The sequence below is a fragment of the Delftia sp. DT-2 genome (assembly GCF_028401915.1).
GTDB classification, from domain to species: Bacteria; Pseudomonadota; Gammaproteobacteria; order Burkholderiales; family Burkholderiaceae_C; genus Comamonas; species Comamonas tsuruhatensis.
The window spans coordinates 109764-164341 of record NZ_JAQOTI010000011.1 but is presented as its reverse complement, the minus strand read 5'-3'; the positions used below and the strand labels follow the sequence as shown (position 1 = coordinate 164341).

General features: G+C 64.2%; 55 protein-coding genes, 1 tRNA gene and 1 pseudogene (2 of these 57 cut by a window edge). 38 read left to right on the top strand and 19 right to left on the bottom strand.

From position 1 onward, the window contains the following. From PO605_RS20905 to PO605_RS20865, 9 genes are all read left to right on the top strand, one after another. Positions 1–758, top strand: the 3' portion of a protein-coding gene (locus PO605_RS20905) for a terminase small subunit (RefSeq protein ID WP_272206823.1). The gene continues 214 nt to the left of window position 1, outside the view; 758 of the gene's 972 nt are visible here — the last part of the coding sequence; its start codon lies beyond the left edge, outside the window; it ends in the stop codon at positions 756–758. A gap of 4 nt (positions 759–762) precedes the next feature. Continuing rightward, positions 763–2373, top strand: a complete 1611-nt coding sequence (locus PO605_RS20900) for a terminase (RefSeq protein ID WP_238002570.1) — start codon at positions 763–765, stop codon at positions 2371–2373. 9 nt (positions 2374–2382) lie between these two features. Further along, on the top strand, positions 2383–4647 hold the full coding sequence (locus PO605_RS20895; protein WP_272206822.1) for a portal protein: 2265 nt from the start codon (positions 2383–2385) through the stop codon (positions 4645–4647). 220 nt (positions 4648–4867) lie between these two features. After that, positions 4868–5968: a hypothetical protein gene (locus PO605_RS20890; RefSeq protein ID WP_272206821.1), complete on the top strand. Its 1101-nt coding sequence runs from the start codon at positions 4868–4870 to the stop codon at positions 5966–5968. Positions 5969–6038: 70 nt separating this feature from the next. Next, the gene (locus PO605_RS20885; protein ID WP_272206820.1) at positions 6039–7331 is read left to right on the top strand and encodes a phage capsid family protein; all 1293 of its coding nucleotides are present in this window, start codon (positions 6039–6041) and stop codon (positions 7329–7331) included. Between the two features lie 73 nt (positions 7332–7404). Next, complete coding sequence (locus PO605_RS20880; protein WP_272206819.1) at positions 7405–7881, top strand: hypothetical protein; 477 nt, start codon at positions 7405–7407, stop codon at positions 7879–7881. A 76-nt stretch (positions 7882–7957) separates the two neighbouring features. Then, positions 7958–8416 carry a hypothetical protein gene (locus PO605_RS20875; RefSeq protein ID WP_272206818.1) on the top strand — a complete coding sequence of 153 codons (459 nt, stop codon included), beginning with the start codon at positions 7958–7960 and terminating at the stop codon, positions 8414–8416. 1 nt (position 8417) lies between these two features. Next, complete coding sequence (locus PO605_RS20870) at positions 8418–9089, top strand: phage adaptor protein (protein WP_272206817.1); 672 nt, start codon at positions 8418–8420, stop codon at positions 9087–9089. Between the two features lie 140 nt (positions 9090–9229). Next, positions 9230–10729 (top strand): hypothetical protein, encoded by a 1500-nt coding sequence (locus PO605_RS20865; protein WP_272206816.1) that lies wholly within the window; start codon positions 9230–9232, stop codon positions 10727–10729. Here PO605_RS20865 and PO605_RS20860 read toward each other — a convergent pair. After that, a complete protein-coding gene (locus PO605_RS20860) occupies positions 10726–11238 on the bottom strand; it encodes a hypothetical protein (protein WP_272206815.1) in 513 nt (170 codons plus the stop codon). The two genes, PO605_RS20865 and PO605_RS20860, sit on opposite strands and share 4 nt — an antisense overlap. Before the next feature lie 625 nt (positions 11239–11863). On the opposite strand from PO605_RS20860, the gene PO605_RS20855 reads away from it, so the two are divergent. Then, positions 11864–12844, top strand: coding sequence for a hypothetical protein (locus PO605_RS20855; RefSeq protein ID WP_272206814.1), 981 nt, complete (start codon positions 11864–11866; stop codon positions 12842–12844). 12 nt (positions 12845–12856) lie between these two features. Next, positions 12857–13285, top strand: a complete 429-nt coding sequence (locus PO605_RS31050) for an STAS-like domain-containing protein (RefSeq protein ID WP_442874739.1) — start codon at positions 12857–12859, stop codon at positions 13283–13285. A 47-nt stretch (positions 13286–13332) separates the two neighbouring features. On the opposite strand, the gene PO605_RS20850 is transcribed toward PO605_RS31050, so the two are convergent. The 3 genes from PO605_RS20850 to PO605_RS20840 form a co-directional block, all read right to left on the bottom strand. Then, a complete protein-coding gene (locus PO605_RS20850) occupies positions 13333–13716 on the bottom strand; it encodes a hypothetical protein (protein WP_272206813.1) in 384 nt (127 codons plus the stop codon). Positions 13717–13800: 84 nt separating this feature from the next. Then, a complete protein-coding gene (locus PO605_RS20845; RefSeq protein WP_272206812.1) occupies positions 13801–14499 on the bottom strand; it encodes a phage antirepressor N-terminal domain-containing protein in 699 nt (232 codons plus the stop codon). 83 nt (positions 14500–14582) lie between these two features. Next, positions 14583–14753 carry an Arc family DNA-binding protein gene (locus PO605_RS20840; protein ID WP_272206811.1) on the bottom strand — a complete coding sequence of 57 codons (171 nt, stop codon included), beginning with the start codon at positions 14751–14753 and terminating at the stop codon, positions 14583–14585. A gap of 91 nt (positions 14754–14844) precedes the next feature. Here PO605_RS20840 and PO605_RS20835 point away from each other — a divergent pair, with 91 nt between their 5' ends. From PO605_RS20835 to PO605_RS30935, 18 genes are all read left to right on the top strand, one after another. Beyond that, a complete protein-coding gene (locus tag PO605_RS20835; protein WP_272206810.1) occupies positions 14845–15180 on the top strand; it encodes an Arc family DNA-binding protein in 336 nt (111 codons plus the stop codon). 84 nt (positions 15181–15264) lie between these two features. Beyond that, entirely contained in the window at positions 15265–23097 is a 7833-nt protein-coding gene (locus PO605_RS20830; RefSeq protein WP_272206809.1) for a PLxRFG domain-containing protein, read from the top strand. Between the two features lie 76 nt (positions 23098–23173). Beyond that, a complete protein-coding gene (locus PO605_RS20825) occupies positions 23174–23974 on the top strand; it encodes a hypothetical protein (RefSeq protein WP_272206808.1) in 801 nt (266 codons plus the stop codon). A gap of 12 nt (positions 23975–23986) precedes the next feature. Continuing rightward, positions 23987–25018, top strand: coding sequence for a hypothetical protein (locus PO605_RS20820; protein ID WP_272206807.1), 1032 nt, complete (start codon positions 23987–23989; stop codon positions 25016–25018). A 4-nt stretch (positions 25019–25022) separates the two neighbouring features. Next, positions 25023–25886, top strand: coding sequence for a hypothetical protein (locus PO605_RS20815; protein ID WP_272206806.1), 864 nt, complete (start codon positions 25023–25025; stop codon positions 25884–25886). Next, positions 25880–27046 carry a hypothetical protein gene (locus tag PO605_RS20810; protein ID WP_272206805.1) on the top strand — a complete coding sequence of 389 codons (1167 nt, stop codon included), beginning with the start codon at positions 25880–25882 and terminating at the stop codon, positions 27044–27046. The genes PO605_RS20815 and PO605_RS20810 overlap by 7 nt, the downstream gene beginning before the upstream one ends. Beyond that, entirely contained in the window at positions 27043–28890 is a 1848-nt protein-coding gene (locus PO605_RS20805; protein ID WP_016450000.1) for a hypothetical protein, read from the top strand. Before PO605_RS20810 ends, PO605_RS20805 begins: the two co-directional genes overlap by 4 nt. Further along, on the top strand, positions 28887–29336 hold the full coding sequence (locus PO605_RS20800; protein WP_016450001.1) for a hypothetical protein: 450 nt from the start codon (positions 28887–28889) through the stop codon (positions 29334–29336). Before PO605_RS20805 ends, PO605_RS20800 begins: the two co-directional genes overlap by 4 nt. Before the next feature lies 1 nt (position 29337). Beyond that, entirely contained in the window at positions 29338–31146 is a 1809-nt protein-coding gene (locus PO605_RS20795) for a hypothetical protein (protein ID WP_016453342.1), read from the top strand. A 55-nt stretch (positions 31147–31201) separates the two neighbouring features. Next, positions 31202–31558, top strand: coding sequence for a hypothetical protein (locus tag PO605_RS20790; RefSeq protein ID WP_034347823.1), 357 nt, complete (start codon positions 31202–31204; stop codon positions 31556–31558). After that, positions 31551–32045 carry a hypothetical protein gene (locus tag PO605_RS20785; protein WP_016453340.1) on the top strand — a complete coding sequence of 165 codons (495 nt, stop codon included), beginning with the start codon at positions 31551–31553 and terminating at the stop codon, positions 32043–32045. Before PO605_RS20790 ends, PO605_RS20785 begins: the two co-directional genes overlap by 8 nt. Before the next feature lie 5 nt (positions 32046–32050). Further along, complete coding sequence (locus PO605_RS20780) at positions 32051–32581, top strand: hypothetical protein (protein WP_016450005.1); 531 nt, start codon at positions 32051–32053, stop codon at positions 32579–32581. Between the two features lies 1 nt (position 32582). Next, positions 32583–33446, top strand: coding sequence for a hypothetical protein (locus tag PO605_RS20775; protein WP_272206804.1), 864 nt, complete (start codon positions 32583–32585; stop codon positions 33444–33446). Next, positions 33443–33985 (top strand): hypothetical protein, encoded by a 543-nt coding sequence (locus PO605_RS20770; protein WP_272206803.1) that lies wholly within the window; start codon positions 33443–33445, stop codon positions 33983–33985. Before PO605_RS20775 ends, PO605_RS20770 begins: the two co-directional genes overlap by 4 nt. A gap of 39 nt (positions 33986–34024) precedes the next feature. Further along, complete coding sequence (locus tag PO605_RS20765; protein WP_046988297.1) at positions 34025–34336, top strand: holin; 312 nt, start codon at positions 34025–34027, stop codon at positions 34334–34336. Beyond that, positions 34333–34917 carry a glycoside hydrolase family protein gene (locus tag PO605_RS20760; protein WP_047472385.1) on the top strand — a complete coding sequence of 195 codons (585 nt, stop codon included), beginning with the start codon at positions 34333–34335 and terminating at the stop codon, positions 34915–34917. The genes PO605_RS20765 and PO605_RS20760 overlap by 4 nt, the downstream gene beginning before the upstream one ends. A 46-nt stretch (positions 34918–34963) precedes the next feature. After that, the gene (locus PO605_RS20755; RefSeq protein ID WP_016453335.1) at positions 34964–35482 is read left to right on the top strand and encodes a hypothetical protein; all 519 of its coding nucleotides are present in this window, start codon (positions 34964–34966) and stop codon (positions 35480–35482) included. Then, positions 35479–36225 (top strand): Gp49 family protein, encoded by a 747-nt coding sequence (locus tag PO605_RS30935; protein WP_016453334.1) that lies wholly within the window; start codon positions 35479–35481, stop codon positions 36223–36225. Before PO605_RS20755 ends, PO605_RS30935 begins: the two co-directional genes overlap by 4 nt. On the opposite strand, the gene PO605_RS20745 is transcribed toward PO605_RS30935, so the two are convergent. Beyond that, complete coding sequence (locus tag PO605_RS20745) at positions 36222–36503, bottom strand: hypothetical protein (RefSeq protein WP_016453333.1); 282 nt, start codon at positions 36501–36503, stop codon at positions 36222–36224. The two genes, PO605_RS30935 and PO605_RS20745, sit on opposite strands and share 4 nt — an antisense overlap. Before the next feature lie 235 nt (positions 36504–36738). Beyond that, on the bottom strand, positions 36739–36948 hold the full coding sequence (locus PO605_RS20740) for a hypothetical protein (protein WP_016453331.1): 210 nt from the start codon (positions 36946–36948) through the stop codon (positions 36739–36741). A gap of 59 nt (positions 36949–37007) precedes the next feature. Here PO605_RS20740 and PO605_RS20735 point away from each other — a divergent pair, with 59 nt between their 5' ends. Both PO605_RS20735 and PO605_RS20730 read left to right on the top strand, forming a co-directional pair. Then, positions 37008–37508 (top strand): hypothetical protein, encoded by a 501-nt coding sequence (locus PO605_RS20735; protein ID WP_016453330.1) that lies wholly within the window; start codon positions 37008–37010, stop codon positions 37506–37508. Then, positions 37501–38199 carry an SOS response-associated peptidase gene (locus tag PO605_RS20730; protein WP_016453329.1) on the top strand — a complete coding sequence of 233 codons (699 nt, stop codon included), beginning with the start codon at positions 37501–37503 and terminating at the stop codon, positions 38197–38199. The genes PO605_RS20735 and PO605_RS20730 overlap by 8 nt, the downstream gene beginning before the upstream one ends. Here the strand turns inward: PO605_RS20730 and PO605_RS20725 are convergent, their stop codons facing one another. The 3 genes from PO605_RS20725 to PO605_RS20715 all read right to left on the bottom strand — a co-directional run bounded on the left by PO605_RS20725 (position 38200) and on the right by PO605_RS20715 (position 39527). Further along, a complete protein-coding gene (locus tag PO605_RS20725) occupies positions 38200–38679 on the bottom strand; it encodes a thermonuclease family protein (RefSeq protein ID WP_016453328.1) in 480 nt (159 codons plus the stop codon). A 270-nt stretch (positions 38680–38949) separates the two neighbouring features. Then, the gene (locus PO605_RS20720) at positions 38950–39168 is read right to left on the bottom strand and encodes a hypothetical protein (protein ID WP_047326836.1); all 219 of its coding nucleotides are present in this window, start codon (positions 39166–39168) and stop codon (positions 38950–38952) included. A 62-nt stretch (positions 39169–39230) separates the two neighbouring features. Continuing rightward, positions 39231–39527 (bottom strand): H-NS histone family protein, encoded by a 297-nt coding sequence (locus PO605_RS20715; protein WP_034364579.1) that lies wholly within the window; start codon positions 39525–39527, stop codon positions 39231–39233. A 466-nt stretch (positions 39528–39993) separates the two neighbouring features. On the opposite strand from PO605_RS20715, the gene PO605_RS20710 reads away from it, so the two are divergent. Then, the gene (locus PO605_RS20710) at positions 39994–43815 is read left to right on the top strand and encodes an ExeM/NucH family extracellular endonuclease (protein WP_047473960.1); all 3822 of its coding nucleotides are present in this window, start codon (positions 39994–39996) and stop codon (positions 43813–43815) included. Positions 43816–44776: 961 nt separating this feature from the next. Further along, the gene (locus PO605_RS20705; RefSeq protein WP_017406945.1) at positions 44777–45103 is read left to right on the top strand and encodes a tetratricopeptide repeat protein; all 327 of its coding nucleotides are present in this window, start codon (positions 44777–44779) and stop codon (positions 45101–45103) included. 17 nt (positions 45104–45120) lie between these two features. Here the strand turns inward: PO605_RS20705 and PO605_RS20700 are convergent, their stop codons facing one another. Next, positions 45121–45585, bottom strand: a complete 465-nt coding sequence (locus PO605_RS20700) for a ribonuclease HI family protein (protein WP_074931549.1) — start codon at positions 45583–45585, stop codon at positions 45121–45123. Between the two features lie 101 nt (positions 45586–45686). Between PO605_RS20700 and PO605_RS20695 the strand changes: the two genes are divergently transcribed. After that, on the top strand, positions 45687–46310 hold the full coding sequence (locus tag PO605_RS20695) for a glutathione S-transferase family protein (protein ID WP_043791506.1): 624 nt from the start codon (positions 45687–45689) through the stop codon (positions 46308–46310). Between the two features lie 71 nt (positions 46311–46381). Here the strand turns inward: PO605_RS20695 and PO605_RS20690 are convergent, their stop codons facing one another. Then, positions 46382–46816, bottom strand: a complete 435-nt coding sequence (locus PO605_RS20690) for a YbaY family lipoprotein (protein WP_016449501.1) — start codon at positions 46814–46816, stop codon at positions 46382–46384. 663 nt (positions 46817–47479) lie between these two features. On the opposite strand from PO605_RS20690, the gene PO605_RS20685 reads away from it, so the two are divergent. Next, complete coding sequence (locus PO605_RS20685) at positions 47480–47767, top strand: H-NS histone family protein (RefSeq protein WP_016449500.1); 288 nt, start codon at positions 47480–47482, stop codon at positions 47765–47767. A 642-nt stretch (positions 47768–48409) separates the two neighbouring features. Here PO605_RS20685 and PO605_RS20680 read toward each other — a convergent pair. Beyond that, positions 48410–49519, bottom strand: a complete 1110-nt coding sequence (locus tag PO605_RS20680; protein ID WP_047473961.1) for an extracellular catalytic domain type 1 short-chain-length polyhydroxyalkanoate depolymerase — start codon at positions 49517–49519, stop codon at positions 48410–48412. 10 nt (positions 49520–49529) lie between these two features. After that, positions 49530–49949 (bottom strand): CopG family transcriptional regulator, encoded by a 420-nt coding sequence (locus tag PO605_RS20675; protein WP_017406949.1) that lies wholly within the window; start codon positions 49947–49949, stop codon positions 49530–49532. A 204-nt stretch (positions 49950–50153) separates the two neighbouring features. Here PO605_RS20675 and trhA point away from each other — a divergent pair. Together trhA and PO605_RS20665 are read left to right on the top strand one after the other, a co-directional pair. After that, positions 50154–50549, top strand: a pseudogene (trhA, locus tag PO605_RS20670) (PAQR family membrane homeostasis protein TrhA); the annotation flags it as partial. 74 nt (positions 50550–50623) lie between these two features. After that, positions 50624–50806: a hemolysin III family protein gene (locus PO605_RS20665; RefSeq protein ID WP_017406950.1), complete on the top strand. Its 183-nt coding sequence runs from the start codon at positions 50624–50626 to the stop codon at positions 50804–50806. A gap of 93 nt (positions 50807–50899) precedes the next feature. On the opposite strand, the gene PO605_RS20660 is transcribed toward PO605_RS20665, so the two are convergent. Then, positions 50900–50976: transfer RNA gene (locus PO605_RS20660), tRNA-Pro, on the bottom strand. Between the two features lie 60 nt (positions 50977–51036). After that, positions 51037–51285 (bottom strand): translation initiation factor IF-1, encoded by a 249-nt coding sequence (gene infA, locus PO605_RS20655; RefSeq protein WP_012206460.1) that lies wholly within the window; start codon positions 51283–51285, stop codon positions 51037–51039. Positions 51286–51737: 452 nt separating this feature from the next. On the opposite strand from infA, the gene asd reads away from it, so the two are divergent. Continuing rightward, the gene (gene asd / locus PO605_RS20650; RefSeq protein WP_026062786.1) at positions 51738–52592 is read left to right on the top strand and encodes an archaetidylserine decarboxylase; all 855 of its coding nucleotides are present in this window, start codon (positions 51738–51740) and stop codon (positions 52590–52592) included. 48 nt (positions 52593–52640) lie between these two features. On the opposite strand, the gene PO605_RS20645 is transcribed toward asd, so the two are convergent. The 4 genes from PO605_RS20645 to PO605_RS20630 all read right to left on the bottom strand — a co-directional run. Next, complete coding sequence (locus tag PO605_RS20645) at positions 52641–52913, bottom strand: hypothetical protein (RefSeq protein ID WP_227468472.1); 273 nt, start codon at positions 52911–52913, stop codon at positions 52641–52643. Positions 52914–52999: 86 nt separating this feature from the next. After that, entirely contained in the window at positions 53000–54052 is a 1053-nt protein-coding gene (locus PO605_RS20640) for an NAD(P)/FAD-dependent oxidoreductase (RefSeq protein ID WP_047472560.1), read from the bottom strand. Between the two features lie 13 nt (positions 54053–54065). Continuing rightward, complete coding sequence (gene fdxA / locus PO605_RS20635) at positions 54066–54395, bottom strand: ferredoxin FdxA (protein WP_012206456.1); 330 nt, start codon at positions 54393–54395, stop codon at positions 54066–54068. Between the two features lie 165 nt (positions 54396–54560). Further along, a protein-coding gene (locus PO605_RS20630) for a sulfate adenylyltransferase subunit 1 (RefSeq protein WP_047472561.1) crosses the window boundary here: on the bottom strand, positions 54561–54578 show its 3' end. The gene runs 1350 nt beyond the window's last position; 18 of the gene's 1368 nt are visible here — the last part of the coding sequence; its start codon lies off the right edge, out of view — the gene reads right to left on this strand; it ends in the stop codon at positions 54561–54563.

Below are 54578 nucleotides of genomic sequence, written 5' to 3'. Positions count from 1 at the left end.
GGGAGTCGAAGTTCATCGATGAATTCCTGGTGGACCTGAATGGAACCCAGGCGGCGATTCGAGCCGGCTACAGCTCCAAGACTGCCCGGCAGATCGCCTCTGAGAACCTGTCAAAACCTCACATCCAAGTCGCGATTGCGGAAGCCCGAAAGCAGCAGCAGGAGCGCACGCAGATCACTGCCGACGCCATGCTGCAGCAGGCTTGGCTGATCGCCACAGCCGATGCACGCGAACTGATCGAGACCAAGGTCGCATGCTGCCGCCATTGCTGGGGGGAGAACTTCCGCTACCAGCGCACCGTCAGCGAGATGAACCAGGCACGCGAGTCATGGCGTGCTGAAGGCAAGGCGCCCGAGGATTTCGATGAAGAAGGCGGCATCGGTTTCAACCCCCACCGGCCGCCGCACCCGGACTGCACTGCATGCGTTGGGGATGGATATGCACGCGAGGTCATCAAGGACACCCGCTACCTGAGCCCAGCCGCTGCCCAGTTGTATGCCGGCGTGAAGCGTACGAAAGATGGCCTGCAGGTCCTGACGCACAGCAAGGAGGCCTTCGCAGAAAAAATCTGGAAGTACCTGGGCATGTACGAGAGGGACAACCAGCAGAAGTCAGACCCGCTGGCCGCGCTGCTGCATCGCATCTCCAAGGAGAACGGCAACGGCTTCGCGCCCATCGCAGATGACCCGGAGCGCACAGGCCCCCGCGCGTGCTCCACGCTGCAGGTGAAGCAAGACCCGGCGGACGAGGAGGATTGAGGCTGTGGCCGCGCGCGTCCACAGTGCTCCCCTGAACCGGCTCCCCGACACGCCCGAGGAGCTGGAGCGGTGCTTGCGTGATCCCGAATGGCGCCTGTTCTCCGGCTGCCTGTACAAGATCATGGTCAAGGGCGATTCCAAGGATGGGGAAGAGGCTGACACCTTCACCATGCCCTTCCGGCCCAATCGCGCGCAGAAGCGTTTCATCAGCCGGCTCTGGCACCGCAACATCATCCTGAAGGCGCGGCAACTGGGCTTCACCACGCTGATCGCCATCCTGTGGCTGGACCATGCGCTGTTCAATGCGGATCAGCGCTGCGGCATCATCGCGCACGACCGCGAGGCGGCCGAGGCCATCTTCCGGGACAAGGTGAAGTACGCCTACGAGAACCTGCCCGAGGAGATCCGCGACCGCTTCCCCCTGGCGCGCGACAGCGCGGTCGAGCTGCTGTTCGCCCACAACAACAGCAGCGTGCGCGTGGCCACGTCCATGCGGTCGGGCACGATCCATCGGCTCCACGTCTCCGAACTGGGCAAGATCTCGGCGCGCTTCCCGCATAAGGCCAAGGAGGTGATGACCGGCTCCATTCCGGCCGTGCCCACCACCGGCATCCTGGTAATCGAGAGCACGGCCGAGGGCGCCAACGGCGAGTTCTACCACCTGTCCCAGCGTGCGGAGGCACTGCACTACACGCACAAGAAGCTTAGCCCGCGCGACTATCGCTTCCACTTCTACGCGTGGTGGCAGGAGCCCAACTACCGCATGGACGCGGGCCTGGTCCATGTCGCGCGCGAGCAGCACGACTATTTCGACCAGGTCGAGGTCGAGATGCAGTGCACCATCGATCTGGAGCAGCGGGCCTGGTATGTGGCCACCCAGGAAGCGGACTTCCCCGGCGCGCCCGAGCGCATGTGGCAGGAGTACCCGTCCACGCCAGCGGAGGCATTCCAGCAGTCCAGCGCGGGCCGGTATTACGCCAAGGCCATGGTTGCGCTCACGAAGCGCGGCGGCATCACCTCGGTGCCCGAGCTGGATCTGCCGGTCTACACGTTCTGGGATATCGGGCGCGCGGACGGCACGGCCATCTGGTTCATGCAGTCCCTGCGCGGCGAGGACCGCTTCATCAACTACTACGAAGAGCACGAGGAAGACCTGCGGCACTACGTGCGCCACCTGCAGGGCCTCGGCTACGTGTTCGGCGCGCACTTCCTGCCGCACGACGCGAATCACAAGCGCCTGGGCGACACCAACCGATCCACCAAACAGCAGCTGCAGGCCCTGATGCCTGGCCAGAAATTCACGGTGGTGCCTCGCATCACCGAGCTGCAGACGGGCGTCAACCTGGTGCGCAAGCACCTGCGCGGCGCCTGGTTCGACCGGGAAGCCTGTGCCTTTGGCCTGGAGCGCCTGCGCGGCTACAGCAAGAAATTCAGCCGGGCGCTGAACAAATTCATCGATGAGCCCGACAAGTCCAACGGCTGCACGGAAGGCGCGGACGCGCTGCGGCAGTGGGCGCAGGCGAAGGAAAGCGGGCTCTTCAACCCCAATGACGATGGGTACGGCGCGCGCGCTGAGCCCGAAGAGGAAGAGGATGCGCCGGACTGGCGCGCGTGAGGCACTGCCATGAACTATGCAACCCCCCCAAGCACTGCAGACCTGGGCGCGGCGCTGACGCCGCACGAATATGCCCGCATCATCGATGACATCCTGGAGCAGCCGCCGTGGCGCCGCCAAGCCGACATGGAAGCCGACTATGCCGATGGCAACCAGCTCGGTAGCGAACTGCTCGCGCGCATGAAGCGCTTCGGTATCCCACCAGCCAAGGAGAACATCATCGGCCCGGCGATTGCGGCCGTGTGCGGCTACGAGGCCAAGACGCGGACGGACTGGCGCGTGACACCCGACGGCGACCCAGGCGGCCAGGACGTGGCCGATGCGCTCAACTTCCGCTTGAACCAGGCAGAGCGCCACAGCCGGGCAGATCGCGCGATCAGCGATGCGTTTAAGCCGCAGGTGAGCGTGGGCCTTGGCTGGGTGGAGGTTGCACGGGCCAGCGATCCCTTCGCCTACCCCTACCGCTGCCGGTATGTGCACCGCAATGAAATCTGGTGGGACATCCGGGCGCAGGAGGCTGATCTGTCCGACGCCCACTGGCTGCTTCGGGAGCGCTTCATCCGCAAAGACCGGGTCGCGGCGGCATTCCCCAAGCACCGCGAGCTGATCATGCGCGCGGACTCGGCATCTGGCCCTGGCGGCTACGGCGGCTATCTGGGCGAGGGCGGCTATTCCACGGGCCTGGTGCCGGGCCTGGATGTATCCCGCGCCTGGACGCCGCGCGAGCATGCCTGGTATCGCTCGGAGACCGACGAGCTCAGCCTGTGCGAGCTATGGTACCGGCGCTGGGTGTCGGCGCTCGTGCTGCGCCTGCGCGGCGGCCGCGTGGTCGAGTTCGACGAGTCCAACCAGCAGCACCGCCTGGCCGTGGCCTCGGGCGCGGGCACGCTGTCGCGCGAGACCGTCACGCGGCTGCGTCGGTCCTACTGGATTGGACCCATCTGCCTGCACGACGGCCCCACGCCATACCCGCACCAGCATTTTCCATACGTGCCGTTCTGGGGCTATCGGGAAGACCAGACGGGCATGCCCTTCGGCCTGGTGCGCGACATGCTCTTCCCGCAGGACAACCTGAACAGCACCATGGCAAAGCTGCGCTGGGGCATGGCCTCGCAGCGAGTGGAGCGGACCAAGGGCGCCACAGCGATGACCGATGCGCAGTTGCGTCAGCAACTGGCCAGGCCTGACGCAGACATTGTTCTCGACGCAGAACACATGCAGCAGGAGGGCGCGCGCTTTCAGGTGCACCGCGATTTCCAACTCGATGCACAGCACTTCCAGTTGATGGAAGACAGCAGGCGCGCGCTGGGCCGTGTCAGCCCCGTCACGCCGGCCATGCAGGGCCAGGCCGGCACCGCGCGCAGCGGACTGCAGGAAACCACCCAGGTGGAGCAGTCCCAGATCGGCATGGCTGACTTGATGGACAACACCAAGGACGGGCGCACGATGGTGGGCGAGTTGCTGATGTCGCTGATCATCGAGGACATGGGCGACGAGGAGCAGACCATCGTGATCGAGGGCGACGTGCTCAACCCACCGCGCACCGTGGTGCTGAACAAGGCCGAAGAGGACCCCGACACAGGCTTGGCCTATCGGTCCAACGATGTGCTGCGCACGCGCATGAAGGTCGCTCTGGAGGACGTGCCGAGCACCAGCAGCTTCCGAGGCCAGCAGCTCAGCTCGCTGTCCGAGGCGGTGAAGTCCCTGCCTGAGCATATCCAGGTGGTTGCGCTGCCATTCCTGATTGACCTGATGGATCTGCCCCGCAAGAAGCAGGTGGTGGAGGCCATCCGCGCAGCATCGGGCCAGCAGACGCCGGAGCAGATCGAGCAGCGGGTGCAGCAGGAGGTGCAGGCCGCGCTGTTGAAGGCCGGCCACGAGTTGAAGGCGCGCGAGCTGGAAATGAAGGAGCGCATGACGGACGCCCAGATCAAGAAGGTGATGGCCGACGCTGTGCAGGTAGGCGTGCAGGCCGCCTTCTCGGCGATGCAGGGCGGGGCCCAGGTAGCCATGAATCCTGCCATCGCGCCCATTGCCGACGCCATCATGCAGGGCGCTGGCTACCAGAAGCCCAATCCAGGCGGCGACGACCCGGACTTTCCTGTGCCTGGCGTTGCGGCCGGCGGCCCAGCGCCGCAGTCTGGCGGTCCGGGCGCGGCCGGCGACATCGCCCAGGTGCGCGAGAACACCAGCCCCGCATTCCCGCCAATCCCTCAGGAGCCGGCGCGCGGCATGCAGGGGATCGAGACGGCCACCCCTGCCGACAACCTATAGCGGCTCACTCCGTCCAGAGTTGGATGCTGCGCGCGCGCGGCCTGACACTGTGTTCCACGTTGAAGGCGAAAGCCAGAGACGAGAAGCCTGCCCGTGATGGGTCGGCACCTCCCGCAGCTGGAGAGCGTGATGGTCGGGGCTTCGGCCCCGGCCTGATCCTCGAATCTGCGTGCCCCTTCAAACAGGCCCGGCCGGATAGCCGGGGATGTGGAGCACCTACATGCCGATGACCCCTGAGCAACTGCTCGAATCCGCCTTTGCAGGACAACTGGATCTGGACGCGGACGCGACCAAGACCGCCGAAGCCAGCAACGCCGCGAGCACTGCTGCTCCCGCAACCGCCACCCCTGGCGCTGAGCAAACTGCTGCAGCGCCTTCTCCCGCTCCTGCCGCTGCACCCGCTGCTGCAGCAACCCCGGCTCCTGCACCTGCTGCAGGCGCGGCGCCCGCTCAGGATGACGAGCCGGCCGGCGCGCCTATTGCCAGCAAGTCGGGCAGCTACACGATCCCGTTTGAGAAGCTGGCTCAAGCTCGCACCGAGCGCGACCAGTTCAAGGCGCGCGGCGATTCGCTGGAGAGCGAGAACGCCACCTTGAAGGCTCAGATCGACCAGTTGACCCGCAGTCAGCAAACCAACCTCGCACAGGCCCAGGCGGATGCCTCGGCTCGCGAGCAAGCGGGCGCGGCGGCAACTTCGGCTGACAAGAACTTGGCCATTGCCCAGGCCGCCGCCTCACAAGGCGTGGACATGGCCCTTTTCGGCGACTTCTCGGAGGAGGGCATCGCCAAGGGCGTGGCTGCGTTGGTGGACCAGCGTGCCGCAGCACTGGTGGACGCACGACTGGCCCAGGCGATGCAGCCGCTGCAGCAGCGTGAACAGGTCAGCGCCCGGCAGGCGCACGACAACGCGATCTATGCGGCCCACGCGGACGCGGACGAAATTGCCGACTCTGCCGAGTTCAAGCAGTGGGTGGATGCCCAGCCTGCTTTCGCGCGCGCAGCCGTGGCCAATGTCCTGCAGAACGGATCCGCCGCCGAGATTGTGGAAGTCTTCAGCACCTTCAAGGGTGCCAAGCCCGCCGCTTCTCCCGCAGCCAGCCCGGCCGCTCCTGCCAATGCCGTGGACGCGGCCGTGGCAAAGGCGAAAGCTGATGCAGAGCAGGCCGTGCCGGTGAGTCTGTCCGAACTGACGGGCGCGGCTGCTGGTGCCAGTGAAGCGGAGCGCGCGCAGGCACTGGCCAACAACCCCGCGGCGCTGCTCAACGTGATGAGCGGTATGTCACCGGCAAAGATCGATGCCTTGATGAACAGCTTGGCGTGAACCGCTGAATATTTTTTGAAACCCGGGCCACCTCGTGATGAGGCAGCCCTCTCCCCAAGACGGAGGACATATGTCCGGAAAAACCAATGTGGCAACCGGTTCGCCGAATGCCCAATTCGTCCAGGCTGCCGGGCTGTTCGCTCAGTCCATGCAGCGCAATTCGACGCTGAACCGCATGGTGGGCACCGTCCCCCAGGGCGAGGCTCACGTCAGCGCCGTGCTGAGCAAGCAGACCTCCACCGACATGCCCATCGTGCGAACGGTGGACCTGACGCGTGGCAAGGGCTCCGAGGTGGAGTTCCACTTCGTGCAGCCCACCAATGCCTATCCCATCATGGGCAGCCGCATGGCCGAGGGCAAGGGCACGGGCATCGAGGTGGACAACGGCCGCGTGCGCGTGAACCAGGTCCGCTTCCCCGTGGATATCGGCGACACGATGACCGACATGAATTCCCCCGTGGAATTCCGCCGCATCGGCCGGCCCATCGCGCTGTCGCTGATGAACGGCTACCAAGACCAGCTGATGCTGACCCACTTGGCCGGCGCGCGCGGCTTCCACGACAACATCGAATGGCGTCTGCCGACCGAGGCTCACCCGCAGTTCGCGGAATTTGCCATCAATGAAGTGAAGGCGCCTACCCGCAATCGTCACTTCGTCGCAGACGGCGATGCCATCAAGACCGTGGCCGCCAACGCGGGCGAGCTGGACATTGCATCCACCGACGTGCTCGGCATGGATGTGGTGGACAGCATTCGCACGACGATGGAATCGATCCCTCTGCCGCCGCCCGCCATCAAGATCCCCGAGGACAAGGTGGCCGAGGATTCGCCGCTGCGTGTGCTGCTGGTCTCCCCCGCGCAGTACCACGCATTCGCCCAGGACCCCGGCTTCCGCCAGTTCCAGGCGAACGCCCTGGCGCGCGCGTCCAAGGCCAACAACCACCCCCTGTTTCTGGGTGAAGTGGGCCTGTGGAACGGCATCTTGATCTGCAAAATGCCCAAGCCCATCCGCTTCTATGCTGGCGACACTGTCCGCTACTGCGCTTCCTACGAGACCGAGACGGAAAGCACCTGCATCGTCCCTGCCTCGTTCGGCACCACCCATGCGGTGGACCGCGCGATCCTGCTGGGCGGCCAGTCGCTGGCCCAGGCCTTCGGCAAGTCCAAGCACGGTGGCATGCCGTTCTTCTGGTCTGAGAAGGACTTCGACCACGGCGACAAGCTGGAGCTGCTGATCGGCGCCATCATGGGCGTTTTCAAGATCCGCTGGCTGGTGTCGCAGGGCAACGGCAAGAAGCACTTCACCGACCACGGCGCGACGGCCATCGACACGGCTGTGCGCATCATCGGCGAGCGCAACTGACGCGCCCCAGGGCGGGCGGTCGGCTGATCGCCTGTCCTCCGCTGAGTTCTTCACCATTTCATCGGAGGCCAACATGGCAACCATCACCAAAGTGCAGTCCGCCAGCAATCGCCTCGGCGCGACGCCGTGGGGCAACCTGAGCGCCCTGCATTACACCCTGGCCACCAATGCGGCCGGCGCGGCCCTGGGCGGCGACATCCTGACGCCCGCCATTCAGGGCACAAAGATCCGCCTGGGCCTGCTGCCCGCTGGCTTCAAGCTGATCGACAGCCTGGTCGTCGTTGCCGTTGGCATGACGGCATCCGTCACTGCCAAGATCGGCTTCGAGTATGCCGACGGCGTGGATGTGCCGGCCGTGCCGCAGGACGACGACTACTTCGGCGCTGGCGTGAACCTGGCCGCCACGGCGCGTCTGCGCAACGCCACCGCCAATCCGGTCATCACGCTGCCCAAGGATGCGTACCTGATCCTGACCGTGGGCGGCGCGGACAACGCCAAGGCCAGCGCGCTGGACTTGGTGGTGCTGGGCGTCCCCGAAGGCGTGGCCTGATCGAAGCCGCGCTCGCGGCGATGAACCATGCAGCAAGCCGGCCTGTCCGGCTTGTTTCACATGAACGGAGCGAATCATGAAATTCGACAAGCTGGAATACACGGGCAAGAAGCCCTATCACGACCGTCTGGCGGCCACCCATTGGCAGCCTGGCGACACCAAGCTGGTGCCCGAGGCCGTCGCGCGCAAGCTGCTGCGCTTCGTGGAGTTCAGCCGCGCGCCGGCAACCCAGCAGCAGGCGGACCAGCTGCAGCTGGAGGCCCAGCAGGGTCAGCAGGCGCAGCAGCCCGACACGTCGGACCAGCAGGACGATGCTGCGCTCCAGCAAGCGCACGCCGCCCAGCAGCAGGCGGACCAGTTGCAGCTGGAAGAGCGCGCGGCCACAGAGTCCATGCTCCTGACTATCGAGGGCATGGACAAGGGCGCCCTGGCCGAATACGCTGCCAAGTACGAGGTCAAGCTCGACGCGCGCAAGGGTGAGGCCAAGATGCGCGCCGAGGTGGCCAACCTGATCGAGCAGTTCGGAGCACGCTGATATGACGCTCCAGGATCTGATCAACCGCTTCCGCGCCGACTCCAAAGACTGCGTGAAGCCCTACCTTTGGGGCGAGGAACTGGTGACAGCCTGGCTGAACGAGGCCGTGGCTGAAGCGGCGGTGCGCGGCCGGCTTCTGTTGGAAGTAGAGCGCCCTCAAGTCTGCCATGTGCCGGTGAAGGAAGGTCAGGCCACCTATCCTCTGCACCCCGCCCTGTACGAGATCACCTATCTCGCCTACGAGATCGACGGCGCGCGGGAACCACAGGAGTTGACGCTGATTTCCACGGAATGGCTGGACCGCCATCAGCCAGGGTGGCGCCACAAGCGTCTTGATTGCATGCGCTGGGCTGTGCAGGGCGAACGATCCATCCGACTCGTGCCGGCGCCGCCGCGCGACGGGCGTCTGGTGTTGGAGGGCTACCGCCTTCCGCTGCGACCCATGTGCAGCTCGGGAGAGTCGCCCGAGATCCATGCCTTCAGCCATGAAAAGCTGGTGCTCTGGGCCCTGCACCGTGCTTTCTCGCAGCCAGACGCGGATGGTTTCGACCCGACGCGCGCGGCAGCAGCAGAGGCTGAGTTCACTCGGTACTTTGGGCGCCGGCCCGACTCCGACTTGCGCCGGCAAACCCGTGAGGACCAGCCTCACGTCACCGAATCCATCATTCTTTGAGGAGAGCCATCATGTTCGGCTTTCAACCAGGTCGGCGAGAAGCGCAGGCGGCAGAGCAGCCGCGACTGGGTTTCCGCCCGCGGAGCAAGGCCGCGGCTGTTGCTGAGGCCCAGAACCAGGCGCCCGACTCCATCCCCGCCATGGTGAAACCGGGTGAGTTCGTCTTGCCGCCCGATACCGTGCACGCCATGGGCGGCGCTGGCGCGCTGCAGGCCGCCGTCGATGCCACCCACACACCAGCGCCCGAGCAGGCATTCGTGCCGCGCGGCTTCAAGCCCAAGGTGTTCTTCGCCAACGGTGGTGCGCCTGAGGACCAGATCCCGCTGGGCGGCTACCCCAAGGCGCCGACTCCAGACGGCTCGCAGTCCAATCCCATGAATACCGAGCTGGGCCGCAATGTGTCGAACCTGGCCAATGCCGTGCCTGGTGCGCTGGGCGGCAGTGCGTCTGCCCTCGCGCGCACGGGTGGGGCAATCAGCGGCGCCATCAACTCCGGAACAAACGCCGCGCGCGGGCTTGCGGTCGGCGCCGGGATCGGGGGCGGTGCCGCCGCAGCCGCAGCACCTGCTGCCGCCTCCACGATGGCGAGCCCCGCGCGCTCCACGGCTCCAGCAAGCTCAGTTGCAACGCCGCAGGCCACGCCTCCCGCCGGCAGCACCATGGGCCCACCCAGTTCGGCCGCGCCGCAGGAAGTCCAGCCCGGCATCTTCCGACAGGGCAACAGCTTCGCCGACAGCGCACAGGGCGCGGCGCTGGGCAACGAACCGCGCGGCTTGCCCTCGCGGCGCAACGACGCGGCCGGCGAGAACCTGGCCAGCCAGTACACGGCACGCGGCTTCACGCCAGGCCAGCGCACCGAGGTGGAGCAGCCCCGCCTGGGCTTCCCGGGCTACCGAGCACCAACCATCGCCCACTCCGGCAACGACTGGCAGGCACGCAAAGACCTCCAGAACCTGGAAACCGGCGCAAGCAGCATCATGAACCGGCCCGAGTTCGCGGCAGCCGGCATGGCCCGCTTCCGCGGCGGTGGCGCTCAGTCCGGCCCGCCACCGGCCGTGGCCGCCTACCAGGCCGCCCTGCAGACCGACTCGGCGCTGCGCCAGGCCCAGCCAGGACTGGACGCCGAGACCATGCGCCAGAACGCAGGCCTCATGCGAGAAGACATGCAGCAATCCGGCGGCCTGCAGCGCGAGGCCATGCAGCAGGCCGGCGAAACCGGGCGCACAGGCATGCGCTTGGGCATCGAGCAGCAGCGCCTGCAGGGCGAGGCCGAAGCGCGCGGTTTCAAGACCCGGGCCCAACGCCAGGAAGAGCAACTGCGCAATACGCTCCTCGATCCCAATGCCACGCCCCAGCAGAAGCAGCAGGCTCAGCAGTCCATGCGTGCGATTCGGGGGGATGCAGAGCCCACCAACCGTTTCACCGTTGTCCCGGGCGGACAGGAATGGAGCGACGCTGCGAAGACCATGCGAAATGTGCCGGCCAGGGTGCTGAACAACCAGACCGGGCAGTTTGTGGGGGGCGATGCCGGCGCTGGGGGCATGCCGCCGTCCAAAGAAAGCCTCGTGTCTGGGCAGGTTTACACCACGCCATCGGGGCAGCTCCGGTGGAACGGGACAGCCTTCGAGAGGATGGGCTAGTTCTTACTTGCTGAGGAAGCAGGAGGCAGGCCGTAGGCCTCTTCGTAAGTCATGGTCCTTGGTTGCTGTACGTGGCCGCGATCCATGTCGACAGCGGGTGGCGTAGCTTCGTCAATAGGTGTCACGGGGCGTGCCGTGGAAGGGTCAAACTGCAGACCCGAGGGTGTGCGCTGCCGCTGCGCCGACGTTTCGCCAATTGGTCCCGCCACGCGGATCCCCGCAGAAGACAGCGCCACCACCGATCCGATGGACAGCGGCACCAGCACTAGGCCCAGGATGATCCCGGGAACGCTGGTGTTGGTCTTCCCATCCTTGTCGTTTGGCCACTTCGAGAAGGCCAGCACCCACAGCACAACGAAGCCGAGCACGGGCACAAGCATGAGCAGTGCCCATGCTCCGCTGTGTCCTGATCGCTGCAGGATGCGCCAAGCCGGAACGACCATCAGGGCCGCAACGGGCGCGATGACAAGCAGTGCGATGAGCCAGTGAATGGCGCTGAAAGATCCCATGGTTCCCTCCTGTTGGCGGGACTGTATCAGGCCTCACTCAAAAGCCTTCGTGAGCGACTGTGTGGAGCACGCGAACCTGCGTGACGCCTGGGCGGCACTGGTGCAATTGACTGAGGCTCTTTGAGCACTTCAACAAGGTGCGTCCGCATTCGCTAAAAAAGCAGTCGCCTCGGGATTCAGGCGGCAACAAGCTGCAGGGATTGTCCCGTAGCTCTATTGCGAATAGGTTGGGGGTAGAAGCAACATCAGTAGTGGCAGGCGCCTCTATGCAGTGGGCAATTTTTTGCTTTCGTCGGCAGGAGTTGCGCCGATGGAGTTGCGTCCTTGTCGGGTTTGTTGCGCGACTACGAGGTACTAGGCGACACCCTGCTCCAAAGCCTTCGAGCGGTTCATTTGCTCGGCGGCGTGCGACCGTCATCGCGATGCATACCAGAACTCTGTGCGCATGGCGCGAACTGAATTTGCGCAGCTGGCTCAATGGGCATGGGTCGCAGACTGTTTGTCTTTGGGTTGACGCCCGAACTACTATGAGAATGCTTGCTGAGACATGATGTAACATGCTGATCAGTCCCTTCCGCTCCTTCCCTGGGAGTGTTTAGCAAATTTTTGTAAATTAGGTTTGCCAATGGAATATAAGCTCCCGGAAAATTTAGGTACTAGGAATCAAAATGAGCTTTACGCGCTTGCCGGTGCAGTGCTGCGAAGTGATGATTTGAATATTGTCCTAGACGCATCTGAGGTGAAATTTATTGATCCACATGGAATTGCGGTACTAGGAGCGTTGCTGAGTCCACTGAGGGACCGTAATATCTCAATGCCGTGGCTGTCGGTGAATTACGCCGGGTACTTAAATAGGATGGATTTTTTCCAACATTGCAATATTGATGGGGTTAATATTCCGGAGTGGTCTAGGCATCCGCATCCGGATCGATTGGTGGAGTTGACTTGCATTACTGATTCAACCAAGACTGACGAGATAGCTAATAAACTCGCCGATGCTATTACCGGACGATTGACACGGGCCACTCCCGATGAAAATTTGGATTCCGAGGGGAAAAATCAGTATCTTAGATTTAGATATCCATTGTGGTATTCGCTTTCGGAACTGCTTGAAAACGCAGTCACGCATGCCAGAACGCATGGATTTTTGCAATCCAATGTTTGGGTCGCCGCGCAGTACTACGAGGGGAACAAAGAAGTCAAGATGTCTGTTGTTGACAATGGGTGTGGCTTGCTGAAGTCACTCTACAAGGAGCCAGAGTTGAGAGATAAAACTCATCTTTCTGCAATTAGAACTGCGCTAATGGAGAGGGTGAGTTGTAATAGAAATAGTCCGTATATATACGGGCATGCCAATCAGGGCGTTGGTTTGACTACAACCATGAGAATAGCCAATGGCGCCAGAGGAAAACTGATGATTGCCTCCGGAAATGCATACCTTGAAACAGCCACCATGCGCGGCTCCATACTCCCGAGCGACGGATTGTGGAATGGTGTATCTATCGCATTTTCTTGTAGGAGACATGCATTGCCGGGCATAAGTGTGCGTAAGCTGTTGCCCGACACCGATATGGACTTCCGAGGTAGGTTGAACTTTGTAGAGTGACAGGTTATTGATATGCATGGTATGCTAGAGACGCAACGATCTTTATCTATGGTGGCCATCATGAATAAGTCCGCAGTTCCAGTTGCGGTGGGAGACCTAAACACACCGGAAATCTTTCGCGTGGTCCTTGCAAAGTTCAAGGACCCTAGCTCCAAGCACGCGACGTTGAGTCGACGTGAGAGCGCTCAACCTCTCCGGCGTGGCATAGATTCCTACCTCGGAACTGGTGCTGTTGTGGAGGTTGACTGTGCTGGTGCAGATGCGACGCAGTCGTACATGGATGAGTTGGTTGGCATCCTCGTGCTTGAGAGAGGTCCAAAGGTTCTTGACCAGTTGCGTTTCCGAGGTTGCTCCAAAGACATGAAGGCGATCATCAACTTTGTGGTCAGTGATCGCGCGGCGCAGTTCATCAGGAACCCGCACCAGCATGCGCCAAGGTAGCGCTGAGGCAGTTGAGGCCTAGCCTTGGAGAGCCTCTAGAGCCTCTGTCAGCCAGAGAATTCCACAAGCTCGGCAACCTGGGCGAACATGTGAACCGCGTCACGAAGGAAGCGGCTGTAAGCGCAGTCCGTGCGGCTAAAGGCCTTCGCTGCAAGGTTAATGGCTGCGCCTGCATGGCCCCAGGTGAGGCAGAACTCGGCGGCATCTCCGAAGTGGCGGGCCTTCATGCTGCGGATGTGTCCAAGAGCCAACTCTACGGCGTAGTCCACATCTGAGTCGGCATCGCGCCAGTGTTCATCAGCGCAGCGAGTGAGGACGAGCCGGCCCAGGTCCTCTTCCGCCTTGGCCAGGGCCAGACACATCATCTGCTCGAATGTGGGGCGCGCGGCAGCCGGAGCTTTGCGCGCGCGAGGCTTTGCTGTAGCATTCATTCCTGAATCCTTTGATCGCTCGATTGATTCGCCTTGAAGGCCCTGCCGGCTCCACCCGGCGGGGCTTTCGTCTTTTGGGGCCGCTTACGACAGCAGCAGCTTCTGCACCATGTCCAACTGAGGGGACTCGCCGTGCAGCTTGACCTGGTTGTCTGTGATGCGCTGCCAGTCGTTGCGCGTGTCTTGGCCGAGGGCGAATCGGTCGCAGAAGTCAGCCACGGCTGCGGTTTGCTCCTTGGTCATTTCCTGGAAGTTGCGCGTGCCGGCGAACAGGTTGAGCAAGGCGTAGACTTGGTTGAACATCAGCTTGTGGCGGATGACGGTGTCCACGGCGAAGTGGTACAGAGGTAGGCGGTCTTGAGGATTGCTGCGCTTGCTCCCGTCTGGCTTCGGGCCGCGCACTGCCACGCCATCGTTCCAGTACTTCCAGAGGGCGTCATCGCACTCGTTCTGATATTGGATGACGCGCGCACGGACCTGCGGGCTCTTGATCTTTCCCGTCTCGATACCCATCAGCCATCCCGGGAGCTTCCTCAAGGACATGCAGGTGACGGAACGGGATTGGTCATCCCCCGGGACCTGAATCACCATCTCGGTGACGCAGGTCGAGAAGCGCTCAGCCGTCAACTTCCGATGCTGCGGCTGCCACGTCAGCCCCATACCTTCCACGATGGGCTTCATCGGTGTGTATGGCTGACCTTCGTGCTCCACGACGTACAGCTGCGTACCATGGAACGGCGCCGTGATCACCCGGCCGCAGCCGGCTTGAGTAGAATCGCGCACGATACTTTCCTTTCTCACATTGGTTGTGTCACCTGACGCCCCGGAGCTCCTACCTTCCGGGGCGTTTCCTTTTGTCAGACTGCTCATTGCTGAACCTCTGGCCTGGGCTGCAGCGCCTGCCGGAGCATCGCAACAATCTGCCCGTTGAATGTCCGATCGTTACGCTTGGCCTCCTCGTGCACCTGGGTGTGCATGTCACGAGGCAAGCGAAGTGCTGTCTTTGCCCAGTCGTTCTGTGATGTGCTTGATGCCATGTTTGCTCCTATGAATCTACAGTAGATGCATTCTGCATGAAAATCTACGGTAGATGCATTGTTGACTTTACGGTAAGGGCATAATTCATCCATGGCCACAAATGCACCTCAAGACGACTGGCACAAGACAGGTTTGCGCCTGCCTCGGGATCTGCACCATCAGCTGCATGAGGCGGCTGTAGCTAGTGGCCGCTCGTACAACTCTGAGATCGTGGCTCGGCTACAAGGAAGCTTCGAAAGCGGAGGGGCGTTTGAGCCACGCGGGGGCGATGGGAAGACCTCGACAAAAGAACCAGAAGAAGACCTTGCAGTGCGCATAGCGAAGAAGGTTGTTGCGGCCCTTCGACCTGATGGGCTGGATCTCGTAACTGGCGGCCAGCCCACCATCAAGCAGGAGCCGCCTCCCGATCCTGAAGCAAAGGACTGAACAAGCAGAGCCCGCCCCGAGCGGGCTTTTTCACGCCCCCCTGTAGGGTTCGACCTCTCTCGCCCTCGCAGAGAGAGTGGGGGGATGGCAAACGAAACCATCTCCTATGAAGACGCGTTCAAGAGCCCAGCATCCCAGCCTTCCAAGGCCACGGGGCCGGCTTCACTAAGCTACGAGGAAGCCTTTGGACTCAAGCCTGCTGATCCTCCGGCCCGCAAAGCTCTCGAAGCCGTAAACGACACCGTCATCGAAGTGGCCAACGCGGCGGCCGGCGGGGTCTCTTCTGCTGCCAACTTCATCAAGCCTGGCAACGCGGTCTCCGGCTGGATCGACAAGAACATCATCCAGGCCGGCGAATCCATGCAGAGCCCCGTCGTTCAAGCTGAAAAGCAGCGCTTTAAGCAAGAGGTGGACGGCGCCGACGGTGTGATGGATGAGCTGGGCGCGGTGGGCGGGTACATCGTCCACAATCCTGTGCTTGCGGCGGCCCAGGCTGCCGGCTCGTTCGCGGGGCCTGGTGCGGCGGTGAAGGGTGCTGGTGCCCTTGGGCGCGCGGCGGGGCTCGGTGCGAAGGGGATCGAGCGCGCAGCTCAGGCTGGCGGCGTTGCCGCTGGCGCGGCGATGGCGGGCGGGGATGCAGCGGGCACGGCCTATGACCTCGCCAAGAATGCCGGCGCCACCGAGGATCAGGCTGTATCTGCCGGGCGCGGCGCCAGTGTCATCCCGGCCATTGTGGGCGGGGTCAGTGGCGCGTTTGGCGCGGAGCGCCTCCTGGCCGGTGGCAAGGGTTTTGCCGGCGGCACTGTTGCCCGCGCGGCGAAGACAGGGGCGAGCGAGGCGGCGCAGGAGGGCATCGAGGAGGGTATCACGCAGCACGAAGGCCAGCGTGCTGCCATGCCATTTGATCCGACCATTGATCCATCCAAAGGCGTAGCTGCTGCTGCTGGCATGGGTGCGGCCCTGGGTGGCATCACGGGCGCTGGCACGTCGCTGCTGACTGGTCGGCACGGTGGGGCGGGGGAGAACGGCGCGGCCGAGGCCGGCCAGGCGGCAGATGCTGCACCTCAGCCACCCGGCGCAGAGCCTGCGGGCCTGCCGGATGTTGCAACCTACGGCGCCGCCATCGACCAGATGGTGCGGCCAGAGAGCCAGCAGCAGTACCGGGATGCTCTGGCGCGGGCCCAGGACGAGTCCCTGACCCCCGAAGACCGGAAGGCCGCGGCGGATTCATTGCATCAGGCGTTCAACCCGGATCTGTTCCAGCAGGTCGGCGAGAACCAGGCCGATGGAGAAGTGCCGTCTGGCCTGTCGACGGTGCGCGATGAATTCGTGCGGCAGCTGGCCGCTCAGCAAGAGCCGGTCATCGACGAGGCCCGGCTGCGCGAGCAGGGCATCACGCCCGCCCCGCAACTGGATACCACGCGCATTGATGCTGCCATTGGCGCGCAGCGTCCTTCCGAGGAAATGGGCTTGGATCCTGCTGCTGGCTCGCTGTCCGCAGCTGCTGCCCTGGCTGTGGATTCCGGCGCGTCCGCCCAGGCCCAGCAGGCCAGTGCCATGGCCCAGGCCGCAGAGGAAGCCGCACGCGCGCCAGCCAAGAAGAAGGCAACCGAGCGCCAGGTCACTGCAGACCCTGCCACAGGCGAGATTCAGGGCGGGGCCCTGGCCACCTGGACCGATGAAGACCTGTCGAACGCATTCCGTTCTGCGCAGGCCAAGGAGGTGCGCACGCCGTTGGCCCTGGAGCTGCAACGTCGCCGTGCAGAGCGCGAGAAACAGGGCCGCGGCGCCGCGCTCACGCCCGCCACCACATCCACCCCCCAGCAAGGAAGCATCGATGGCACACAAGCCGATCAAGCCCAGCCGCCGCGCGCGGAATCTTCGCCGGCAGCAGGAGCGCAGGGAGCGCCGGTTGCAGGTCCTGGCCCTGCGCAGGAGCTGACCAATGGCACCACCTCGTCTCAGCACGATGGCGCGCAAGCAGGTGCAGCGCCAGGCCCGCAGGCTCAAGCGCCAGTCCAAACAGCAGCCCAGCGCATCGATGCCGGCCGCGCGGCCTGGGCCAGCATGCCCACCGCAGAGCGCAAGGCCCTGGCAGGAAAGCTTGAGGGCCTGAAGCCGGTCATCCGCAAGGCCCTACCTGGCGCCACATGGGAGCGGCTGAATGCGGATCTGCAACGCAAGATCGCGGACGCCATTGCGCCGCAGGGAGAGACCAATGATTCACCCGCACCTGCAGTACGGCTGGCAGATGAACGCCCAGCAGGCCCTGCGGCTGCTGCGGAGGATGGGGGCGGTGAGCCGACAGGACGCACGCCAGATGCGCAGCCTGCTGGGCCGCGAGGTAGCGGTGCCGAACAGCCTGCTGCCGGCCTGCAATCTGCTGTACCTGGCCGAAGTGGCGCCAGCGAACAGACTGCCGCTGTAGAGCCTGCTGGTGCTCCAGCGCCTACGGTGGGCGAGCAGCAGGCCCAGGCCATCGCCAAGGAAGGGAACGACGCGCGGCGCGCGCAGCTGCTGGCCGCCAGCGAGCGCTGGACCAGTATGCCGGTGGCCGAGCGCCAGGCTGTGGCGAAGGCCGCCAAGGGGCTGAACGCTCCGGCGCGCGCAGGTGCCCACACGCGCGCCTGGGCTGATCTGGCGCCCAAGGTGCGCGAGAAGCTGGCCGCCGCCATGCCCGATGCTGCTGCAGCACCTGCAGCACCTGCAGCACCTGCAGCACCTGCAGCACCTGCAGCACCTGCAGCACCTGCAGCCGTGGAAGCAGCCGCGCGGGAGGCGGCCACCAGCCAGGCCAACGACCTGCCCGAGCCGACCGATGCCCAGAAGGAGGCGGGCAACTACAAGAAGGGCCACGTCCGCCTGAACGGACTGGACATCAGCATCGAGAACCCCGCCGGCAGCCGCCGCCGTCCAGAATGGCCGCCCCTGAAGAACCACTACGGCTACTTCAAGGGTTCTGTGGGCGCGGACAAGGACCATGTGGACGTGTTCATGACCGAGCGCGCGAGCGACCCGGACCTGCCGGTGTTCGTGGTGGACCAGGTGAACCGTGATGGCTCATTCGATGAACACAAGGTGGTGCTGGGGGCGGCCGACGAGGCCGGTGCGCGGAGCACCTACCTGGGGAACTATGAGAAGGGGTGGACGGGCCTGGGCGGCATCACCCAGATGACGCAGGATGAATTCAGGTCCTGGCTGCGTGATCCGGCGAAGACGAAGAAGCCGGCCGGCACGCTGCTTGGCGCAGCGCCTGCGCCCACGAAGAAGCCGCGCGGCGTCCTGGCCAAGAAGGCAGCGGCGGAGGAGGCTGCGCGCGCCAACTACTTCACCCCGGGCAACATCGTGAAGGGGTACGGGGATAGCCATGTCCGCGTGGTCTGGTACACGCCGGCCAATGCCGATGGCGTGTGGAGCGTGACGGTGCGCCAGGTGGAGAAGCAGGGATCGGGCTGGCAGGATGTGCCGGGCGTGCGCGAGCGCACCCATGCCACGCCGCCCAGCGCGCGCGAGCTGAAGGCTGGGCCGGTGGAGCGCACCGAGGAACTGCCGTTCCGCCGTGGCGAATCCGATGGCCAGGGCCTGACCGATGACCAGATGGCGAATCTGTTGCGCATCATGCGGCCGGAGCCGGCGGCGTTTTCCGAAGCTGCACGGGCCCAGGCCGTGGGCAAGGTGCGCGAGACGGTGGATGCCATACGCAAGGGTTGGAGCAACGGGCCAGAAGTCGTCGTGGCCTTCGACATGAACGACCCGGCTGTGCCGGAGGCGGCGCGGCGCGCGGACTTGCGCCAGCGCAGTGGCGGGGCCTCCGGAGCGCCCGAGGGCTTCTACTGGCGCGGCAAGGCCTACCTGCTGGTCAGCAAGCTGAACACGCCCGCCGACGCGGCACGCGTGCTGCACCACGAGGTGCTGGGCCATCATGGCCTGCGCGGCATGTTCGGCCCGGAGCTGAACAAGATCCTCAACCAAGTGGCCGCCATGCGCCAAGCTGAGGTAGCGGCCAAGATCAAGGAATATGGGCTGCGCGGCGTCACGGACCTGAGCCGGCGCCACGCGGCCGAGGAAGTGCTGGCCGAGATGGCCGAGAAGACGCCGCAGCTGCATTTCGTGCGCCGTGCCGTGGCCGCCATCCGTAACTGGCTGCGGGCCAACGTGCCCGGGTTCGGGCGCCTGAAGCTGTCGGACGCCGACATCATCCAGGGCTACATCCTGCCGGCGCGCGATTTCGTGGAGCGCGGGCAGCGTACCGCTACCGACCGTATTGAGCCGGTGTTCAGCCGTTCGGACTCGGCGGCCGCCATGCCCGACGCCATCATCGGCAGCACACTGGGCAGCGCATCGAAGCATCCCGACTACGCTGCGGCCAAGGGCGGGGATGTTGCGGCGGCCACGCGGCTGGCCGTGGACCTCGTGACGCCTGAGATGGCGGCGAAGGTGGCAGCTGCGCTGGGTGGTGCGCGGCCGCGCGTGCTGCCGGTGGCTGCCGAAGAGTCCAGTGGTCGCAACAAGATCCCGCGCGCCGTGGCTGAAGTCCTGGCGGCACGCCTGGGCCTGGAAACGACGACGGGCATCGTGCAGGCGAATCGCGCGCGGCGCACCGGCCTGGATGGACTGGACCGCATCTTTGCGCCTGTCGATTTTGCGGGCGCCGTAGAGCCGGGCGACTACCTCCTGGTGGATGACACCCTCACGCAGGGCGGCACGTTCGTGGCCCTGGCCAGCCACATTCATGAAGGTGGAGGCAATGTGGTGGGCGTGGTTGCGTTGACCGGCAAGCAGTACAGTGCAAAAATCCAGCCCTCTCCCGAAACCCTGGCCTCCCTCCGTCAAAAACATGGTGACCTCGAAGACCAATTCCGCGCAGCCACAGGCTACGGCTTCGACGCGCTCACCGAGTCCGAAGCCCGATACCTCGCACGATTCGAGCCGGCTGAGCGACTCCGAGATCGAATCGCTGAAGAAGGACGACGCGCAAGCGAGCGCGCAGATCAAGGCAATCCTCGCCAAGGCGATGACGCCGACGAGCTGAGCTTCAGCCGCTCACGGCTTTCGGAGATCAAGGACAGCGCTCTGGACCAGCTCCAGAAGACGATGTCCCACCCTGGCAAGGTCTCTGTCTGGGACAAGACCATCGGCACCATGCGCCACCTGGCCGAACGTGCGCCAGCCTTCAAGCCGGTCTACGAGACGGCCCAGCGCAACATCGATGACGTGTCCATGCTGGCCAATGATGCGGCCGACCGGGCGCCGCGCCTGTTGCCGCGCGTGGACACCATCGGTGATCTGGTGGGCAAGAATCGTAAAACCCCTGTCTCGGCGGCCGACAACAAGGCCGTGGCCAAGCCGCTTTTCGAGGGCACGCTGCTCTGGGGCCGGGATGTGGACGGCAAGGCCGTGCTGGTGGACGAGCTGACCAAGAAGTACGGCAACCTGCCCGCCGACGACAAGGCACAGCTGCTGCTGCGCGCTGGCCGGTTGGACGACCGCATGCTGCGCGCCTGGCGCGGGCTGCCGCTGGCCCAGTACGAAGCGCTGGTGAATTCTCGCTTCGAGAGCAAGATGCTCAAGGCCGGCGCGGTCTGGACGGATGCCGAGCTGCAGACCATGTTCGGCGCCACGCCCAACCAGATCGCCCTGTACCGTGAAGCCCGCGCGGCCATTGACCGCTCCATCGACATGACGGCCCGCGCGGACATGATGCGCGCGCTGGGCGACGAGTACGCCGGCCTGCGCGACATGGTGCTGGACGCGCCCAAGCTGTCCGATGCCCTGGAGCTGCTGACCACCACGCTGCAGGAGGATGCCAAGGCCAAGCCGGACCTGGCCGAACGGCTGCTGCATCTGAACAACATGGTGGTGGACCGGGCGGCCACAGCCAAGGACCTGCAGGACGCGGGGTATGCGCCGCTGTCGCGCTTCGGGCGGTACACGCTGGACGTGGTTGACCAGGAGGGCAACCGCCAGTACTTCGGCATGTACGAGACCATGAAGGACGCCAACCTGGCCAAGATCCAGATGGCCCAGGCCTTCCCCGGCGCGGTGATCACCCAGGGCACCATGAGCCAGCAGTCCTTCAAGCTGTTCGCGGGCATCACTCCCGAGACACTGGAGATCTTCAAGGACATGGTCGTGGGCAAGGAAGCCGACGCGGCCACGCGCAAGGTGTTCGATGAATACCTGAAGCTGACAAAGAACAACCACAGCGCCTTGAAGCGCCTGATCCAGCGCAAGGGCATCGAGGGCTACAGCCAGGACGTGGGCCGCGTGGTGGCCAACTTCATCTACAGCAATGCGCGCCAGGGCGCGGCAGGCCTGAATGCCGGCACCATGGACCGCGCGATCAACGACATCCCGAAGGAGCAGGGCGAGCTGAAGGACCTGGCCATGGGCCTGCGCAGCTACATCCGCGATCCACAGGAAGAGGGCCAGGCCGTGCGCGGCATGCTGTTCGCGCAGTACCTGGGCGGCTCGCTTGCCTCGGCCGTGGTCAACATGACCCAGCCCTTTGCGGTGACGCTACCCTGGCTCAGCCAGTTCGGCGGCATTCGTGCGGCCAGCGGCCAGATGGCGCGGGCCTTGAAGGACATGGGCACGCGCGGCATGAAATACGAACCTGACCTGGCTCACGCGCTGAAGTCCGCCGAGGACGACGGCGTGGTCTCGCCACAGGAAGTGCACCAGTTGATGGCACAGGCGCGCGGCGCGGGCGGCCTGCGCTCGGGCGATGGCACCAAGTCTGGCGATGCTCGCGCGGCGGCCGGCAATGCCTGGGAACGCGCCAAGGTGGCCTGGGGCCAGCCCTTCGCCCTGGCCGAGCAGTTCAACCGGCGCTCCACATTCATCGCAGCCTTCCGCATCGCCAAGGCACAGGGCATGGATGATCCAGGCGCCTTCGCGCGCAAGGCCGTGCTGGAGACCCAGTTCGTCTATTCCAAGGCCAACAAGCCCCAGTGGGCACGCGGCGCCGTGGGCGGCACGCTCTTCACCTTCAAGACCTATTCCGTCAGCTACCTGGAGCTGATGCAGCGGATGTGGAAGCAGGGAGGGCCAGAGGGCAAGCGCGCGGTGGGCTGGGCCCTGGCCATGCTGCTGCTGATGGGCGGTGCGGGCGGCGTGCCCTTTATGGAGGACGCAGAGGACCTGATCGACGGCGTGGGCCAGATGATGGGCTACAACCTCAGTTCCAAGCAGTGGCGCAAGGAGGCCCTCGCGGGCATCGTGGGCAAGGAGCTGGCCGAGTTCCTGGAGCAAGGTGTCTCGGGCCTGCCAGGCGCGCCCATCGATGTTTCCGGGCGCTTGGGCATGGGCAACCTGCTGCCCGGCACCGGCCTGCTGTTGACCAAGCAGAGCCGCGAGCGGGATCTGCTGGAGGTGGCCGGCCCCGCGGGTGATCTGGTGATGCGCGGGTTCACTGCTGGGCGCAAGGTGCTGACGGGCGACGTTGCTGGCGCGGCGTTGGAGGTCTCGCCCACGGCCGTGCGCAATGCGTTCAAGGGCGCGGACATGGCCGCCAGCGGCATGTACAAGGACACCAAGGGTTACAAGGTGATCGACACCACGCTGTCCGAGGCGATTGCCAAGGCCGCCGGCTTCCAGCCCAAGAGCGTGGCCGAGGTGCAGGAAGCCAACAGCTTCATGCAGCGGTCCAAGAGTTTCTACAGCCAGACCAGCAGCGAGATCAAGGCGCAGTGGGCGGATGCGCTGTTCCGCAAGGACGAGGGCGCCTTGGCGCGCGTGCGCGAACGGCTGGCCGATTGGAACAAGAACAATCCGGAGCAGCCCATCGTCGTGAAGATGCCGGACATCTGGAAGAAGGTCCGCGAGATGGGTAAGGACCGGACAGACCGCATTGCGGACAACTCGCCCAAGGCGCTGCGTCAGCAGATGCGGGAGATGGCAGCGGAGGCGCGATAGCACTTGCCCCTTGCAGGGTTGGCCTTGAAAGGGCGGCATTGGAAGACTGCGGGAATTCACTTCGCAGGAGCTTCCAATGTCGAACACCAGCTATCCGAAGGGCATGGAGAAGCTTCTCTCCGGCTCCATCAATGCCTCCACTGACACCTTGAAGGCCGCGCTGCTGCCCAGCGGCTACGCCTTCAGCGTGTCGCATGAGTTCGTGAGCCAGCTCGGCTCGATCATCGGCACGGCCCAGCCCCTGCTCAACAAGACGATCACCGGCGGCGTGCTGGACGCGGACGATCTGGACTTCGGTGCCCTGGCGCCAGGTTCGACCATCGGCTCGGTCGTGATCTTCAAGGACACGGGCAACACTTCCACGTCGCCGGTGCTGTTCTTCCTGGACACCGTGACCGGGCTGCCCATGGCCACCAACGGCGGCGCCGTGACCATCCCCTGGGACAACAACATCAAGAAGATCGCACGGCTCAATCTGCCGGTCTACCCGAAGGGCGCGGAGAAGATGTGGGCGGGCTCCATCAACTTCTCTGCAGACGACATCAAGGTGGCGCTGTTGCCCAGCTCCTACGTCTACGACGCTGCCCACGAGTTCCTGCCTGATGTCGGTGCTGTGATCGGCACGGCCCAGGCGCTTGCTAGCAGGACCGTGACGGGCGGCGTGTTCGACGCGGACGATGCCAACTTCGGTGCGCTTGCCAGCGGCTCGACCATTGGCAGCGTGGTGCTCTACAAGGACACGGGCACGGCGGCCACGTCGCCGCTGATCGCGCGCGTGACGGATGTGCTGGGCCTGCCGCTGGCCACCAATGGCGGCGGCCTGGTGGTGCAGTGGTCCAACGGCGCCGCGCGCATCTTCTCGCTGGTGCCGGCGTAAGGAGGCTGGGCCATGGACCTGTTTTCCAACAACGCCGAGACCATGCTGGCTTCGGCCCTGACCAACGACAGCGGTGATCCGGGGTACGGCACGATCGTGACCACAGGCGCGGGCCTGGACGGCTTTGCCAACCCCAGCGGGACGCGCTCCCTGCGCGCGACCATCACGGACGCGACCATGCCCGGCCAGTGGGAGGTCGTCACCATACGCCAGATCGATGGCGTGAACCTGATCGTGGATCGCGGGATCGAGTTGCCATGGGATGCCGGCGGCCCCATGGACTGGCCCGCGGGCGCAAAGGTCAGCGTGCGTGTCACCGCCGGAATGCTGGAGACCTTCGTCCAGATGCAGCCCAATGGCTTCTTCGGCCAGGTCCTGAGCGGCGCTGACCGGTTCGCGGCGCTCGGCTATCCCGCTCTCAAGAGCGCGTGGCCGCAATTGCTGGCGAATCCCACGTCCGACTGGCACCGCGCGGGCAACAGCATGCCCATCGTGGGCGGCTCAATGTTCGTGGACCTGGGCACGCCGCCGGCTTGGGCTGCGGGCAACTTCGCCCACGGGGACGTGGTGGTGCCGGGTACACCCGATGGTTGCCAGTACTGGGCCTGCACGAACCAATCGAACGCCGTGTATGCGGATGCGGTGCCGGACTTCCAAGGCATGGGCACGCATGTGCCGCTGGACCCCTCCTATCCGTCCTTGGGCTACTGGGTGCCAGTGCAGATGCCGGTGGACCTGCTGGTGCGGCTGGAGGGCGTGCGCATCGTGGTCGAGGAGGTCGGGTTCATCGCCAGTGTGGTGACGGCCAGCACGCCGCCAACGGTCTCCATCGGCTCGGACCTCGGGTTCTCCGATGCGCGGCCAACGCGCTTTGCCAATGCGGTCTCGCTGTCGCAGATCACGGCCGGCGGCGAGTCCCACCGCATCCCCATCGCTGTCGGTGGGCAGTTGTCGGATTCCCTGACCTTCCGAGTCGACACGCCTGCTGCTGGTGGCCGGTTCTCGGGCCGGTTCTACTGGCGCGGGTTCTACGTCGAGGGCTGATCTCATGAGCTACCCGCTCATCAACGGCGCAGCCATCAACGGCGAGGAGGCTGGCGAGGCCACGGTTGGCATTGATCTGGTGACCTTTGGCCAAGCCGTCGCCGTGCCTGCACTGTTGGCAGCCGGCGCGCAGCCGATGGAGCTGGGCACGCCGCGCATCGTGCTGCCCCTGCGTCCGCCAGGCCTGGATCTGGTCAACGCTGGGCAGGCCACGGCACGCTACAACACGGCCCTGCAGCCGCCGGGCATTGATCTCGTCACAGGGGGACGAGCTATGACGGAGATGGTGCTTGAGGCGCAAGGCGCGCAGCCGCTTGAGTTGGGCGCGCTGCGCGTGCGCAATGGCTTGGATGCATCCCTGGGCATCGAAGGGCTGGACCTCGTTCGCACGGACTTCGCAGTCATTGCACTGGAGCAGGTCGCACCCGACCAGGTTGTGCAGGCCCGCAGCGGCCGCCCGCTGGAGATGGGCACGCCGGAGGCTCGGCCCGGCGCAGTGACGGTGCAAGCCGTCAGCGCGCAGCCCCTGGTGCTGGGCGCGCCGGGCGCAGGTATCCGGCTGCAGGCCCAGGGTGCGCAGGCGCTGGAACTCGGCATGCCCGCCGCGGGCATTCGCCTGCAGGCCAGCGCCGCCCGGCCTCTGGAGCTTGGCGTGCCGACGGTGGCTGTGGCGCTGCAAGTCGAGGGCATTGATCTGGTGCGCGCGGGCACGGCCAGCATCGCGCTGCCCACCGCGCAGCTGCTGGCCGCCAGCGCCTATGTCCTGGAGTTGGGCACGCCCGGCCTGCCTTCCACAACTGTTCGCGCGCGGGCCGGTTTCCCGCTGGAGTTGGGTGCATTTGCCGTGGCCAGGGAGAACACATGCTGACCTTCGCAAAATTCAGCGGCATCAACAACGTGCTGCCTGAGCACCGCCTGGGCGGCGATGCGCTGCTGGGGGCCGAGAACGTGGACATCGGGCTCACGGGCGAGATCACACGCCGCGCTGGCATCACCCAGGTATCCGACCTCTGCCACAAGAACCTGCACCAGGGCCGCGGCTACCTGCTCGCCACGGTGGGCGCGCAGCTGACAGCGATACATCCCGACGGCACGCGCCACGTCATCCACCCATCCCTTGGGCCTGAGCGGGTCTGGTACTGCAACCTTCCCGACGGCCGCACGACTTGGACAAATGGCCTGATCCAAGGTGTGACCGATGGCTTGGTCAACCAGGAGCGCAGCGTGCCCACGCCGGCGGGCCTGGGCGCGCCAGACGCGGCCTTCGGGCAGTTGCACCCGGGCCAGTACCGCTACCACCTCAGCCATGTGCGCCTGGCTGACCGGCTCGAAGGCCCGGCCATCAGCTCTGCACCCATTGAGATCGCCGACGGTGGCCTGCTCCTGGACGGTTTGCCGGTGCGCGAGGGCTACGCCTTGAACGTCTACCTCTCCGGCCAGGACGGGGAGGGTGCCTATCTGGCCGGCGTTGCCACGGGCAGCAGCTTTGAAGTCGGCGGCCCCAATTCGGCCCTGGTGCTGCCCTGTCGCACGCTGGGCGCTCAGCCGTTCCCTGTGGGCACCATCACCGCCGCGTGGCGTGGGCGCGTGCTTGTCGCCCAGGGCAATGTCCTGTGGGCCAGTCGGCCCATGGCGCCGCACCTTGCCGACTGGCGTGACTTCCGGCCCATGCCTGCGCCGATCACCGGCATCGTGCCCGTGGACGATGGCATCTATGTGGGCACGGCCGAGGATCTGGTGTTTCTGTCGGGGACCACCTTCGACCAACTGGCCTACCTGGAGCGCCAAACTGGGCCTGTCGTGCCGGGATCAGCCGTCGCGGCGCCGGGGCGCTACCTGAAGTTGGGCGATGGTGTGGGCGCAGGCCCGGCGATGGTGTGCATCGCAGGCGGCGAGATCGTGGCCGGCTTTGCGGGCGGCCAGACAGCCAGCCTCACGGCCAACCGCTTCAAGACGCCGGTGGTCGAAGTCGCTGCCACGTTCCGCGTGGTGAACGAGATCCCGCAGTACCTGGCGGTGCCGCAATGAGCATCTGGGACCCGCACACCTATAAGCCCGGCGGCGTGCCCATCGGCGCGGTGGCCCCGCCGGCGCTGCGCGTACACGGCTTGCCGGCCTCGGCCAACCAGCTTGGTATGGCTCAGGCGGCCTTTTACCGCTTCTGCATGATGGCGCGGCTGTCGGTCGTGCCCAATCCAGTGGAGGCCGGTCGGCTGCCCGACGGCACGGCCTATCGCATCGTGCGCATCGGCAACTCGACCACCATGGAGATCTGGCCGGAGGATGCGGCGAACGAGCGCGAGAGCGGGATCGGCATCACCATGGTGGACTTGCTAGGCGATCTTGTGCCGGAGCTCACGCACTCCAACGGGACGAGCCCGCAGCCCTTCATCCTCACGCCCGCAGTAGTTCCTGGCACACGCATCTGTACCGGGCGCTGGCGTGTTCGCAAGGTCAACGGATACAACGGCGGCAAGGCCGTGTTCCAGACACGCCTGCCTGACCTCTACCTCACAGGAGTGGATGGGGTATCCACCTTCTTCCAGTTGCCGCCCCCTCCGAGCTTCGATGCCTTGGGCGGCACCAACATGCGCGCCTATCGCTATGGCACCTACGGGCCTGGATTCAGTGTCTACAGCGTGCGCCGCCCCGTGGCTGAGTTTCGATCCGACGCCGAGCCACTGCCATTTTTCCGCAAGCACTCCAATGGCTCCCTTTGGATCATGCAGGCCGTGGCCAAGTTTGCAGGGGGGCCGCAGCGCATCGAGTTGTGGGGCCAGCAGTACCGCCCGCCAGGCGGCGCAGTTGGGGAGTTGGTCGCCACGTTGCCCATTCCCGGAGGCCACACCGTCAAATGGGACTCGCTGTCCTCCAGCGCAGACGGCCAACGATTGCGCGCTGTGTTCACCACGGTATTGGGCAATTTCCTGCTCGTTGATCTGGCCGTTGGCGATGCCAGTCTTTCAATTGTCACCACTTCAGAGCGCGGCTCTCGCATCGAAGGATGGGAGGTTTCCACCAACACCGGCACTGAGCTGGAGCCCAACATCACGGGCACCCGCATGGGCCCTATCTCCTTTGGCAATGCCACCTATGGCTACGACGGCAAGGGGCGGGATTTCGAGGTTCTGCTGGGTGGGGGCGGGAGGCTGGAGCACTGGACATACCGGGAGTCATTTTCGGGCGAAGTCATTGGTGTAGACCCGATCCGGGGGCCGATCACGCTTGAGAATGAGGGCCTGTTCCTGACGGGCGACTACTCGGATCCGGGGGGGCTCATCCGCATCAATGGTCACGACATCACATTCCCCAGCGTGGCGGGGCAAAGCAGTAGCGAATTGCTTGTCACGCGAACCGTCGCAGATGGCGTGACCCTCACATACGCAGCCTCCGGATTCATCCGAGACTGGGCAGAGTCGTGGCAGATGCTGCAGGTGCTGTTTTTCGATCCCACTACAGAGTTGGTGATCCAGGCTCAGAAGATTCAACGCGGCGACTATTCGGCGGTGTATGAATCCGCTCAGACATCTGACGGCAATTGGTATCCACTCGCGGTGCCATCCAGGCTGGAGGGCACGGTCTACACAAATCGTGGGGAGGTGCTCGTGCAGTGCCGGGGCCAGATCGTCGCCAGCATCGATATTTCAGATGCTGATCCCCACTATTTCGCAGTGTCGGCCGCGGTAGACCCCTGGACCGGTGCTGTCTGCGCCAATCTCATGCAGTACACGGCAGAGGACCGCCAGACGGTGCTGCGCAGCTGGATCTTTGTTGCCGACGACACCGGCGCTCGGGAACTGCACACCATCATGAAGATGCCGATGGACCACACGGCGCGCGTGCGCACCGACGAAAGCCTGATTTCCGTATGAACACCCTCGTCTGCAACACCCTGAGCGGCGCAGTGTCCGAGTACACGCGCCACGATTTCCATGCGTTGACACCGACCCATGGCGGCAGCGCCACGGGCCTATATGCCTTGGCCAGCGGTGATACCGACGACGGCCTACCCATCGTCGCCGAGCTGCGGCTGCCAGCAACCATCCGCGAGAACACGCTGAAAAAGCACCTGGAGATGGTCTATCTGTCCATGCGGGGGCGCGGCTGCGCGCAGTTCGCGGTGCTTGGGCCGAACGCGGAGCGCTGGGCCTACAGCTTCCCCCTCGCGGCCTCCGGCCAGACGCGGTGCCAGCCAGGCCGCGGCATCCGCCAGAACTACATGGGCTTCGGCCTGAGCACGCCGGCCGGCCAAACCTTCACATTGGACCGCATTGAAGTCGTGACGGTCTCGTCCAAAACCCGCCGCGTAGGAGCATGAAATGGCACTGGATCTGAATGGACCCGCAGAGATCGTCCAGGACAAGTACGAGCGCAGCATGGCGATGGCTGACGCCGCCTCCAAGGAAGTTGCGTCTTTCACGGACGATCTGAGGAACAGCCTCTATAAGCCTTCGCAGATCGACGTTCGGTGGCAGACGCTGCCTGCGCCGAACTTGCCGCCCATCCCGGATATGCCAGCGCTGCCCGATGCGACGCTTGTGGAGCCCGCCGACATGCCCGGGCCGCTGTCGGCGCAGATACGGGACGTGCCCATCGACGGGTTCGATGTGGTGCCGCCCACACTCAACTTCGGGCAGGCCCCTGTCTTGACCATCGGCCAGGCGCCGACACTGCCTCAGTTGCGGGACGTAGCCGTGCCTGATGCGCCGGATGTGGTGCTGCCTGGTGCGCCGGAATTCCTGCAGTTGCAGACGCACACGTTTGCAGGTGTGAATCTGCATGAGGACTGGCTTGCCAAGCTGGACGACATCCCCACGCTGTCCGTGCTGCAGCCCACGCCGTTCCAGTACCAGTCGGGAGCCAAGTACGCATCACAGCTGCTGGACAATCTGAAGGCCAGCCTCAATGCACGTCTGCAGGGCGGCACCGGCATCCTCCCTGCGGTCGAGCAGCAGATCTGGGATCGTGCGCGCGATCGCGAAACGGCGCTGGCGCTGGCGCGCGAGCAGGAGGTGTTGCGCGGCGCCGAAGCTCTGGGCTTTCCGCTGCCCAGTGGCGCGCTGGCGGGCCAACTGGCTGACGCGCGCCGCGAGTTCCACGACAAGCTGTCGGGCCTGTCGCGGGATGTGGCCATCAAGCAGGCCGAGATGGAGCAGCAGAACGTCAAGGACGCCATCACCCAGGCCCTGCAGTTGGAGACTACGCTGCTGGACGACGCCTACAAGCTGGAGATGCTGGCGTTCGAGACCGCCAAGACCACGGCAGACAATGCCCTGGCCGCCTTCAATGCGGCGGTCGAGCACTACAAGGCGCTGCTGGCAGGGTACCAAGCCTATGCTGCCGCCTATGACACGGTGATCCGGGCCGAGCTCAACAAGGTCGAGGTCTACAAGGCCATGCTGGCGGCCGAGCAGACCAAGGCCGACATCAACAAGTCCCTGGTGGATCGCTACCGCGCCGAGATCGACGGGCGCATGGCGGTGGTCGAGATCTACAAGGCCCGCGTGGGCGCGGCCCAGACCCTTGTCGAGCTCGAGCGCGCACGCATCCAGGCCGGGGGCGAAGAGGTCAAGGCTTTCGTGGCCACGGTCAATGCACAGACAGCACTGGTTGACATCTACAAGACCCAGGTGGGAGCTGAGACTGCGAAGGTGGACGCTTATCGTGCGCTCACGCAGGCCTATGCATCCAAGGTGGGCGCCCAGGCCGAGCAGGCACGCGTCGAGGTGGCCCGGTACCAGGCCCTGATCTCGGCCAAGGGTCTCGAATGGGACGGGTGGAAAGCTCGCCTGTCCGCCGCCACGGCGCGTGCCGAAAGCGCGGCTCGGCAGTCCGCAATCCTTGTCGACGGCTACCGCATCGGCGCAACTGCCGCTGAGGCTCAGGCGGCATCGTATGCGCGTCGATGGGAGTCCGAGATCAAGCAGTACGAAGCCGGGATGAACATCACGTACCAGGTTGCCAGGACCAACAATGATGCCGTCACCCATGCCAACGATGCGCGCATGGAGGCCGCGAAGGTGGGCCTCACTGCAAAGGCCCAGCAACTGGCCAGTGCCTTGTCGATGGTGACAGCTCAGGCCCAGATTGATGGCCGCGTCAACTGGAACTACAACGGTCAGATCTGATGTCGCCCCCGGCTAGGGTTCGCCTGTGGGCGCTCTGGCCGGGACACTGCAGGGCATGACCAAGCCGGCCAAGCTCAACTTCACGATCTACCAAGGCGCCACATTCCGGCGGCGCCTGCGCTGGCTCAACCCCGGCAAGACACCCATCGACCTGACGGGCTGCACGGCCCGCATGCAGGTGCGCGAGGAGATTGAGTCCACGGCCGCGCTGCTGGAGTTGACCACCGATAACGGGCGCATTGCCCTGGGAGGTACTGCCGGCACGGTGGACCTGCTGGTCGATGCCAGCACCACTGCCGCCATCGCCTGGACCGGCGGGGTGTTCGATCTGGAAATCGTCCACCCCAGCGGCGAGGTCACGCGCCTGGCCCAAGGCTCCTGCTGTGTGAGCCCGGAGGTCACCCGTGACTGATTTGCTGGTCGTCCAAGAGGTCGAGATCCTGGCTGAAGAGGCCCAGGACTCCGTGCTGGTCGAGCAGGTTCAAGAAACCGAGATCGTTGAGCTGGGACAGCAGGGGCCTCCTGGCCGTCCCGGCGAGCCCGGCCCTGCCGGCGGCGCATCGGTGCAGCGAACGGCCGGCACGAACCTGTCGGCCTTGCTCGCGGTGTATGAACTGAATGGCGTGGTGCGCGCGCTGGGCGCTGACGATGCGGCGCACATCGACCTGTTGCTGGGCATCACGCTGACGGCGGCCCAAGCCGGTGAGCTGGTCAATGTGCAGCGACTGGGTGCCATTGAGGACAGCGGCTGGCACTGGGTGCCGGGCCGGGTTTACCTCGGCGCCGCCGGAGCGCTGACGCAAGCGCCCCCCACAAGCGGATTCGACCTACTCATCGGCTCTGCCACATCCTCCACGCGCATCGCGCTGAATCTGCAAGACCCTATTTCACTGGAGTAAGCACCATGGCAACTCAACCCACCCAGGGCTTTTTGGCCCGTGTCTCGGGCAAGACCCGCCAACTGTTCGGCTTGGCCGTTTCTGCCGGCGCAGCGGATGCGGGTAAGCTCGTGGCCACAGGATCGGACGGGCGGCTGGACCCTTCGCTGCTGCCCGCCGGAATCGGCGCCAATACGATCATCGCGCCGGCAAGCGAGGCTATCGGTGCGGGCAAGTTCGTGAATTTCCATGCCAATGCTGGTGCGCTGAACGTGCGGCTGGCCGACAACAGCAACGGCCGCCAAGCCGATGGCTTTGTGAAGGATGCCGTGGCCTCGGCTGCAAATGCCACCGTCTACCCCCTGGACACCACGAACTCCGCGCTCACGGGCCTGACACCTGGCAGCCGTTACTGGCTGGGTACTGCTGGCGGGGTCATCACGGCGGCGCTCGACCCCACCGACACGGCCAATGCGAACAAGGTCTGCCAGGAGCTGGGCACGGCCAAAAGCGCGACCGAGCTGGTCACGGATGACCTTGGCTACGTGACCCTCTGAAATGACTGCACGGCGGCCACTTGTAAGGGTCGGCGGGCGCATTCGCCAGCTGCCCGCGGGCGACACGCTGCCCGGCGTGCGCGAGCAGCTCACCGCCGCGCGCACCTACTACGTCCGCACCGATGGCAGCGACAGCAACACAGGACTGGCCAATAGTGCGGGCAGTGCATTCCTCACGATCCAGAAGGCGGTCGATGTCGCGGCTGCTTTCGACAACAACAATTTCGACATCACCATCTTGGTGGGGCCCGGAACTTACGCTGCGGGGGTCGTTCTCCGCGAGCATGTTGGTGGCGGAACGATTCATGTACGAGGGCTAAATGCAGACCAAACCAGCACAATTATTTCTGTCAACAACGGTTCGTGTTTCCGGGGTGTAGAAACCCGCTATAGCAAATACAAAGCGACGTATCTAACGCTGCAAACTACAGGAACTGCCGGATATCCAATTCTTTTGGAAGGTGGGAAAAATTATTTAACTATCGATCAGATAAATTATGCGGCGGCAGGTCGCACGCATATGTATATTGCGAGTGGAAGTATTCTCAATGCGCGGGCGGCTACATACACGATATCTGGCGCGGTTGATTCGGGTTGGCACGTCGAATGCGTTGATCAAGCAACATTCCTGGGACTGCTCTGCAATGTCACTCTGACTGGATCGCCATCCTTTGGATCTGGTGGCTATGCACGCGCAGCTCGTAATTCGTTGGCTCAATTCCATGCCTCTACATTCACCGGAAGTGCTACGGGGCAGCGCTATTCCACGGATACAGGGTCCGGCATTTTTGTGAACGGAGCAGGTTCCAGCTATTTGCCCGGCAGCACAGCTGGCTCCGCAACTACGCCAGGGTGGTACGCATGACGACATACCAGCTCACCGGAGAGGGGTTCGTGTATCGCTGGCAGGACGGCGCACGCGCGACGATACCGCTTGCGGACGATCCGGGCCTGCCACCGAATCCCGATGCAGTCGAATACCGCGCCTGGCTCGCGGCCGGCGGCGTGCCGCTACCTGCCGAACTGCGGCCGGCAGCCGAGATCGCGGCGGGCCTGCGTCTGGCCCTGGCTGCAGAGTACCGCAAGAACATCCAGGTGATCGCCGCAGGCTACCCCCTGAGCGAGCGCGAGAGTTGGCCCGTGCAGACGGAGGAGGCGAGGGCGCTGGAGGCTGACCCGGCGGCGGCCACGCCCTGGATCGATGCCGCAGCGCTGGCGCGTGGGCTGGACCGCCTGGTGCTGGCCGATCGCATCCGGGCCAAGGATGGCGCATACCGCCAAGTGCACGGCCTGCTGACGGGCACGCGCCAGCGCATCGAGGACCAGATCGATGCGGCGGCCGACGACGCCCTGGCGCTGTCGCAGATCGATGTCGCGGCCGGCTGGCCTGCGGCCCCCGTGTAGGGTTCGCCAGCGCGGCCCGGCCCCGGAATCATCGGGGCCATGAAAACTGAAACCCTCGACACGCTCGCAACGGCAGGCAGTCGCACCACCGGCGGCGGGGCTGTCGTTGGCTTTCTCGGCTGGCTCGCCTCTTCCCAAGCCATCGGCTTGCTGGGCATCTGCATTGCGCTTCTGGGCACCTTGGTGAACTGGTACTACAGGCGGGAGGCCGATCGACGGTCGGAGGCAAAGGCTCGTGACGAAGCGGCAGAGCGCGCACTGCGCATGGAGTTGATGCGCAAGACTGGCATCCCCTTCCGGCCCGCCTGTGAAGAGCCAGAGCAATCAACAACCGACATGGGTGCGTTATGAGCAAGACCCCGCGCACCGCCGTTGCCGCGCTCACCATCTCGGCGGCTGGGCTGCTGGCCACGCTGGGCGTGGAGGGCTTCCGGCCTGACCCGCACATCCCGACCCAGGGCGATCGGCCGACCATCGGCCACGGCTCCACGGTCTACGAGGACGGCACGCCGGTGCAGATGTCCGATCCGCCCATCACGCGCGAGCGAGCGCTGCAGCTGGTGCGCAGCCACACATCCAAGGACGAGGCCATGTTCCGAGCCAGCTTGCCTGGCGTGGCCCTGTACCAGGCGGAATACGACCTCTACCTGGACTTCACCTACCAGTACGGCATCGGCGCCTGGCGCGCCAGCCCCATGCGCACTCGGCTGCTGGCCGGGCAGTTCGCCCCCGCCTGCCAAGCGCTGCTGGGCTATCGCTTCATGACCAGCTCCAGGAAAGAAGGGCCGGGCTGGGAGCCCTACCAGTGGGACGCGGCCGGCCGCCCGAAGCGCTGGCGCTACGACTGCAGCACGCCGGGCAATCGCATCTGCCGCGGCGTCTGGACTCGGCAGCAGGCGCGGCACGCCGCGTGTATGGAGGCCCAGCAATGAACCCGATCCTCTGGGCAATGTGGTGGTACTGGTGGAGGGGTGGCCGGTGATCCCCGCTCTCTACACCCATGTGGCCGCTGCCGCTGTGGCCGCCGTGCTGGCATGGCAGTTCCAGGGCGCGCGCCTGGGCGCCGAGCTGGCCGAGGCCCGGCTAGAAACCACCACCCAGCAACTGGCCACCAGCACGGCCCAGCGCGCGGCCGACGCCCGCGTGCGCCAGGCCGAGCAGGCCATGAACACCAAATACCAAGGAGCCCTCAATGCCGCCCGTGACCGCGAGGCGCTGCTGCGCCGTGATTTTGACCAGCTGCGCACTGTCTCTGACGGCCTGCGCGAGCAATCCGCAGATGCCGCCCGCCGACTTGCCAGCGCTCCCCCTGCTGCCGTCATTGAGTACGCCACTGCCCTCGGAGCCGTATTTGAAGACTGCCGCGCAGCGTATGGGGACATGGCAGCAGCGGCTGCAGGGCACGCAGCTGATGTCCAAACCCTCGGCGCCGCCTGGCCCGTGATCCCATCCCCGAGCCTGCCGGTCGCAGGCACCACCGCAGAAGGCAATCCATGAACACCTCTCCCATCAAACCCACAATCGGCCGCCGTGTCTGGTTCCGCCCGAGTGCTCAGTTTCTGGAGCGCAACCCAACCGTGACGCAACTGGGGTCTGGCCAGCCGATGGACGCCGGCATCGTCTATGTTCACCACGACCACATGGTGAATCTGGCCGTGTGTGACCACGTTGGCCGGACGCATATGGTGCCGAGCGTACCGCTTCTGGCCGGTCAATGGGAGCCGAGCGACGATGACTACATGGTGTGCGAATGGATGCCGTACCAGAAGGGCCAGGTGGCGAAGGCCGAAGCCGCGCCAGGCGCTATCGAATCCAAGGCCTACGGCGACGGCACAACAGCCACCGGCCCAGGCCCTCTGCCCGACCTCTCTCCGACCGAACAGTCCATCGAAGCCGAGATCCAGGCCAAGGGCAAGACAGCGGCACGGGTCACCCCGGATGACATCCAGCGGGAGATCGTGGAGGAGACCTACTTCACTGCTGCCGAAGGCCGGCACGGCCACTCGCACAAGAACCACGGCTTCCAGTACGCCGAGTTGGCGCAAAGCCCTCTCAATTTGCTGACGTTCTGTGTTTTGGAGCTGCGCAACGGCTTCACCGTCACAGGCGAGTCGGCCTGCGCGTCCCCCGAGAACTTCGACGCCGCCATCGGCCGCTGCATCGCGCGCGCGAACGCAGTGCAGAAGATCTGGCCGTTGCTGGGCTTCCGGCTGCGCGACAAGCTTGCGGCTGGCGCCTAAGCCGCAGGCGCCGGGTCAGCCGGCGCTATCGACACAACTGAGCCGTCGATTGCGACCATTTCGCCTTTCGTCGCGGGGTCGGCTTCGAGCGGCACGCCCCACATCAGACCTGGGTGCCCGCCTTTGTGCATCACATGGTCCAGGTGATACAGCTCCTCCGGGGGCAGCCGGAAGCGCTGCGGATACTTGTCGCTGCCGTGGGCCTTCCAGTGTCCCTGGAAACCCTCCACGACGCGCTGGTGGACTGTGTGCTTGGGATGTGTCGGATCGATTGCCATGGGCGGCATTGTGCCCGTGCGTCAGAACGGCGCAGGCGATCGGATGACCTCCACAGGCCCGAAGCCGCGGTACACGACATTGCCCTCAGGGTCCAGGACGATGGACCACCATGGAGCCGTGTGCACAACCCGGTAGCACTCCGGGGCCAGCGGGAGGATCTCCTGCCCACATACCGCCGCCCAGCCCGATGGCCATACCACTGTGGGGTGCAGGCAGTTCAGCGGGTCGTCATCTTCATACATGGTGGTTCGCCAGAATCTGGACCGGCCCCAGGCCGCTGTACACCAGCGCGCCGCCCGGCCCGCGCACTTCAAACCATCCGGGGTGCGCTTCCACTATCCGATAGGCCTCTGGCGGGGCTGGCAGCGGCTCAATCTCAGGCACGCCGAACCATTCGGGCATGCGGAGCAGGGCGAATTTCTGGGTTGCTTGAGGGGTGATCATCTGGACCTCCTGGAGATCGGGTTTGCATAATAACTGTACATTCATACAGTGAAAATGTCATGACCCAGGATTCAGCAGGGTTGGCAGATCTGCCAGGCCGATATCGCTCAGAGGGCTGCGCGCCCGGCAGCGAGCAGGAGCGCAAGGGCCAAGTCGAGGCCGGCTGGCGCACGACCATGCTGCGTTTGCGCTTTTGTGGCGTCTACCTGTCCGTGCCGATGTTGCGTGACATCCGCCGCGTCACGGGCCTGCTGGTCACGACCAGAGGAGGGTATGGCGATGATCGCGTGGACATCATTGATCCCGGATCGGGGGATAAGCTCACGAGAGGGATGACCCAGGTGGAAATGCTGCGAATGCGCGAGGACGGGTCCATGCTGCTGCGCGGCCAAGAATGGGATGAAGGGGGCCTGCGGCGGTGGAACCAGACTTGGCTGTGCTGCCCGGACGCTGCCGGCATTGATCCGGCGCTGCAGCTGATGCAAAGCTGGCTTGGAGGGCAGTACGCTACGGCCAAGGCTGCAATCGAGCGGCCAACCAAGAGGTGGCCCTATGTGTAATCGCTACACCCCGCCGGAAGAGATAGAGATCGAGCGTGCCTTCGCGCTGGGACGCCAAGCGCCGAACAGGTGGTGGAAGCCGCACGTCACGCCGCTGGCCCTGGGGCCGTATATCAAGCCCGGCGGCGTGCTGGAAGTTGGGCAGTGGGGCATGATTCCGCGCAGCTCGAAGACGCGGCGGCCCATGACGGTCGACGGCAAGCCGATGAGCACGAACAACGCGCGCCGTGAGACGTTGGCCAAGTCCTGGACGTTTGCGCCGGCATGGCGCGCGGGCCAGCGCTGCCTGATCCCCGTCGAGTCCTGGGTGGAGCCGTACTGGGGCCTTGGAAGCCGCAACGTGTGGTGGTCGTTCAGGCGCGCGGATGGCACGCCGGCGGCCCTGGCCGGCCTGTATTCGGAGTGGGTGGAACCGGCGACTGGCGAGGTCGTGCCGAACTACACGATGATCACCCAGCCGGCGGACGGCCACCCGGTGCTCGCGCTGATGCACAGACCCGGCAAGGAAAAGCGCGGCGTGGTGATGCTGGAGCCCGGCGACTGGGATGCATGGCTGCACGGCACGGCCGCGCAGGCGGAAGCGCTGATCAAGCTGCCGCCGCTGGGCGTGCTGCGCAGTGGAGCAGAGAAGCCCGAGGAAGAGGCGTTGCTGCCGGCCGAGCAGCTGCAGGCCCTGAAACTCGAGGGTTGATCAGCGGCCGCGACGCTGTGCACGCCAGTCCCAGGGCGCGACTGGCTCAGGATCGGACCACAACCCCACGCGCTTGGCCTTGGCCTCTGCCTCCGCGAATTCGTACTGTCCGCGCTCTTGCGGCGTCTGCTCGCTGGAGTAGTAGCGATACCACCATGCCATGCCCTGCGTGACCATGGCCAGGCCAGCGTCAAGCGTGCGTGGGCCATTGGGCGACGATGCCGGCGCGACCCAAACGCTGCAGACGTGGCGCTTGTACCTGTCGATCTTGTTGCAGCGCAGCTCGGCTTCCTGGCGGTATGTGAGGTCGCTCAAGGCTTGCTTGGCGCGGGCGCCGAACGGCTGCCGACTCTCAGGAGCATCGATCCCGCCCAGGCGAACTTTGATCTGTTGGTACTCGCCCGGCTGGCCGCAGCGGGCAGTGAGGGTGTCGCCGTCGCTGATGCCGACGACAAGACAGATGAGGGTAGCTGCGAGCATGCTGAATTCTGGGATGAATTGCGCTTACAAAATGATGCAATAAGCCCGCGATTTCTGCAGCGCCGAGCAGATTGCCATAGGTTGCCACGGCTTGTTTTTGGAAATTGGGAAATTCACACCGGATTCACGCAGCCCAGCCACAAGGCGCGTGGATATTGGGTCGGACGCGGGTTCAATTCCCGCCAGCTCCACCATCCAAGACACCGCCACACACTGAAGACCTCAGTGTGTGGCGGTTTTTTCTTGCCTGTTCGTTGCCTCGCGCCCGCCTCAGTGGCTGTTCATGTCGGGCATGGGCTGCTGGGACAGTTCCTGGATCAGCGTCAGGCGGAAATGTGCCAGGGCCTTGGCCCCATGCTGTATGTGGTGCAGGTCTGCCACTCCGCCGATGCCCGACACCAGCAGTTCGGGCTTGGTCGACAAAATGACTTCTATGAAGTGGTCGGCCAGTTCTGCAGCCAACAGCGTGTCCGAGTTCTGTTTGCTCATGTGTGCTTCCTCCTGGTGATGGAAGCACATGGTATGGCATCGCGCCTGAATATGGCTGGCGATCAGATGGCGAGGCTTGCGCGGTCCTTGCCTTCTATCCACTTGGGCGGCTTTCCGCGGCCTGTCCAGGTTGCGCCGGTTTCGGGGTTGCGGAATTTGGGTTCGCCCACGCTGCGCTGTCCGGTCTGGCGAGGTTTGATCCTGGCGGAGGGGAAGACATCCTCTTTCGTCAGGCCATATTGCTGCACCATGGCCTTTGCTTCAGTGATCGCATCCGTTCTTGCGTGCTTGATCAGAGCGTCGATCTTTTTCTCAAGATCGGCTTTTTGTTGCAGCAGGGCCCTGTAGTCGGATGTCATGGCGATGATGATTTTCAGTGGGAGATGCGCGTGTATATCACGGGAATGAATTTTTTGTAAGTTATGAGTAAGAAAAAGAGTGTGGGAGTGTGCGGACGCACGAAAAGCCACCAGCGACGTGGCGCGTTCAAGACGGGTGACGAGGATGGTTGTGGCGACGAGGCGCGCCCAAGAAAAAGGCCAGCGGCTTGCGCTGGCCTGGGAAGAAAGAGCCGGTGCCTTTTTGAAGGCTTCCTGGGGGAATGAGAGGGAGGGAGGAGGAAATGCCCCAGGGCCGGCAATGAAACGATTCAGAAACTGGGTGCAATGATGCATGGCGTATCGGGGTTGGCAGATGGGTGAGCGGCCAGTCTGCGCGTAGGACGCGGGAGCATCCGCCGAGTCACAGGCTGGTCATGTCCATGCGCGATAAACCGGAAGTTGCGCAACCACGGGGGGATGCGCATTATTTTTTTATTGCACATCCATGTCCATTGCCCGCACGCTGATTCCGTTTGTATTCAACCCGGCCAATCCGATGAGTCCGCCGCTGCAGCGCCATCGTTGGCGTCTGTATGGTGCAGGCCTGCTTCTTTCGGCCTCCGCCGGCGTATGGGCGCAGGTTCCTTTCACCGGCACCTATGCGCAGAATTTCGACACCCTGGCCGCATCCGGGACGGGGCTGGCCTGGGCCAATGACAGCACCCTGCCGGGCTGGTTTCTCTTCAACAGGAACCTGGCGGGCATCACTGCATATGCGGCAGGCAATGGCGCGTCCAATGCCGGCAGCTTCTACAGCCTGGGGCTGGATGCGGACCGTGCATTGGGTGGCGTGGCATCGGGTGGAGCTTACTTTGGCAGCCCCTCCCAGGGTGCCGTGGCCGGCTGGATTGCGCTGGCGATGCGCAATGACACGGGCGGCGCGGTGGATGGCATCAGCCTGCGATTCAGTGGCGAGCAATGGCGCAATGGCGGCAACACCTCCGAGCAGCCCATGGAGCTGGAGTACGGCATGGGCGCGACCTTTGCCGATGTGCCTGAATGGCTGCCTGCCGGTGCGAATTTCAATTGGAAATCGCCGATCGCTACCGGTACTGCCGCCCCGGTGGATGGCAATGTGGCCGGACGGGTGAATGATGTGGGCGGCGATCTGCGCGGTCTGGGCTGGGCGCCAGGCGCCACGTTGTGGCTGCGTTGGATCGAGCTCAATGATGCGGGCAACGATCACGGCCTGGCCGTTGACGATGTCTCCATCGCCCTGGCACTGCCCGATACCACGCCACCCACTGTGCAGGCCACCATTCCTGCTGCGGCGGCAACCGGGGTGGCGCTGAATCCCGAAATCAAGCTGAGCTTTGATGAGGCGGTGAAACCCGGTAGCGGCAGCTTCGAACTGCGCCAGGGCAGCACCGTGGTGGCAATGCTGCAGGCTGGCGATGCGGCGAAGGTGAAATTCAGTGGCTTGACCATCACGCTCAACGCCGGTGTGCGGCTGGCGGTCAATACGTCCTACAGCCTGGTTCCCGTGGGCGAGCCGGTGTTGGATACCTCGGGCAATGTGTGGACCGGCACGGCGCTGGGCTTCACGACGGGGGGCGAGCCGCCCATCACCAGAATTTCTGCCCTCCAGGGTTCCGGCGACCAGTCTCCCCTGGTGGGGCAGAAGGTGACAGTGAGCGCCGTGGTAACGGCCTATATGCCAGGGTTGAGTGGCTTCTTCGTGCAGGAGGAGGAGGCGGATTCCGATGGTGATGCTGCCACCTCGGAGGGCGTCTTCGTCTATTACGGCAATGCGAATCCCGGGGTGGATGAGGGCACGGTAGGCAAGCTGGTGCAGGTCTCCGCCTCGGTGAGCGAGTTTCGCAACCAGACCCAGCTCAGCGCCATCACGGACTTCGTGGTCCGTGGCTCGGCCGCCTTGCCGGAGTCCGTGCGCGTCACGCTGCCTGTCAGCGATATGGGGCAGTGGGAGCGTCTGGAGGGGATGCGTGTGGAGGTCGCGTCCGCCACTGCGGGCGGCAAGCTGGTGGTGAGCGACAACCGCACACTGGGCCGCTACGGCAATGTCACGCTGTCTGCCGACGCGCCGCTGGCGCAGTACACCGAACTCAATGCGCCCAGCGTGACGGGCTATGCCGCCTATGTGCAGACATTGCAGCGCAGCCAGATCATTCTGGATGATCGCTCGGGCGCACAGAATCCCGCCTCTGTGCCGGGCCGCGGCGGACAGTCTCTGTCGGCCTCCAACACGCTGCGTGCCGGCGATGGCGTGGACCGTGTCACCGGCGTGCTCGATCAGTTCTCGGATGCAGCTGCCAGCGAGCCATATCTGACCAGCTACCGCGTACAGCCTACGCAGACGCCGCAGTTCTCGGGGGCGGCGCGTCCCTCGGCTGCTCAGTTGCAGCAGGCTGTGGGGGCGGCATCGCTCAAGATTGCCTCGGCCAACGTGCTCAATTTCTTCAACCTGACGGGCGCCACCAGCGGCTCTTCCCAGGTGATGTTCAGCACGCCCCTGGGCAATCAGCAGGGCATTCGTGGTGCCAACAGCATTGCCGAGCTGGACAGGCAGCGCGCCAAGATCGTGGCCAATCTGCTGGGGCTGGGCGCCGATGTGTATGGCCTGATGGAGGTGCAGAACAACGGCTTTGGCCCGGGCAGCGCCATCCAGGATCTGGCCGACGCCTTGAACGCGAGTGCGGACAAGCCTGCCGGCGCCGTATATGCAGTGGTCAAGGAGCCTTTCAGCGAGGCTTCAGGTACGGTGGCGGGTGCTGGCACGGATGCGATCACCGTGGCCATCCTCTATCGCAGCGATCGTGTCACGCCGGTGGGCAGCGCAGCGGCACCCAGCGTCACCACCTACGACGCCTTCAACCCAGGCGTAGGCGGCGCACGCGTACCGATTGCACAGACTTTTGCGGTAGGCGGCAGCACGGAGCAGTTCACGCTGGTGGTGAATCACTTCAAATCCAAGGGCAGTGTGCTCAGCAGCCCGGGCAATGCAGACGCGCTTGACGGCCAGGGCGCCAACAACGCCGCGCGTGTGAAGACGGCCGAGCAACTGAGCAGCTGGCTGGCAACCCGGCCCACAGGCACGACCAGCCCGCATGTGGTGCTGGTCGGGGATTTCAATGCGTACTCGAAGGAGGACCCCATCAAGGCGCTGGAGGATGGCGGCTACGCCAAGGTGTCTCAGGGCCTGTCCTATGCGTTCGATGGAATGTGGGGCTCGCTGGACCATGTGCTGGTAAGTGCCAGCCTGCAGCCGAGCGTGGGGCGCGCGGTCAAGTGGGCCATCAATGCCGAGGAGCCTGAAGTCCTGGACTACAACCTCGAGTTCAAGTCGCTGGACCAGCAGGCCAGCTTCTATGCGCCGACGGCCTATCGTTCCAGCGACCACAATCCGATTTTGCTGGGTCTGAATTTCGGTGGGCAGGCGCCATCGCTCAGTGGCTTGCCCGCCAATGCGCAATCCGTGGTGGTTGGCCAGGCGGCCGATCTGGCCGATGTGCAGGTGGCAGATGCCGACAGCCCTGTCGTGACGCTGTCCATTGTTGCCAGCAACGGGCAGGTGCTTGGACTGGAGGACGCCGATGCCGCGCAGCCGGGCATACAGTTGCGCGGCAGCCCCGCTCAGGTGTCGGAGCAATTTCGCTCCGCCGTCTATCTGGCATCGGTGGCCGGTTCGGCCAGCTTGCAATTGAGCGCGAGCGATGGGGTCCATGCGCCTGTGACTGCCAGCTATCCGTTGCTGGCGGCTGCTGCAGGTCCTGTGGACCAGGCCAACCGCTTCAACATCACCGGGTCGGGCCAGATGGCGGTATCGGGCGAAGTCGCCGGCGGCGGTATCAACTGCCGCCTGGCCGAGCCGCCTCAGGTCATGGCGGCGCCTGGCACACCGCGTCCGGGGGCTGTGGTGCCCCACGGACTGCTGAAGCTGAATACCGATGGCTGTGATGCGGGTGCGCTCGTGACTGTCAAGCTGACCTATCCCAGTGATCTGCCCAGCGGTGCCGAGTACTGGAAGTGGGGGCGCACAAGCGACAACGCCACGCAGCACTGGTATCGGATACCGGCAACGCTGCAGGGGCGCGTCGTCTCCTTCGTGCTGCGCGATGGTGGCCTGGGTGATGACGATCTGGTGGCCAACGGCCGGGTGGAAGATCCCTCTGCACTGGTTGTGCCTGCTGCGGCGGTCGGCGGCGGCACGCCAGCGGCGATTCCTTCACTGAGCGAATGGGCTGCGGCTCTGCTGAGTCTGATGATGGGCGGGCTGGCCATCCGTTTGCGCCGTCGCGGTTCCTGATCCGGCAACGGGAAGGCCCGGCTTGCGCTTGGCGCGGGCCGGGCCTGTTGCATTGCGTGAAGGAAATCTGCAGTCAGGGCATTGCCTGGATGCGATGGAGTTCAGAGAAATTTGGGGTGCAGTCGCAGGCCGGTGCGCGATGGCAGTGTGAGGCGAAGAAAAAGCGCCTGCTGTGGACGCTGCCTCAGTGCAACTGGTGCATTGAATATCCAGAAATGATCGTGCTTTAAAAAAAGAGCCTGGCTAACCGGCATACCGCTGGCTGGCAAAAACGACTGCAGGCTGAACTGGCCTGACGAGTCGCCCCACGATGAAACTGAACTGCTGCAACACCATGAATGCTGCGGCATGGGTTGAATCATACACGCAAACAAGAATCATTCTCAAATAAACCTGTGCTTTTCTCTGTAATTGAGAAAAAACTTGCCTTTGTGCCCGTTTCGGTTGTTGCCCAGGGCGCCTGAGCGATCGTCGTCAAGAAAAAACGCCCCGGCTGCGGAGGCGGCCGGGGCGCTGAATGGAGCGTTCCATGCGATCAATCCAGGAAGGACACATGCTAAGAGTTTGAAATGAGAGCGCTGGCGTCTGGCGCCTCCGGTCCTTCCTGGTTGTCAAGTGTAAATTGAAACAAGGTGCTTGACGGAGCTAACTCGGGTGAAGTTGCATGCAACTGAGTCGTAAATCCTGTTTTTCACACGCCATCGTGAGACCAGCCAGGCAGTGGGAATGCAAAAAGCCCGCTTGAAAGCGGGCTTTTTGCTGGTGATGTGGACGATGGCTCTTACGCGACCATCGTTTTACGGCAGAACGTCTCTGCGGCTGTCACCGTTGTTTTTTTCGTCGTAGTGCACGACGCGCCGGCGTGAGATACAGCATTGTCTGCGCAGACAACCGCGAGATTGTAGCATGACCGCAATTTCAGCTGGATCGAGAACATGCATTGCCACCAAAGGATGAAACCATGAACGAAATGACGCAAAGGCTCGAGGGCCTCCTGGCGTCCGGCAAGGACTCGGCTTTGATGCGCTGCACGTTGGGCAAGGCGTATCTTGATGGCGATGCGCCTGCTGTGGCGCACTCGCACCTGCAGCGCGCCACTGAACTCGATCCCGGCTATTCGGTGGCATGGAAGCTTCTGGGCCGGGCATTGCTGGCGCTGGACGATGCTTCGGGGGCTCGGCAGGCGTGGAGCACGGGGTTGGCCTGTGCTGAGGAAAAGGGAGATGCCCAGGTCGTCAAGGAGATTGGTGTGTTCCTCAAGCGGCTGGACAGGCAGCAGTCCGCCTGAGTGCGGCAAGCGCGGGGTCACGGCTGCAAAAGGGCCGCTCTGGCCAGCGCGTCGGCCTCGGTGTTGCGGTGACGAGGAATCCAGCGCAGTTGCACATGCTCGAACTCGGCCAGCATGGCGCGGGCCTGATCGAAAAGGTCGGCCAGCCGCACGATGGGCCTGGTGGGGCGGGGCGATGGCGCCAACTGCTCTACCAGGACGCTGCTGTCCGTGAAGATGGCCAGCCGGCGAGCCTGCAGGCCTAGCAGGGTCTGCAGCACAGCCATCAAGGCCCGCAGCTCGGCTTCGTTGTTGCAGCCTTGGTCGGGGCAGACCTGGGACAGAAGCTGCCGTGTTCCGTCGGGCGCCGTGATGACGGCTCCCAAGGCCATGCGACCCGGGTTGGGCAGTGCGCTTGCATCGATGTATGCAGTCCACAGGTCTGTGTCGGTCGGAGAAGGGCCAGAGTGGTTTCGGCGGGATGACGGCTGTTCCAGAGGCATGTCTGCATCATGCGGCAGCAGTGGGAATCTGACCGCATTCCTCATCGGATTGGACGGGACAATGCAGGATTGCAAATCACCGAAACCGAAGAAGGCTGCGAATGATCAGGATTCTGGGAAAGTCATCGTCCATCAATGTGCGCAAGGTGCTGTGGCTTTGCGTGGAGCTGGGAGTCTCGTTCGAACAGGAAGAGTGGGGTTCGGGCCATCGGTCAACGCAGGAGCCGGGATTTCTTGCACTCAACCCGAATGCCATGGTTCCCGTGCTGCTTGATGGGGCGCTGGTGCTGTGGGAGTCCAACACCATCTGCCGCTATCTTGCCGCGCGCCAGGCTCGGCATGACCTGCTGCCTGCAGCACCCGCAGAGCGCGCACGCGTCGAGCAATGGATGGACTGGCAGGCGACCGAACTGAACAACTCCTGGCGCTATGCCTTCATGGGATTGGTGAGAAACAGTCCGGAGCATCAGGATCCTGCACTGCTGGCCAGCAGCATGGCGAACTGGCATCGCCACATGCGCATACTGGAGGAGCAACTGTCGCGCACAGGCGCCTTTGCTGCAGGCGCGCAACTCACCCTTGCCGACATCGTGCTGGGCCTGTCTGCCCACCGCTGGCTGTCTGCGCCGATGGAGCGCCCTGACTTGCCCGCAGTCCGTGCGTACTATGAGCGGCTTTGCGAGCGCCCAGGCTTTCGCACGCATGGTGCCAACGGCATGCCTTGATGGCCGCCTGGTGCCCTCTGCGCGACAAAGCCCGCCGGAATGTCCTGCGGGCTTTGTCTTTTTAGGGAAGGTCAGGGGGCAACCCGCACCAGCACCATATCGGCCTTCGGGCCTGCTCCACGGGTCAGGACCGGGTGGACGGTGTCATTGGTGAAGATGAGCTGGTTGCCCTGGGTGATGCGTGAGGTCACCGTATATTGCGCCGCAGGATTGAGACGATTGGGCTCCACGGGCAGCTTGTAGCTGAACGGGGGCTTGAGGCCTTCAAGCCGCACGGATTGCTGAGATATCACGGGGGCGGCGGCATCGGCGCGAGAGGTGTCCTGCAGCTCCACAACCAGCACGGCATCGGACGGGAGCGGCATGGGCTCTCTCAGATCGACCGTGCCCATGACGGCGGTGACCGGCGCGTTGGGCGAGGGCTGGGACTGGGCACATGCGCCCAAAAGTGCGGCGGCCATCACGATGGCGAGAGAGGTGCGGCGCTGGAGGATGTTGGGATTCATGGGAATTCCTTCTTGATTGGAAAGGTCCCAGTCTGGCTTGGCGCATTCTGGAGGGCTGTAGGAACGGGTTCCACAGAGGCTGCTGCCATTTCCCAAAGTCGCATACGCCGATCTGCGGTCGGGTTGCCAGCCAGGGCGACGGGCGTGTGAAAGCTCAGGTCGCGCCGGCGCATGAAGGACGCTGCCAGACAGTCCACAGGGTTTCGGAGGGGGCTGCATCGTTCGAGGCCTGCGCCATGCCAAGAGCGATGGGTCAAGCGTCCCGATCTATTTGCGTTGCTTCTCATCAATCCGCCGCTCCTGTTTGGGTGGTGAATCGTTCTTGCTTTTGCCATCGCTCGCCGCAGGGGAGAGCACCGTTTCTTTTGACGTGTCGGGGCAACTATCTCCACATTCCACATCGCGGCAGCCGAGGGCAAGTCATTGCAGCCCAAGGGGCTGACTCCTTGGCGCGAAGAGGTGTGCGCAAGTGTGCAGAGGTGCGGCAGCGATTGATCTGGGCAGCCGCCGCGTCGGCCACGGAGCCTCGCTCCACGGCTGTGGGGTGCCAAGCGGAAGGGCTTCTCTGTCCCAGCACACGGCGGTGGAAAGCTTGTGCTTTGGGGTGCGGAGCATTTTTTGAATAGAATGCGTTTTTGCTAGCATGCATCCAAAGAAAAAGCCATGACATCTGATTACAAGACTCTCCTTCAGCAAAAGGCCGAGATCGAGGCTCGCATTGCCGAGGTCCTCAAAGCCGAAAAAGGCGGTGCCATCGCCAAGGTCCGTGAACTGGTCCAGCAGTTCCAGTTGACCCAGGAAGACGTGTTTGCTACCGGTAAGCGCAAGTCTCCTGCTGGCACAGGTGTGGCCAAGTACCGTGATCCGTCCACTGGCGCAACATGGACCGGCCGGGGCAAGCCTCCCGGCTGGATCAAGGACGCAGCGGACCGAACCGCTTTCGAGATCTGAATCTGATCAAGGGCCCGCAGTCGCGGGCCTTTTCTTTTGTGGGTCCCCGTGTGGGTTCGATCGGCCGGCAGCTGTCCGGGAAAGTGCGACTGAGCGCTGTCTTGCCCGAAGGTCTCCCAGATCGAGGTGGACGTGTGGAAGAGCGCGGTAAAGGTATCTCTCGCGGACCATGCCGCTGGCGCTGGCAGTGCGTCCACCGCGTATTACTGCGCAGCATCTGCTGCCATGCAGGCCTGCAGGCCAGGCTTACAAGAAGATCCTGTACGTCCTGCCTGGCTTTCACTGCATATCCTTCGCAGGCGTAGCCCGGATTTATCAAGGTCTCCAGCATGGACAAGGCTCCTGTATTCCAGCTTCCGAAATGGTCAGGGCTGTGCTTATCTCATCTGGCAGAGCTTTCGACCCATCGTGAATTTCATATGGCTGCCTTGTCTCTTGTGCCTCGCGGTGATTTCCCATGCCTTTCGAGGCAGCTTGACTCCATGCAGGCAAAAAAGGGCCCTGGGGGCCCTTTTGCTGTCCTGGCCAGCCCATTTATTGCTGAGCCTGCTCTTCCGGAGTAATAGGCCCATGCTCAACCATTCCTAACCCTTGTGAGCCTTTGAAATCATGTGGTTGGCGAATGCGAGCAGCGGCGCCGAATCAGCAGTTGCGCGCACGCTGGTGCGAAAGGAAAAAGCGCAGCATCTCGGCGCTGGCGTCGATTCCTCCCGGCGCGGTGTAGCTGCCCGCAGCGCTGCCGCCGGACCAGGCGTGGCCTGCGCCATGCAGCTGCCAGTGCTCGATGGCGGTACTGCCATCGGCTGCGATATAGGCAGAGCGGGTGAACCGTTGGCGGTTCGGTGCATGGCCCTGGCTGACGCGAGGTGCGCCTGTGGGGCTTTGAGCGCTGCGTGCAGCATGCACGACGGCCGCGCCGTTGTCGTGATGTACCGTGGTGTCCGCGTCACCATGAAACACGATCACTGGACACACGCTGGGGCCGCTGGCCGAGCCAGATGCTGCGCCTCTTCGCATCGCCTCGAGGGCTGAGGGCAGATTGGACGCGGCACCGGCGGCCAGGCCCGAATGCACGCCCACGGCGGCGAACAGCTCGGGATAGGTGCGTCCCAATATGTCCGCCATTGCACCTCCGGCCGAAAGTCCGGCGACATAGACCCGCGATGCGTCCGCGCCATGGTCGGCCATCACCTGGCGCGTGAGGCCTGCCAGCAGTGCGGGCTCGCCCCGGCCCCGTTGCTGGTGCTGGGCCTTGAACCAGTTCCAGCACTTTTGCGAGTTTGCATGCTGTGTTTGTTCGGGATAGAGCACCAGTACGCCAGCGCTGCGCGCCTGGTCATTCATGCGCGTGCCGGCGGCGAAGTCTTGCGGCCCTTGGGTGCAGCCGTGCAGCATGAGGATGAGCGGGCGAGGTCCCGCTTCGAGGGCACTGCCTGGCGGCACGTACAGACGATAGGCCAGCTGCCGGCCTCCGTGAGAGTAGCTGCCGAGCAGCCATTGCTCGTCGCTGGAGGTGCCTGCCTGCGATGAGCCCGCAGGCACGGCGAGTTCGGGAGCATCGTCGATGAAGCGGGCTTCGGCATCGACGATCCAGCCTGCATCCCGATGACTGGTTGCGGCTGGCTTGTCGTGGGGTGTGGGCGCGCTGTGACCTCGCAGCGTGCGCTGAATCAGCTCGGTGGCTTCCAGCAGATGGCCGGTGCGCGTCAGGCGTGTCGCCTCGCCCAGCATGTCTTGAAAAAGCTGTTTCATGGAATGGTTCTCAGGTAATGCGGCCGGCCAGAGCGGCACGAACGGCGGGGCTGGCCTGGAGCGCTCCCAGCACCGTGATGGATTCGATGGTTTCGGCGGCAAGCTGCGCAGGCACGTCCTGCGCGATGCTGGCCAGGCCCAACACGCGGATCTGCAGCTTTTCCCCGGCAGCCTGCACCCGCATGAGATCGGCCTGGGAGAAATGCTGCATCCCAAGGACCAGCATCTTGCGGGCGACGACCTGTTGCACCGCGTCCGCATGGCTGCGCAAGTGATTGCGTATCGCTGTGCGGATGAAATCGCTGCGGTTGGCGTAGAAGCCTTCGGCGACCAGCAGGTCGATCTGGCCCAGGTCGACATAGCCCAGATTGATGGTGAGCTTCTCGGATTCGCTCACGCGAGGGTTGGAGGTGGTTGTGTTTGCGGCCATGGAACATCCTTATGCCATCCATATGGATGGTTTGGGGATGGTTTCAAGGCCTGGTGTTGCAATTTGACGCGGCACGTCGTGGGGTATCCGGCGGACGGCGCTGCAGCGTGTGAGTTGCAATCATTGCCCTGTCACGTCTGAGTCGTAAGGTGGCGGAGCCGGGCACGGCGTCCGGCGTTCCTTGGTCATGCGACAGGAGGCTTCATGCCAGACTTGCAGGCAGGCTTGCCGAGCGGCACGAGCGTTTGGTGCCAGCCCGGCGAGCGGTTCAATACCTGGAGTCATCTGGCAGCCCTGCTCGTGGGCGTGGTGGCCAGTGTGGGCCTCATCTGCGAAACGGTGGCCGGCGGCGATGCGCGCAAGATTGCGGGCTCTGTGGTGTTTGGCCTCTCTCTGGCGGCGCTGTTCGGTGCCTCGGCCCTCTTTCATGGCTGCACCGGGGCACGCAAGCGTTTTTGGCAGCGCGTCGACCACGCCTGCATCTACCTGCTGATTGCCGGCAGCCACACGCCCTTTGCCTTGATGGCGCCCTCTGGCTTGTGGGCTTGGCCTCTGCTTGCCGGTGTATGGGTGTTCGCATTGCAGGGTGCGATACGTGCACTTGGTTTCGATTCGCCGCCGCGCCTGTCCCTGTACATCAGCCTTGGCTGGCTCAGCTTGGGGGCGCGGTGCCGATGGCCTTGCGCCACGGTGCGCAGACCCTGGCCTGGCTGCTCGCGGGCGGACTGCTCTATTCGGCAGGAACGGTGTTCTACCGAAGCCTTTCGAGCATGCGCCATTCGCATGGCATCTGGCACCTGTTCGTGGTTGCCGGCAGCGCCTGCCATACCGTCGCGGTGGTCGGTTTGCTGGCCTGAAGCGAGGGCTCGTGCTGGCGGCGCTGCGTTGGACGCCTTGGATTCTGTTAGACAAAAGCCCCTGGCTCTTTCGAACCAGGGGCTTGAATCATTTGGTCGGAGCGGCGGGATTCGAACTCGCGACCCTCTGCTCCCAAAGCAGATGCGCTACCAGGCTGCGCTACGCTCCGACTAAAACGCTATTGTAGCGTCAAAAAAATGGGTATTTTCGCAATGTGCGAATTTTCTGTTCAACGCGATCCAGGGCCGGGGCCACGGTTGGCCAGGTGGCGGAAGGTGATGCGGCCCTTGGTGAGGTCGTAGGGCGACATCTCCAGCGATACCTTGTCGCCAGCCAGGATGCGGATATGGTGCTTGCGCATCTTGCCGCCGGTGTAGGCGATCAGCTGGTGTCCGTTTTCCAGCGTCACACGAAAGCGAGAGTCAGGCAGGACTTCCGTGACGGAGCCTTGCATTTCAATCAGTTCTTCTTTGGCCATGTGTTCAATCTCTTAGGTCTGGGTCGGTTGCGGCACTCATTTGTCGGAACCACGAAAACCTTGCCTGGCCCACAGAACATGGGGTACGTGGTCAGGCTGAAAAGGCTGTGGATGTTCTGCGCAAAAGGCGCAGACCGGACAGAGGACCAGGTCACAACGGTGTCGCAAAGACGAAGCCCGGCAACACCTAAACTTCCTGATTCTACAGTGTTGTATTCGTCGCCGTGCGGGCGGTGCTCAAAGCGGCCATCGTACGCAAAACACAGGTCGGATTCGTGCTGGGACGGCGAGGCTTTTGTCATCCGCGTGTGATGAGATGGCCTCGAAAAACGTGCGCGAGACTTTGCGGCGGTCCGGCCAGGGTTGAAGGCCGCGGTGGCCGAGGAGGGGCGATGGTCGCGGGTTGGCTAGAATCCGCCCACAGCTTCTATTACTTTTATAGCAAAACCTCGATGTCCGATCGACTTGCCGTTCTCTCCCAGTATCTTTTGCCCAAGCAGGCGCTGACTGCCGTCATGGGGCGCCTGGCCCAGGCGCGTGCGGGTGACCTGACCACGGCAGTCATCCGTCGCTTCATTGCACGCTATGGCGTGGACATGTCGGAGGCGGCCGATTCCGATCCTGCGGCCTATGCCAGCTTCAACGAGTTCTTCACGCGGGCGCTCAAGCCCGGTGTGCGACCGCTGGCTTCGGCTGACTGGGTTTGTCCGGTGGATGGCGCCATCAGCCAGATCGGCGCCATCGAGGGCGAGCAGATCTTCCAGGCCAAGGGGCACAGCTACAGCGCCACGGCGCTGGTCGGCGGCGATGCGCAGCTGGCGCGGCAGTTCGACAACGGGCATTTCGCCACCATTTACCTGAGCCCGCGCGACTATCACCGCATCCACATGCCCTGTGCCGGCCGGTTGCGTCGGATGATTTATGTGCCTGGCGAACTGTTCTCGGTCAATCCGGTCACGGCGCGCGGCGTGCCGGGCCTGTTTGCGCGCAACGAGCGCGTGGTCTGCGTCTTCGATACGGACCACGGTCCCATGGTGCTGGTGCTGGTGGGGGCCACCATCGTGGGCAGCATGGGAACGGTGTGGCACGGCATCGTCAATCCGCCGCGGCCCGGTCGCATCCAGGACTGGCGCTACGACGACCAGTCCATCGTCCTGGGCCAGGGCGAGGAAATGGGGCGCTTCCAGCTGGGCTCCACCGTGGTCATGCTGTTTCCCGCATCGGCAGGGCTGCGCTTCAACGCGCAGTGGACACATGCCGCGCCCGTGCGCCTGGGCCAGAAGATGGCCGGGCGCGGCGAGGCCTGAGTCTCGAAGGGTCGTCGATGAAAAACCGGGCCCAGGCCCGGTTTTCTGTCAAAGAATCCAGCTCAGGGCTTCAGGGCGCCGCTGTGTGGTGAACATCGAGGGTGCGATGCTCAGCCGCTCTGGCCTGACGGGGTCTTCATGGCCGACCAGATAGACCATCAGTTCACGGCGGCGCAGTATGACGTGGCTGACCTTCTCGGCCTTCCCGTTCTGTGTGACCTGCGTGCCCGGGCGGAACAGCGGCATCTGGAAGGTGAAGCTGCGCGGATCGGCCGGTGGCGCGACGGCAGTGCTGGGAGGGGCTTCTAGAGTGGCAACCATAGGCTTGATGTGCATGAGTGGACGCTGCCCACCTTATCGGCACTGCCGCGCCGAACTGTAGGGTCGCCGGGCGGCGACCACCAAGCTCAGGCGTCCGGATGGGAAACGCCGAGGATGGCGTGCAGCCGTGCGCTGGTCGTCGTGTACTGCAGCAGCGGTTTCTCGCCCTGCAGGTACTCGGCGGCGGCAAAGGCCGCCATGGTGGCTTCGTGGAAGCCGCACAGGATCAGCTTGTGCTTGCCCGGGTAGCTGACGATGTCGCCGATCGCATAGATGCCTGGCGCATCGGTGGCCTGGGTTGCAGGGTTCACCAGCAGCTGCTTGCGCTCCATGGCCAGGCCCCATTCGGCGACCGGGCCCAGGCGGGGGGAGATGCCCAGACAGACGACCAGTTGCTGCGCCGCCAGTTCATGCTCCTGCCCTTCGCCATCCATCCACTGCACGGCACGCAGCAGGCCTGAGTCGGCATGCAGTTGCGTGATCTGGCCGATCACCACGCGGATTGCGCCGCTGTCGCGCAGCTCCTGCAGGCGCTCCAGCAATGGCGCCGAAGCCTGGAAGGCGTCGCGGCGGTAGAGCAGGCAAGTGGTCTGGGCCCTGTCGGCGCAGGCAATGGCCGCGGCCACGGCCTCTTCGTCGCCACCGTGGACGATGGCGGTCTGGCCGCGCACCATTTCCAGATCGGCAGGATGGTAGTGGAGCTGGCCGGCAGCCAGCAGCTCCACGCCGGGCACCTTCAGCGCCTTGGGCACAAAGGCGCCCACGCCAGCCGCAATGAAGACGCTGCGCGCATGCAGTTCAAGGCCTTGCGAGGTCTGCGCCAGCCAGCGGCCATCGTCCATGCGCTGCAGCTGGGCGACCTGCTGGGAAAGGTGCAGTTGCGCGTCCATGGGCGCGACCTGCCGCTGCAGCAGCTGGACCAGTTCATGGCCCGTGCACACCGGAATGCCGGGAATGTCGTAGATGGGCTTGTCGCCGTACAGCTGCGCGCACTGCCCGCCCACATGGGGCAGGGCATCGACGACATGGCAGCGGATGCCTTGCAGCCCCAGCTGGAACACCTGGAACAGGCCCGCCGGGCCTGCGCCTATGACGAGGGCATCGGTCTGGATCGGTTGCGCGCCGGAGGTGTCTTGCATGGGCTGCGCGGCTTCAGCGTTCGAGCTGGTCTAGCTTGCCGGGCTTGCCGTTCCAGTCGTCGGCGTCGGGCAGCGAGGCCTTGCGCTTGGTGATGCTCTTCCAGCCCTTTTCCAGCGACAGCTCGGCATTGAGCTTGATGAAGGCGAGCTGGTCGGCGGGGACGTCTTCCTCGGCAAAGATGGCATTGGCCGGGCATTCGGGAATGCACACGGCGCAATCGATGCACTCGTCAGGATCGATCACGAGGAAGTTGGGGCCTTCGCGGAAGCAGTCCACGGGGCAGACATCCACACAATCTGTGTATTTGCACTTGATGCAGTTTTCGGTGACGACGTGAGTCATGGGAGTCTTTTATTTGCGGTGTGAATGTCGGTATCAACCCGGGATTCTAGAATTTTTCGGAACACGGTCCTGCACATGCAAGAGATTCTGGCGCGGACTGCTGCGGTTTTCTGAAAGCCCACGAGCCGGCATGTGCCGGCTCGCGAAGCGGGACTGTCCAGTTGCTCAATCCAGCAGTGCAGC

Excerpts from the sequence above, each read along its gene's own strand:
- PO605_RS20895 (WP_272206822.1), top strand. The coding sequence starts at position 2,383 with ATGAACTATGCAACCCCCCCAAGCACTGCAGACCTGGGCGCGGCGCTG.
- PO605_RS20890 (WP_272206821.1), top strand. The coding sequence starts at position 4,868 with ATGCCGATGACCCCTGAGCAACTGCTCGAATCCGCCTTTGCAGGACAA.
- PO605_RS20885 (WP_272206820.1), top strand. The coding sequence starts at position 6,039 with ATGTCCGGAAAAACCAATGTGGCAACCGGTTCGCCGAATGCCCAATTC.
- PO605_RS20880 (WP_272206819.1), top strand. The coding sequence starts at position 7,405 with ATGGCAACCATCACCAAAGTGCAGTCCGCCAGCAATCGCCTCGGCGCG.
- PO605_RS20875 (WP_272206818.1), top strand. The coding sequence starts at position 7,958 with ATGAAATTCGACAAGCTGGAATACACGGGCAAGAAGCCCTATCACGAC.
- PO605_RS20870 (WP_272206817.1), top strand. The coding sequence starts at position 8,418 with ATGACGCTCCAGGATCTGATCAACCGCTTCCGCGCCGACTCCAAAGAC.
- PO605_RS20865 (WP_272206816.1), top strand. The coding sequence starts at position 9,230 with ATGGTGAAACCGGGTGAGTTCGTCTTGCCGCCCGATACCGTGCACGCC.
- PO605_RS20860 (WP_272206815.1), bottom strand. The coding sequence starts at position 11,238 with ATGGGATCTTTCAGCGCCATTCACTGGCTCATCGCACTGCTTGTCATC.
- PO605_RS20855 (WP_272206814.1), top strand. The coding sequence starts at position 11,864 with ATGGAATATAAGCTCCCGGAAAATTTAGGTACTAGGAATCAAAATGAG.
- PO605_RS31050 (WP_442874739.1), top strand. The coding sequence starts at position 12,857 with ATGCATGGTATGCTAGAGACGCAACGATCTTTATCTATGGTGGCCATC.
- PO605_RS20850 (WP_272206813.1), bottom strand. The coding sequence starts at position 13,716 with ATGAATGCTACAGCAAAGCCTCGCGCGCGCAAAGCTCCGGCTGCCGCG.
- PO605_RS20840 (WP_272206811.1), bottom strand. The coding sequence starts at position 14,753 with ATGGCATCAAGCACATCACAGAACGACTGGGCAAAGACAGCACTTCGC.
- PO605_RS20835 (WP_272206810.1), top strand. The coding sequence starts at position 14,845 with ATGGCCACAAATGCACCTCAAGACGACTGGCACAAGACAGGTTTGCGC.
- PO605_RS20830 (WP_272206809.1), top strand. The coding sequence starts at position 15,265 with ATGGCAAACGAAACCATCTCCTATGAAGACGCGTTCAAGAGCCCAGCA.
- PO605_RS20825 (WP_272206808.1), top strand. The coding sequence starts at position 23,174 with ATGTCGAACACCAGCTATCCGAAGGGCATGGAGAAGCTTCTCTCCGGC.
- PO605_RS20820 (WP_272206807.1), top strand. The coding sequence starts at position 23,987 with ATGGACCTGTTTTCCAACAACGCCGAGACCATGCTGGCTTCGGCCCTG.
- PO605_RS20815 (WP_272206806.1), top strand. The coding sequence starts at position 25,023 with ATGAGCTACCCGCTCATCAACGGCGCAGCCATCAACGGCGAGGAGGCT.
- PO605_RS20810 (WP_272206805.1), top strand. The coding sequence starts at position 25,880 with ATGCTGACCTTCGCAAAATTCAGCGGCATCAACAACGTGCTGCCTGAG.
- PO605_RS20805 (WP_016450000.1), top strand. The coding sequence starts at position 27,043 with ATGAGCATCTGGGACCCGCACACCTATAAGCCCGGCGGCGTGCCCATC.
- PO605_RS20800 (WP_016450001.1), top strand. The coding sequence starts at position 28,887 with ATGAACACCCTCGTCTGCAACACCCTGAGCGGCGCAGTGTCCGAGTAC.
- PO605_RS20795 (WP_016453342.1), top strand. The coding sequence starts at position 29,338 with ATGGCACTGGATCTGAATGGACCCGCAGAGATCGTCCAGGACAAGTAC.
- PO605_RS20790 (WP_034347823.1), top strand. The coding sequence starts at position 31,202 with ATGACCAAGCCGGCCAAGCTCAACTTCACGATCTACCAAGGCGCCACA.
- PO605_RS20780 (WP_016450005.1), top strand. The coding sequence starts at position 32,051 with ATGGCAACTCAACCCACCCAGGGCTTTTTGGCCCGTGTCTCGGGCAAG.
- PO605_RS20775 (WP_272206804.1), top strand. The coding sequence starts at position 32,583 with ATGACTGCACGGCGGCCACTTGTAAGGGTCGGCGGGCGCATTCGCCAG.
- PO605_RS20770 (WP_272206803.1), top strand. The coding sequence starts at position 33,443 with ATGACGACATACCAGCTCACCGGAGAGGGGTTCGTGTATCGCTGGCAG.
- PO605_RS20765 (WP_046988297.1), top strand. The coding sequence starts at position 34,025 with ATGAAAACTGAAACCCTCGACACGCTCGCAACGGCAGGCAGTCGCACC.
- PO605_RS20760 (WP_047472385.1), top strand. The coding sequence starts at position 34,333 with ATGAGCAAGACCCCGCGCACCGCCGTTGCCGCGCTCACCATCTCGGCG.
- PO605_RS30935 (WP_016453334.1), top strand. The coding sequence starts at position 35,479 with ATGAACACCTCTCCCATCAAACCCACAATCGGCCGCCGTGTCTGGTTC.
- PO605_RS20745 (WP_016453333.1), bottom strand. The coding sequence starts at position 36,503 with ATGGCAATCGATCCGACACATCCCAAGCACACAGTCCACCAGCGCGTC.
- PO605_RS20740 (WP_016453331.1), bottom strand. The coding sequence starts at position 36,948 with ATGATCACCCCTCAAGCAACCCAGAAATTCGCCCTGCTCCGCATGCCC.
- PO605_RS20735 (WP_016453330.1), top strand. The coding sequence starts at position 37,008 with ATGACCCAGGATTCAGCAGGGTTGGCAGATCTGCCAGGCCGATATCGC.
- PO605_RS20730 (WP_016453329.1), top strand. The coding sequence starts at position 37,501 with ATGTGTAATCGCTACACCCCGCCGGAAGAGATAGAGATCGAGCGTGCC.
- PO605_RS20725 (WP_016453328.1), bottom strand. The coding sequence starts at position 38,679 with ATGCTCGCAGCTACCCTCATCTGTCTTGTCGTCGGCATCAGCGACGGC.
- PO605_RS20720 (WP_047326836.1), bottom strand. The coding sequence starts at position 39,168 with ATGAGCAAACAGAACTCGGACACGCTGTTGGCTGCAGAACTGGCCGAC.
- PO605_RS20715 (WP_034364579.1), bottom strand. The coding sequence starts at position 39,527 with ATGACATCCGACTACAGGGCCCTGCTGCAACAAAAAGCCGATCTTGAG.
- PO605_RS20710 (WP_047473960.1), top strand. The coding sequence starts at position 39,994 with ATGTCCATTGCCCGCACGCTGATTCCGTTTGTATTCAACCCGGCCAAT.
- PO605_RS20705 (WP_017406945.1), top strand. The coding sequence starts at position 44,777 with ATGAACGAAATGACGCAAAGGCTCGAGGGCCTCCTGGCGTCCGGCAAG.
- PO605_RS20700 (WP_074931549.1), bottom strand. The coding sequence starts at position 45,585 with ATGCCTCTGGAACAGCCGTCATCCCGCCGAAACCACTCTGGCCCTTCT.
- PO605_RS20695 (WP_043791506.1), top strand. The coding sequence starts at position 45,687 with ATGATCAGGATTCTGGGAAAGTCATCGTCCATCAATGTGCGCAAGGTG.
- PO605_RS20690 (WP_016449501.1), bottom strand. The coding sequence starts at position 46,816 with ATGAATCCCAACATCCTCCAGCGCCGCACCTCTCTCGCCATCGTGATG.
- PO605_RS20685 (WP_016449500.1), top strand. The coding sequence starts at position 47,480 with ATGACATCTGATTACAAGACTCTCCTTCAGCAAAAGGCCGAGATCGAG.
- PO605_RS20680 (WP_047473961.1), bottom strand. The coding sequence starts at position 49,519 with ATGAAACAGCTTTTTCAAGACATGCTGGGCGAGGCGACACGCCTGACG.
- PO605_RS20675 (WP_017406949.1), bottom strand. The coding sequence starts at position 49,949 with ATGGCCGCAAACACAACCACCTCCAACCCTCGCGTGAGCGAATCCGAG.
- PO605_RS20665 (WP_017406950.1), top strand. The coding sequence starts at position 50,624 with ATGGCCTTGCGCCACGGTGCGCAGACCCTGGCCTGGCTGCTCGCGGGC.
- infA (WP_012206460.1), bottom strand. The coding sequence starts at position 51,285 with ATGGCCAAAGAAGAACTGATTGAAATGCAAGGCTCCGTCACGGAAGTC.
- asd (WP_026062786.1), top strand. The coding sequence starts at position 51,738 with ATGTCCGATCGACTTGCCGTTCTCTCCCAGTATCTTTTGCCCAAGCAG.
- PO605_RS20645 (WP_227468472.1), bottom strand. The coding sequence starts at position 52,913 with ATGGTTGCCACTCTAGAAGCCCCTCCCAGCACTGCCGTCGCGCCACCG.
- PO605_RS20640 (WP_047472560.1), bottom strand. The coding sequence starts at position 54,052 with ATGCAAGACACCTCCGGCGCGCAACCGATCCAGACCGATGCCCTCGTC.
- fdxA (WP_012206456.1), bottom strand. The coding sequence starts at position 54,395 with ATGACTCACGTCGTCACCGAAAACTGCATCAAGTGCAAATACACAGAT.